Source organism: Paenibacillus sp. FSL R7-0345, from assembly GCF_038595055.1.
GTDB lineage: Bacteria > Bacillota > Bacilli > Paenibacillales > Paenibacillaceae > Paenibacillus_AQ.
The window spans coordinates 546,200-602,808 of record NZ_CP152002.1; the positions used below are offsets into that span (position 1 = coordinate 546,200).

Consider the following 56,609-nt stretch of genomic DNA (forward strand, 5'->3'; position numbering starts at 1 on the left):
TCTGTCGGGAAAAGTAATTATGCAGCAGAATCTGACAAGCTGGAACCCGCGCGGGGCCAGCCATGCGGAGTATGATATGCAGCCGGATTCGCATTTTTACGGGCTGGGTGAGAAGTCGAGCTTCCTGGATAAGCGCGGGGAACGTTATACCAACTGGAACACGGATGTGTTTGCTCCCCACCTGCCGGAAATCGAAGCCCTGTATGAATCCATTCCGCTGCTGATCCACATGCACGGTGAGCTTACCTATGGCTTGTTCCTCGATAATACGGGCCGCAGTGATTTTGACATGCGTTCGCACGGGGTAGCTTTTACAGTCGGCTGCTCGACGGGAGATTACGATATTTATTTTATTAACGGTCCGGAGATAAAGGATGTTGTCAAAAGATACACCGCTCTCACCGGACGGATCGCTCTTCCGCCAAAGTGGGCCATCGGCTATCACCAGTCGCGCTACAGCTACATGAATCAGCAGGAGGTGCTGCAGCTGGCCCGGACCTTCCGTGAGAAGAATATCCCGTGTGATGTTATCTATCTGGACATTCATTATATGGACGAGTACCGGGTGTTCACCTTCGATCCGGTTAATTTCCCTGATCCGGCTAAAATGATTGCTGAGCTGGGTGAGCTTGGGGTGCGCATCGTGCCCATTGTAGATCCCGGTGTCAAAAAAGACCCGAAATACGAGGTGTACAAGGAAGGTGTCCTGAACAAGCATTTCTGCCGCAGGCTGGAGGGGGATATTTTCTTCGGTGAAGTGTGGCCGGGCATTAGTGCGTTCCCTGATTTCAGTGACAGCCGGACTGCCGAGTGGTGGGGGGATCTGCACAAATATTACACAGATCTGGGCATCCAGGGCATCTGGAATGATATGAATGAGCCGGCGGTGTTCAACGAATCGAAAACGATGGATCTCGATGTGATGCACTTCAATGACGGGCGTCCGGTTACCCATGAGGAATACCACAATCTGTACGGCATGATGATGTCAAAAGCGACCTATGAGGGTCTGGCGGAGCATATGGCGGGGGAGCGGCCTTTTGTGCTGACCAGAGCCGGTTATGCCGGCATCCAGCGGTACGCTGCAGTGTGGACCGGGGATAACCGCAGCTTCTGGGAGCATATGGCGATGGCGATTCCGATGGTGCTTAATATGGGACTGTCGGGACTGGCTTTTGCCGGTCCGGATATCGGCGGCTTTGCCCACCATACATCGGCACAATTACTGGTACGGTGGACGCAGATGGGGGTGTTCTTCCCGTACTGCCGTAACCATTCCTCGATTGGTACACTGCGCCAGGAGCCTTGGTCGTTCGGTGCAGAAGTCGAGGGGATTTTGCGTGAATTCATCGGGCTGCGGTATCGCTGGATGCCGCATATTTATAATCTTTTCCATGAAGCTGAAATGTCCGGACTGCCGGTGATCCGGCCGCTGATTCTGGAATATCCGCGTGATCCGCATGTGACCAATCTATGCGACCAGTTCCTGCTGGGAGATAACGTGCTGATCGCCCCGGTCTACCGTCCGGATACCGATCACCGCTCGGTGTATCTGCCGGAAGGCTGCTGGCTGGATTATTGGGACGGCGAGGTGCATGAGGGCGGCAAGCATATTCTTGCAGCTGCGCCGCTGCACATCATGCCGATGTATGTGAAGGCGGGAAGTTTTACAGCGGAGGGCCCGCTGAAGCAGTATGCGCAGGAAGAAACTGCGGAGACGGTTATTTTCCACTTATACGGGGCTAAGGCGGAGGAGGATTTCACGGCCTCGTTCTCACTGTATGAGGATGACGGGCACAGCTTTGCTTACCGCAAAGGGGCATATTCACAGATCACTGTGGAGGCAAAAGGGATGGGAGACGGGCTACTGCTGACCTGGTCTTACACGAGTGATGCCTACAAGCCGCCGCGGGAGATGCTGCGCTTCGCGCTGTGCTACCCGTTCTTCGCTGCAGATGATGTGGACGGGCTGTCTGAGATCAGTCTGGATGAGCTGAAGGAAGGGCGCCAGGGCTGGGCCCGCAACGGAAAAAGCGGCGCAATTATCGTTCAGGTTCCGGATGAGCAGGGCGGCGGAGAGCTGCGGATCAGAGCAGGCGAGTAGCGGATTGGATGTGTTGGAGTAGGGCGAGGGCTGCCTTTTTTGGAGGCAGCCCTTTTATTGTGTTCGGGGGATTGTATGTAAAAGGACGAGTTTAGTAGAGGAGCTGGTTGGAGGGGAAATATGGGTAACGAAGGTTGTAGGATTGCTGGTAAGATGTGTTACCTCTGGTTGGCAGCGGGAGCGGGGGATGAGAGGGCTGCAGGTTTAAATTACTCATAAAGGCATCAAACTAAAAAACCTGCAGAAGCACAGAGGTTGGTTCAGACCTTCTCTATGGACACAGCTATCTCCGATATAAAGTTTGTATTTTATCCCAATTGATCCAAATTACCCTTTACGGAGGCCCGTTTGGACCCGCTACATTTCAATTTCTATATAAAATTGCAGAAAATGTGCAGAAACATTTTTAAATCACGGCTTTTTCGTATAAGATGAAGGGATGAAGAAAATGTTTCGGTTCAAAATCTATATCTCGCGGAGAAGGATTCAGTCCACCGGAGGGGACGGGCTGGCTCTTTCTGTTTGCTTAAAGACAGGAGATCACCAATGATTAAGCATCTGTATGCAATATGGCTAGGGGACGTATTATTTTGCTTCTCCGGTGAAACCTCGGAACCCAAGGTTGATGCGTGGACACGCGTGGTCAAAAAGATGGTATTCCGGGGCGGGGGGCGTCCTTTTGCGGGTGCTGCGCTACGGCTGGCAGAAGTGAAATATCCGGTTGCAGCTGCAGCCGAGGGGAAAACAGCACGGCGCGGAATGCCGGGACGCACGCTCGAAGGACTGGCGCTGGGGCCGAAGGAAGCCTTCGACCTGCTGCTTGCCTGGGACGATGAGCTATGCCGGGCCCAGGGTGTGGAAGCCGGAGGCGAAATGCGCTACTGGGCGGCTGCTGCACGGTTTGCACTGGAGCTGATGGCTACCGGAGGAATTGTGCCGGGCGCAATGCCGCCGCGGCCGATCGGCGCCCGGCGCCGCGGCGGGGAGCAGGCGGCTTCCGCCTGCTGGTTCCCTGCATTCCGTCAGGATGCAGACAGGGAGTTCTTCCTGCAGCTGGCGGCGTCCATGCCGGTGCTGGCACTCGGAGCCCATGTTGCCGAGGAGGGTGATCTGACTTCGCGTGAAGATGCAGGCGGGTATGTGCTGTATTCCTTCCTGCAGGCAGTGATGACTGCAGAGATCAAAAAAATCATTGCCGGCTCAGAAAGTGAGCTTGGCCCTTATAAAGCAAACTACCGGCGCGGATATTCCCCGCTGACGGAGTTATGGTGGAACAGCCTGCTTACGGGCAGCCGGGAGATTCCGGTTCAGGGGACACCGGCCGAAGTATCCGAGCTGCTGGCTGAGGTGAACGGGGCGGCTGCCGGCGGCATGCCGCGTGCCCAGGCAGAGGAAGAGCAGACAGGACAGCTTAGTCTGGGGCTGCGTCTGGAGCCGCCGGCTGACGAAAATGAGCTGTGGCAGCTGACCTTCTGGGCAGAGAGCCGTGAGGAAGGCGAATTCTGGCTTCCGGCGGCAGCGATCTGGAGCAGCCCGGAGAGAGAATTTACACTCTGGGGCAAGCGGTACCGCAATATCCAGCAGCAGCTGCTGAGCGCGCTGGGCCGTGCGGCTAGGATATCGCCTGATATTCAGGGGGCACTGAACGTTCCTGCACCGACAGGAGCTGAGCTGGAGCCGGAGCGCCTCTATTTCTTTTTGAAAGAGAGTGTACAGCAGCTGCGTGAATGGGGCATCACCGTGCAGATGCCGTCGCGCTGGAGCCGGGAAGGGCGGCGCCGGATCGGCATGCGGATGAAGATGCAGCCGCCGCAGGGCGGGCTGGACGGCCCTGAGCAGTCCTCGCTCGGGATGGAAGAGCTGATCTCCTTCCGTATCGAAGCGTCGCTTGGCGATAATACAATCAGTGAAGAGGAATTGAATGCCCTGGTGGAGGCGGGAGTGCCGTTTGTCCGCTTCAGGGGCGAGTGGATTGAAGTGGATCCCAAGGAAATCCGCCAGGTGCTGCGGTATATGAAACGCCATGAGGGCGGGGAAATGTCGGCTGCCGACTGGATGCGCCTGGAAGCTGAAGATGGGGAAGAACGGCTCTGGAAGGGCATGTCTGTTACGGGTATGGAGACCTCCGGCCTCCTGTCATCGCTCATGCACGGAGATGTTCTGCGAAACCTTCCGGTGCGGACAGCGCCTCAAGGCTTGCAGGGAACATTGCGGCCTTATCAGGAAAGAGGCTACCAATGGCTGGCTGCACTCAGCGGCCTGGGCTTCGGGGTGTGTCTGGCTGATGACATGGGTCTGGGCAAGACGATCCAGGTCATCGCCTGCCTCATGGACCGTGCATTAACTGCACCGCCTGAATTCAGAAAGAAGCCGGCGCTGATTCTTTGCCCTACCTCGCTGCTGGGTAACTGGCAGCGGGAGCTGCAGCGTTTTGCCCCTTCACTTAGTGTGCATATCCATCACGGGGGAAGACGGATACGCGGGGCCGGATTTGCCGAGCTTGCCGGCAATCATGAGATTGTACTGACTACCTATCATCTGGCCGGCCGGGACAGTGAAGATCTGGCTGCGGTGCGCTGGTCTACGGTTGTGCTGGATGAAGCGCAATATATCAAGAATCACCGGACCAAACAGGCGCAGAGTGTGATGAAGCTGTCTGCTCCATACCGGATCGCCATGACGGGGACCCCGGTGGAGAACCGGCTGGGTGAGCTGTGGTCGATTTTTCACTTTTTGAATCCGGGGTATCTGGGCTCCTATCATTCCTTCCGTCAGCGTTATGTGTCCGGGGAAGGCGGGGAGCGGCTGCAGGAGCTGCACCGGCTGGTTTCGCCGTTTCTGCTGCGCAGGCTCAAGAGTGATCCCGATATCTCGAAGGATCTGCCCGAGAAGCTGGAGCTGAAAACGTATTGTCCGCTAACGGAAACACAGGCGGCGCTGTATCAAGGTGTAGTGGATGAGATGCTGGGCGTAATCGGTGAACGTTCCGGGATGGCCCGCCGCGGTCTGGTCCTCTCCTCGCTGACCAAGCTGAAGCAGATCTGTGATCATCCGCAGCTCTTCCGCAAGGAAGAAGGGCGCAGCGGGCGCAGTGAGCAGTCAGGCAAAATGGACGTCATGTTCGAGGTGCTGGACAGCATTGCCGAGCTTGGCGAGTCAGCGCTGATTTTTACCCAGTATGTAGCAATGGGAGAGCTGCTCGTTAGCCGGCTTGCCAAAAGATATGGCCAAACCCCGCTGTTCCTGCATGGCGGTATCCCCAAACGGGAGCGTGATGAAATGGTCCATGCGTTCCAGGAAGGCGAGGGGCCGGCATTCTTCGTGCTCTCCCTCAAAGCGGGCGGAGTCGGGCTGAATCTTACCCGGGCCAATCATGTCCTGCATTATGACCGCTGGTGGAATCCGGCTGTGGAGAACCAGGCAACCGACCGTGCTTTCCGGATCGGCCAGCATAAAAATGTGCAGGTGCACAAGCTGATCTGCCAGGGCACGCTGGAGGAGCGGATCGACGAGCTGATTGAGCGCAAAAAAAATCTCTCCGAGCAGGTTGTCGGCTCCGGGGAGAACTGGCTGACAGAAATGTCCAACCGTGAGCTGCAGGAGCTGATTGAGCTGCAGGATCAGGACTGGATGTAGTGAACGGCAAGTAAAGGGGGATTTAACGATGGCCAAACCGCCGGAATTAAGGCTTATAATTGAACCGGGAATGCTAAAAGCGGTGCCTGGTCAGGGAATGGCGCGGGAAGAGGATGCCGGCGCAAGCAGCCGCAGCAGCGGTGTTGTTACAGAGTCTGCCCTCTCCTGGGCGGTTCCGCAGTGGTCAGCGGCGCAGAAGGAGGAAGTGCTGCGGCAGCTTGCCGGGCAGCCTGGAGAGCTATACGGCCTGCTGCAGGGAAAAAGAAACGGCAGCATAGCTGAGCTTCAGCTCCTGCCTCCAGAGCTGGAACAGTCTGGTTCCGGCGAAGAGACAGCAGGGCTGCCGGAATGGGTCAAAAAGCAGCTGCAGGAAGAGCCGCTGCTGGGATTCAAGCTGCGCGGGATGAGTAAGGAGGAACTGCTGGGCGGAGTGTTTGCCCTCTGGTCAGAGGAGGAATATCCGCAGCAGGACGAGGGCAGTGCAGCACCTGCCAGCGTGCTGGCGGCAGAGCTGGCCAGGCTGGAGCGGAAGGGTCCGGCCGTAACGACCGGCGAATGGCTGGCGGAAGCCGCAGCCGAGGGCTCGCTGCATCAGCCGGGCCCGTTGTTCCATGAGCTTGCCGCAAGGCCGTTTCCGGCTTCTGCGGCAGTGGCCCGGCCTGCAGAGGAATGGCGGAACCTGCTGCCGAATACTCCCAAGGCAAGTGACGGCCTGGCTTTGATTATGCGCAAAGCGGCGGAATCGGCGCAGCGCCGGGCGGCAGAGCTGGGCAGGCTGTAGCGCGGGTCCGGCCATACCTGGAGCAGCGCACCACAAAAGCAGATCAGCGTGACTCCCTCCAGGGACGCTGATCTGCTTTGTGCTGTCTTGTACCTTTACCAGTCAACCTGGTCCACCTGTAAAGGTACAAGACAGTATTATTCCTCCGCCGGCTGACCGGCGGGGCGGGTTCCTTCCGACAGCTCAAGAATCTCGCGGCGCAGGCGGAGCATCTTCTGGTCCAGCTCGTCAGCAGCGCGCGCGGCCTCCTTCAGTTCCTCGGCCACATGCGGGGGAAGCTGCTTGTCGAATTTGTAGTAGAGAATATGCTCCATACTGGCCCAGAAATCCATTGCCAGCGTCCGCAGCTGAATCTCTGCCTTGACCCAGCGCGTCCCCTCCAGAAGGATCAGAGGGATAGCTACAATGATATGCAGGCTCTGATATCCGTTCGGCTTCGGCTGGGCGATATAATCCTTGATCTCAAGAACCCGGAGGTCCTCACGGACACAGAGATGATCAACCAGCCGGTAAATATCCTTCACAAATGCACAGACAATCCGCATGCCGGCGATATCATGAATGTGCTGCTCCATATTTTCAAGAGTGAACTTGTGCCCTTTGCGTTCCATCTTGCGCAGGATGCTCTTCGGCTCTTTTATACGTGATTTGACATGCTCGATCGGGCTGTAGCCGTCGCGGACCTGCCATTCTGTCTTAACTACATCAATCTTATTCTCAAGCTCATTCAGGGCATGGCGGTAAAGTGCAGGCAATGTCTTAAAGTCCTCAACCTGTCTGGCGAAATCCTCACTGTTCTGCCACTGCTGCATATCCTTAACATGCACCTGCAGCTGATTCAGCGTAGCTTGCGTACTATCGTCTTCTTTCACTGATACTCTCCCGGGTTTCATTATTTATGACTGTTTTATTTTAACCGATTTTAGGCCCTGGAAGCAAAACAAACCCCCGCTCCCCCGTTGACCTCCGCCAAAAGCTGAATAGTTTATGGGAAGCGGTTACATGAGAAAACGGGAACATTCTCTCCGCGGCGGCGTATTAGCAGAGATAAAGAGAGTGACCGGAATCATTATTTATTTGTAGGTGAACCTCCATCGTAGCCCTTGTCCTGATACCCGGTATTCGCAAGCTTAGGAAGAACGCCAAGCTGACTGATCATCTGCTGTGTCTCCCCGCTTCCTACCTGGTAAAGATACTGGTATAGCTGGACAGTCACATCATCGAACTGGTCGGCAGCCTCATCATGATCGGCGGATTTGTAAGGCACGGCAGCACGGCGGAAGGCATATTCGTCCCCGCTTGCCAGGTTATCAAGCAGCCCCTGGAGCACCGTCAGCTCATCAGGGGTAACCCGTACCTCAAATTCACCCGATTCACCGCGTACATCCTGGATCAGTCCATGATTAACAGATACAAAGTAACTTTTCCGGTGTTCGTCCGGCAAGTTGATTCCCTCCCTCATTTTTGCGGTTAAGGTTTGCTTGCAGGTAATTGTTTTAAGGATAACGGTTACCGCCTTCCTTGAAGGACGGAGAAGCCGGTTCTACTTGCTAATATACACAGAACGACAAATAATGAATCTATTCGAGACATTTGGTATGATAGAAGCACGTTTTACGGTACAGTGCACTAAACAGGCTTCTTATGAAGCTTTACGGCTATTATCATCTATTCTCATCTGGAGAGGGAGGAACTACGATGAATTTTCTGCAACGTATCAAGGACAGTGCCAGCCGGGTGAGTGAAAAGGCACAAAGTTCGGTGGAAATCGGTAAGCTGAACGGACATATTTCTGATATTGAACGCGAGATGGAACTCGAATTTATGAAAATGGGCCAGCTGTTCTATGAGGGCTACCGTTCGCGGGATATGTCCGAGGCTGAGGGCAAGATGGTGGAGCTGTCCAAGGTCTGCCTGAAGCATCAGGAGCAGATTGATGAGCTTCGCCACAGAATTGCTGAACTCAAAAATGAACGGCTGTGCGTATGCGGCAATGTAGTGGCGCTGGACGCCAACTTCTGCCCGAAATGCGGCCATAAGCTGGAGGATCCGCCCAAGAAAGAGGCTCCCGCTGTAACCATCCGTACTATTCCTGAGGATGAGGAAGACGAATTCTACGGTGAAGAGGAGTTGACCGAAGAAGAGAAGGAGCTGGCGCTCAGATCGGAACCGCGGACGGTTTACACTGAAGTGCTGTACGATTCCAGAGAATCGGAGCCGCAGGACTATGCAGGATCAGGAGCAGCGCATATCCCTGAAAATGATCGTGAACGCCGGGAGGCCGATGAGCTCGAACGGGAGCGGGAGCGGCAGCTTGAGCTGGACCGCCGCATCCGCGACTGGAAGGGCGGAGGTTTGTCGGAGGAAGCGGCAACCTACAGCGAAAGCGAAGACGGTGTGCGCGATATGGTTAAATGCCAGATATGCCGGGCCGATCTGCCGAAGGGCTCAATGTGGTGCCCGCGCTGCGGTTCTGAGCAAATCTAGGCTAAGAGGTACAGTACGCTAACGTGTAACACCAAACCGCAGATTCACAGATTGAGTTTATAGGCATACTAGGAGGACAACATAGATGGAACAGTTGCTGCTGCATCTGCGCAATTTGGGGTTCACAGAGATGGAATCCAAAATTATGGTGGAGCTCGCTACCAAAGGAGAAGCTTCAGGCTACGAAGTGGCCAAACAGCTGGGCGTATCGAGATCCAATGTGTATGCGGCGCTTCAGCGCCTTACACAGCAGGGTTATGTACGCTGCGGCGAAGGGGAGCCTGCCCGCTACAGCGTGCTGGACCCGGAGGAGCTGGCTACGATGATTTCCGGCCGGGTTCAGGCCTCACTGGCTTTTGTGGAGAGTGAAATGCCGCGCGGGGGACCGGTCAGCCCGTCATTTTACAATGTTGAAGGGGACCGCAACATGCTTGGTGCGCTCACCCGCCAGCTGAATCTGGCCCAGAAGGAAATTGTAGTCGATGTATGGCGGGAGGAAGCCTCCCTGCTGCGCAGCGAGCTGGAACAGGCGGAGCGGCGCGGCGTGAAGCTGCTGTGGGCTTTTGACGGCGGAAACGCGGCTGCTGCACCTTATCCGGTCTGGCCGCCGCTTGGCGGCAAGCCGCGCCGGAGCGGCGGGAGAAAGTTCTCTTTTGTCATCGACCGGAGCTGGTGCATGCTGGGGATGCGCTATGAGGACGGCACGGCCCAGGCGGTGGTGACCGAGCATGAAGTGCTGGTCGAGCTGCTGCTTAACCACTTTTCACAGGAGATGGTGCTCTTCGAGCTTGAGGAGGACATGGGGGCTGCGCTGACCAGACGCTACGGTGACCGCTACAGCCGCATTTACAGTAAATATGTGATGCATGAAAAGGATCACGATACAGACAGGGAATCAGATCCTGAGGAGTCCGGAAATAGCCCGGAAGAGTAGGGTGTAAGGCCCGGGCGAGACTATGCTAGGGAGGTGAGAAGCGTGGAATGTATTGTTCATTTTGATGTGCAGCATCCCGAAGGCCCCAAGTCGCTGCGGGGTCTGCTGTTCCTGGAGGAAGGCAAGGTGCCGGGGGAGAACGAGCTTGTGGAGATGTTCAAGGACATGAAGTTTAATGTCCGGCTGGCTGACCGCGAAAAGCTGATCTTCAAGCCGGTTAACGCCGGCGAGTCCTATTCGGAAATCCGGATCACAAGCTATGACGGCGGCAAGCCGGGCAGCAAGGAAGACCATGATCTGAAATCAATCGTCGGTAATCTGCTGCCGCAGAAGCCGTCCGGTCTGTAGGTTAGGGATCGTGAGGGCCGGTGCCCGTTAAATCCGCAGAGAAAAGAGGGAGCACAGATGGAGTTATTGAGACGCAAGGTCTTGGATGAAGGGATTGTTCTCGGTCAGGGAGTGCTCAAGGTGGATTCTTTTCTGAATCACCAGATGGACCCTTTTCTGATGCGTGAGGTCGGACGTGAGTTCACCCGGCGTTTTGCCGGAGAAGCCATTACCAAGGTGCTGACGATCGAATCCTCGGGCATTGCTCCGGGTATTATGACGGCCCTTACACTTGAGGTACCCCTGATTTTTGCCCGCAAGCAGAAATCGCTGACCCTGACAGAGGACATCTATGTGGAAACCGTCTATTCTTTTACCAAAAAAGAGAGCAACGACATCACCGTCTCCAAAAAGTTCATCGCTCCCGGTGAGCGTGTGCTGATTGTGGACGATTTTCTGGCTAACGGAGAGGCGGCCTTCGGACTGGCCCGGATCGTGGAGCAGGCCGGAGGCACCGTAGCCGGGATCGGCATCGTGATCGAAAAAGCCTTCCAGCCCGGCAACAAGCTGCTCAAGGAAGCGGGCTACCGTGTGGAATCCCTGGTGCGCATCGCCTCATTGGAGAACGGCGCCATCTCGTTTGTAGAAGAAGAGGACGGACAGGCGGACTAGTTCACATAAGCCGGGAAGCGGGACACATACTTAGAGTTGAAAAAGAGGACTACGGGCTGGTTGGCCGGAGTCCTCTTTTTTTATTATGTAGAAGAGAGCTTATGCGGGGCTTTCGCCGTTTGCGTGTGCTTATGTGTCTATGTAGGACAGCATTAGGATGGGAAAGAGCAGGCGTGATCATCTAGTTGTAAAATCGGCAGAATTAGGCGGCATTTTTCCACCTAATTCCTATTCGCGGCAGTTGGGGCGAGAAATAGATGGCGAATTTCCACTTAGTTGATCAGCCGCTAGCCTGGCAGGAGCCGCCGCCCTGCGCCGCAGCGGCCAGCGGTGTCAGCACGCGAAGCGCTCCGGGCTCGCAGCGCACGGCCAGCGGCGCAGTGCCCAGCGGCTCGCCGTCGCCGATAGCGTGCCGCGGCTGCGCGAAGCGGACCGCTACGCTGCGGCCGCGCAGCATCGTCACGAAGGGCAGCGCCACATGCGTGCCCTTCAGCAGCGTCGGGAACAGCCGCAGCACCTGCATGCGGCTGCACCCGTGCACGACGCAGACATCGAGCCGGCCGTCGCCCGTCTCCGCCTGCGGGCAGATCAGCAGCCCGCCGCCATAGCTTGGCAGGTTGCAGACCGAGACGAGCCAGGCCTGGTCAAAAGCCTGCTCTTTGCCGTCGAGGGTCACGCTCACGCGGCAGGGCTTAAAGGTAATCAGCGTATGCAAAATGCCGATGATATAAGCCAGCTGCCCGGCGCCGATGGCGTTGCACAGCCGCTTGTAGCGGCTGTTGTTCACGTTCACGGCGACCTGGGCATCAAAGCCGCTGGCCACGGCGGTCAGCGTCAGGCCGCCCGTGCCGCTGAGCAGATCCGCCTCCAGACAGCGGTCCTGCAGCGCGGCGTCCAGCGCGGCCTCCGTTGCCAGCGGGATGCCGAACCCGCGCGCCGTGTCATTGCCCGAGCCGGCGGGGATTACCGCCAGCGGGACGCTCCGGCGCCGCAGTGCGCCGAGCACACTGTGGATCGTGCCGTCGCCGCCGATCAGGATGGCGGCCCGCCAGTCCTCACGGCGTGCGAGTGCCCGAAGCACCTGCTCCTCAGCCTGACTGGCGCTTTGGGTAAAAAGCGCCTCATAAGCAATACCACGCGCCTTTAGCGTAGCTTCGACGGTCTGCCAGGTCCGCTGCCCGGCACCGCCGCCGGAACGGGGATTTATAATCATTAAGTACATGAATGCTCCTCCAGCCTGCAGATTGCTGTATATCCTGATTCCATTGTACGGAGTAGACCGGCAAAAGGGAATCACGAATACGCTGCCTGGAGGCGGGAGCACACGGTTACAGCTGGCGGAGCTGGCTCTCCGCAAGGTCACCTGCCCAGGGAAGCTTATACCACCTGCCGCCCAGGGAATGAAAGAGCATCAGCAGCCAGACGGAGAAAGACAGCAGCGAGAGGATCGCTCCCACAAAACCGCCGATCAGCGGAATAAATCCGCTGAGGACATGGGCGACCATCAGCACGCCGAAGGCGATCAGCGACTGCAGCGCATGGAAGAGCACGAAGCGGCTGCGCTTCTCCAGCGCCAGGAACACAACCGGTCCGACAAAAGGGAAGAAGTAACAGACGGCAGCAGCGATATTTTCGGGCAGTCCGGTGGACGATTTGAAAGGGGACATAGCGCTCACTCTCCTTAATAGGAGCGTATGATTTGCACGTACAAAGTATGTGAAGCAGGCTTCAGGGATTCATCGCCGGAATAATATGCTGCTCAATCAGCCGGCGCGGATTCTTCCACCGGCTGACTGCACTCTCGGCAGTAAAGACAACTGCAGCATCCAGCTCCGGCAGCAGCCAGAGCTGCTGACCACCGTGGCCGTGGGCAAGCCGGTAGGGCTGGCTGCTTATGCGCCCGTTCCAGAACTGGTAGCCATAGTTCCCGTATGCCGGATAGCCGTCCGTCTGGGGCTGAAAAGACTCCTCCAGCCAGCTCTGCGGGATGATCTGCCGCCCGCCGTAGCTGCCGCCGCTGAGCAGACAGATACCGAGCTTGGCCAAATCCCGGGAGGTGAGATACAGCCCGATGTGGCCCATACTGTGTCCTTCGGGGCTGGGAAGCCAGGCTGCATGTGTGATGTCAAGCGGACCGAAAAGATGCTCCTTCGCATAGCTGAAGGCATCCTGCCCTGTGCATTCGCTGAGGATGGCGGAGAGCAGATGGGAGTCGCTGCTGCGGTACTGGAAACAGCCGATTTTTGCGGCATCTACGGGCAGATTTAATATATAGGGCACCCAGCGGCGGCTGCGCTGCAGATTGCGGACGAGCGGCTCACCGAGCTTGTTGCCGGTAATCCAGCGGAACCCTGAGGTCATCGTCAACAAATGACGCAGTGTCAGCTGGATAAGCTGCGGATCTGAACGGACAGAAAGGCAGTGCCGGAGTGTATCAGCAACAGGCAGGCCTGTTCCGGAAATCTCACCTCTGCCGATGGCGATGCCGGTGAGCAGGGACACGAAGCTTTTGGTAGCGGAACGCAGGTCACTCAGCATGCCGGCATGATGATTTCCGTAATACCGTTCAAATATCAGTTTCCCGTGGCGCACGACGAGCATACTATGCATTTTGGGAAACGCCTTGAGTATCGTCTCATGCGCCTGCTCCAGCTGAAGGCAGCCGGTTCCGGTCTCCTCCGGTCCAGCCTTCGCTATCATGGGCGCTTTATTATAAGGTGAGCTTAGCAAGGAAAGCCGGTTGTCCATAACGTCCCCTTTCAGCATACGCGCAGCAAGTTTTTTTTTGATGCAGATAGTGTATTTTAACCAAAAGCACCCTATCTCACCTGCTGTGGGAGACATAAATTTTCACAAAATTCCATACGCATATTTTACAAGGAAAGGTGGAACTTGGCCTTGAATATGATACAATAAGACGATAAGGCCCGAAAGGAGTGATTCAGCAAGTGGCTCTTCGGGTAAGTAAAGTGTCAAGATGTCTGTATCTTATGATATCTTACTCTCAGCCCAAATCACGACGAACCTGCTTCACCGGCAAGGCGGGCCTCCAGTACTCTGGAAAGGCAGTCTAGGCGGATAATGCAAGCTACGTATGTGTTACGGTTCTTATCTTGCATTTCGAGGTTACGGCGGACTTTTCATCATGCATTCTCAACGGAGCATTCATTTTCAATGTTTTGGGAGGGAACTGATCATGGCAAGTAAAGGTCATAACGAAGTCAAGGAAAGTCTTAGGGAAATGACACGCATTTTCCGGCCCAAAGATCCCAAGAAATTTGTAAAGGAGTACGTCCGGAAGTATCGGATCACAGGAGGCTATGAAGAAGAGCTGACTATGGTCGTGGAGCATGAGATGGGCAGGATTAACTCATCGGTCTCCTGATTTACACACAAGGATAGTGTCCTGAATTGATTACATGTGTTTTGCAATCACATCCATGAGGATTCTCATAAACCGTGCCCGGCTGCTCTTTACCGCTGGATACGGTTTTTTTTGCTTGTTTGCTGGAGTTGCTGTGTTCACGCGTTTTGAGTTTAGTCAAGTGGATCATGCTTCCAATCAAAATTTGTATGCGCTTTCCTAGTATTATACTCTATTTGCTTCAAAAATGTAAGCGTTACAAAATACCGTAATGACAGGCTTTTCCGACAATAAAAAAGTGTTTGTGAATTTGCTGTGAACGATTGACAAAAACCCCCCTCAAACTTATATTAATAGTGATTGTTATAATTGACAGGAAAATCCTCTAATCTACGAAATCGGGAAAAGCGGGGTTGATCAATGATGAAAACGTGGCAGGCCGGAAAGCGGCTTCTTCCCATGACTGCAGCGCTTGGATTACTTCTGGCCGGCTGCGGACGGGAGGACCTGTCGGTGCTGAGACCGCAGGGACCTGCAGCTGAAAGCTCGTTTGATCTGATGAAGCTGGCGATTACGATTATGATTGTCGTACTGCTGATCGTTTATTCTATTGCGGCCTATGTGCTGATCCGGTTCCGCCGAAAGCCGGGCCAGCGTGAAATCCCCGAGCAGGTGGAGGGTAACTTCAAGCTCGAGGTCATCTGGACGGTCATTCCTCTTATTCTGGTTGTTATTCTGGCTGTGCCTACAGTCAAGGCGGTATTTGCCGCCGGCAATGATCATTCGAACGATAAAAATGCAGTCAAAGTCAAAGTAACCGGACACCAGTACTGGTGGGAATTCGAATATACCGATTACGGTGTAAAAACGGCGCAGGATCTGGTGATCCCCGCCGGCAAGGATATTGCTTTTGAGCTGAGTACTGCGGATGTGCTGCACTCCTTCTGGGTTCCATCCCTGGCCGGCAAAATGGATACCAACCCTGACGGTACGGTGAACCGCTTCAGCTTCAGTGCGCCAAATGAAGGCGTTTACCGCGGCAAATGCGCGGAGCTGTGCGGACCCTCCCACGGGTTCATGGAGTTTAAGGTCAAGTCGGTCAGTGAAGCGGAGTTTGAGCAGTGGCTTGCCTCAATGAAGGCTCCGGCTGTGCTGCCGGAAGATCCGCAGCTTGCCGAGACATTCAAATCGGCCTGCCTCAGCTGCCACGCGATCGGTGATGGAACCATGGGCAGCGGGCCGAGCCTGGCCGGAATCGGCTCCCGTGAATCGGTTGCTGGCATTCTGCTGAATGATGACACAGGCGTGGATGGGGCTCCGATCCTGGATAACCTCAAAACCTGGCTGCATGATCCGCAGAGCGTCAAGCCGGGCAACTACATGCCTGATCCCAAAAAAGATCTGGGCCTGACCGATGAGGAGATCGACGGAATCGCCGAATATCTGGCCGGATATACGCTGGACTAGAGCCAGGTTGAGAATAGAGGAAGCAGCATATTTGAAAAGGGGGTACGAACCTTGGCTCAAACAGCGCAATCCCTGAATCCCGCCCGGCCGCCGGAGGCCGGTCATAGTGTCAAACGTTACACCGGGCTGATGGACTGGATTACCACCGTTGATCACAAAAAAATCGCCATCCTCTACCTGTGGGCCGGAGGCTTCTTTTTCGGAATCGGCGGGCTTGAGGCGATCCTCATCCGTATCCAGCTGATCAAGCCGATGAACACCTTTCTGGATGCCCAGACGTTTAATGAACTGATTACAATGCACGGGACGACGATGATTTTTCTCGGGGTCATGCCTGTCATCTTCGCGCTGATGAATGCGGTCATTCCGCTGCAGATCGGCGCGCGCGACGTTGCCTTTCCTTTTCTGAATGCGCTCGGCTTCTGGACGTTCCTGTTCGGCGGTCTGCTGCTCAACCTCAGCTGGGTTATGGGCGGTGCCCCGGATGCCGGCTGGACCTCTTACACTCCATTATCCAGTACAACCTACAGCGCCACCCACGGGGTGGACTTTTATACGATCGGCCTGCAGATTGCCGGGCTGGGCACGCTGATTGGCGGCATTAACTTCCTGGCTACGATCATCACGATGCGCGCACCGGGAATGTCTTATATGCGGATGCCGATGTTCGCCTGGACTACCTTTATCACCTCCGCTATTATTCTGTTCGCTTTTCCCGCTATAACTGTAGGGCTTGTACTACTCACCTTTGACCGGATTCTTGAAGCTAATTTCTTCAATCCTCTGACGGGCGGCAATCCGGTGCTGTGGCAGCATATTTTCTGGATTTTTGGCCATCCCGAAGTATACATTCTCATCCTGCCGGCGTTCGGTATCATTTCAGAGGTCATTCCAACCTTTTCCCGCAAAAGATTATTCGGCTACAGCTCAATGGTGTTCGCGACCATTCTGATTGCTTTCCTGGGCTTCATGGTCTGGGCGCATCATATGTTTACAACCGGCCTTGGTCCGGTGGCAAATGCACTCTTTTCCGTATCCACGATGCTGATTGCTGTTCCGACCGGGATCAAAATCTTCAACTGGCTGTTCACGATGTGGGGCGGGCAGGTGCGTTTTACGACTCCGAATCTGTTTGCGGTAGGCTTCATACCAACGTTCACGATGGGCGGGGTAACCGGGGTTATGCTGGCTTCGGCTCCGGCGGATTTCCAGTTTCATGACACTTATTTTGTTGTAGCCCATTTCCACTATGTGATTGTCGGCGGTCTGGTGCTGGGATTGTTCTCCGGTCTGCACTACTGGTGGCCTAAAATGTTCGGGCGGATGCTAAGTGAAACCTTAGGGAAATGGACCTTCTGGACCTTTATTATCGGCTTCCATCTGACCTTCTTCGTACAGCATTTTCTGGGATTGATGGGAATGCAGCGCCGCGTATTTACGTACCTGCCGAACCAGCAGTTCGATACGCTGAATCTGGTCAGTACAATTGGAGCCGGGCTGATGGGGGTGGGGATGCTGATCTTCCTGTGGAATATTTTTATCACATCCCGTAAGCCTGCTGATGCTGCAGATGATCCGTGGGAAGACGGGCGGACGCTGGAGTGGACGATTCCTTCGCCGCCGCCGGAGTACAACTTTAAGCAGACACCGCTGGTGCGCGGAATTGATGCCTTCTGGAAGGAAAAGCTCGCCGGACACAAAAGCATGACTCCCTCCGAGCCGGTCGGTTCCATCCATATGCCGTCAGCGACGATTCTGCCGTTCCTGATGTCGGTGGGCATTTTTATCGCCGGGCTCGGCTTCATGTTCAGCCGTGATACGTTCGGCAGCGATGTGCTGAGCTTCCTGTTCAACAACTATATCGTTACCGCTCTTGGATTGGTTATAACCTTCGGGTCCATGCTGATGCGGTCGCTGTTTGACGACCACGGCTGGCATATTGAGCCTGAAGAGCTGGAAGGAAGGTGAGCAGGGATGACGACTGTACATGCTGAAGCTGGAAAAAGCACCCTCCCGCACGAGCCGGAAAAAGCGACACTGGAAGGCCGCAACAAAGTGCTGGCCTTCTGGCTGTTCCTCGGCGGAGAGGCAGTGCTTTTCGGGACGCTGTTCGCCACCTTTCTGGCGCTGCGCAACTCGACGAACGACGGCCCCTCCGCGGCTGAGCTGTTCCATCTGCCGCTGGTGGCGGCAGCGACATTTTTGCTGCTGGCCAGCAGCCTGACCAGTGTATTCGCGATTCAGGCGATGCACCGCAACAAGCCGGCTGAGCTGCGAAACTGGCTGATTATTACGGTAGTGCTCGGTGCGGCATTTCTTGCCCTTGAAATCTATGAGTTCAGCGTATATGTAAGGCACGAGGAGTTCGGGATGACAACAAGCGCGTTCAGTTCGGCCTTTTATACACTGGTCGGCTTTCACGGCGCACACGTTGCGTTCGGGATTCTGTGGATTGCCATCCTGATCGGGCAGCTCGCCCGCAAGGGACTGACTGTAGTGACTGCGCCCAAAATCTATGTGTCGGCCATGTACTGGCATTTCATCGATGTCGTTTGGGTGTTTATCTTCACAGTTGTATACCTGCTTGGAAAGGTGGGCTGAGCCATGGTGACGGAACAGCATTCACAGGAGAACGGTGGTATGAAGCGCCGCCACCGGCACGAAGGGCCGCAGCGGCATATCGTGGTGTTTGTTTTCTCACTGGTCCTGACACTGCTAGCCTTCGCGGCTGTGGCCGCCGGAGGGGTTAACGCCACCTTTGCTGTCATTCTGCTGCTGGTAATGGCTGCGCTGCAGGTGGTGCTGCAGATGGGCTTCTGGATGCATCTGAAGGACAAAGGGCATCTGCTGCCGATTATTTTCATGCTGGGCGGTTTTTTTATCGCCGGAACCTGTATTATTATGGCTCTTTACTGGGTCTGGTGGGATTAAAAAGGAAGCGGGAGGCCGGCGGGAGCTGATGCCTCTTTTTGCTGTCCGGGGTTGCGGGAGCGTCCGCAGTATCCGTGGTCAAAGACAAATAAAGTCCAATAATAAGTCTGTCAAAGGAGGGCTGTCCGATGCTTGGCTTGCAATATTTTAGCTTCGCCGAACTGTGGAGCCCGCTGCTGCTGGCGGGAACGCTGCTGCTGGCCGCGGGGTATCTGGTGCTGATCGGGCCGCTGGCGCCGCGGTTCCCCGGCTCGGCAGAGGTTCCGCTCAGGCAAAGGGTGCTGTTTCTGGGCGGCCTGCTGGTGCTTTATCTGGCCCAGGGCGGTCCGGTCAGCCTGCTGGGGCACATCCTGTTTTCTTTTCACATGGTCAGTATGGCTATGTCTTATCTGATCGCGGTGCCGCTGATGATGCTGGGTATACCAGAATGGTGGTGGCGTGCTCTGGTAAAGATTAATCCGCTGCGGAAGCTCTCCTTTCTGGCTCATCCGGTGGTGGCGGCGCTGCTGTTCAACGGACTGTTCTCGTTGTATCATATCCCGGTCATTCACGATTATGTGATGCTGCATTTCGCGGTGCACCGGCTGTATTATGGCGCACTCTTTGTGACATCGGCGCTGATGTGGTGGACACTGATCAATCCGCTGCCGGAGAGCCGGCGGGCCGGCGGGCCCGTCAAAATCGGTTTTATTTTTCTGAATATGGTGCTGCTGACACCGGCCTGCGGGCTGATTATTTTTGCAAGTACTCCGCTCTATGCGACCTATAGTGATCCGGCTGTGTGGGCGCGGGCGATGGGCTATTGTGTGTCCGGTGATCCGGCGGCGCTGCTGCAGGCTTTTGGCGGTCCGGCCTTCTTTGGGGGGCTGTCACCTAAGGTGGATCAGCAGGTCGGCGGAATCGTGATGAAGTTCATCCAGGAATTTATTTTTGCCTCGATGCTTGCTTATGTGTTCTATCATTGGTATAAAAAAGAGAACGGGCAAGACGACCCCGGCCTTTCCGGACCATCCGGAGAGCTGGGAGATGGCGTGTTGACCCGGGTATAGCTGGTAAGCACCGAGGAGGATAAGCATGGATATCTTTACAGTGTTTCCAACGATCAGCACATCGTTCATCGTAATCAGTGCGGTGCTGGTAGCTATCGGCTGGAGACAGATTATCATTGGCAAACGTGAAGCGCACAAGAAGACAATGATCGCCGCCGCCGTGGCAGCTACTCTGTTTTTCATTGTGTACATGTCAAGAACAGTATTTGTAGGAAATACATCGTGGGGCGGACCGGACAATCTGTCGACGCTGTATCACATCTTTTTGATCTTCCATATCGTACTGGCGACTGTAGCGGCGGTGTTCGGGATCACGACACTCGTCTGGGGCTTCCAGGGCAAGTACGCGAAGCACCGCAAGCTGGGCAGAATCACGGCTGTGACCTGGTTCGTTACTGCTATCACGGGAGTTGCGGTATACGTGCTGCTCTACATATTCTATCCGGGCGGCCACACCAAGCCGGTCTGGGATGCTATCTGGGGCTTCTAAAATGTTAAATGTAAGGCGAATCGGCCTGCGCACCGTTTATTCCGCAAGGAATGGGCTGGTGTGCGGGCTTTTTTGTGCGGAGGAGGGTGGAGGGAATAAAAGTGGATTAAAACAACCAGATGTCCCGGTAATAATGTCCGACTCGTGGACTGGAACGATACATGGAGGCCGAAAAGCCTCCGGCTTCCGTCTACGGGCAGGCGGTTGGATGGATTAAAGGGAAAAATCCCTTTGATGGTGCTCGTTGGGGGTTGAAAAGGACAGATTAGAGGGAAAAATCCCTTTGATGGTGCTCGTTGGGGGTTAAAAAGGACGGATTAGAGGGAAAAATCCCCTTAATGATGCTGGTTGGGGGTTGAAAAGGACGGATCAGAGGGAAAAATCCCCTTAATGATGCTCATTTGAGGGAGAAAAGAGCAAAATAGAGGGAAAAGTCCCACTAGTGGTGCTCTATTGAGGCTGGTCCGGTGGTAAGTGGGTGCATACAAATTAAACGAGTCGTTGAAAATCGAAAATACAAAGAAGTATTAGTTTACTTTCAGAGCTAACAAACACTCCAGCCTACGAGCAACAATATCTAGTCTGCCACATAAGCTATCAACGCTACAAACCCCAGAAACCCCAGAACCTGCATGTCTCCTTTAAACCATATTCTCAAGTATCATATCCGCCACCCTAGCAGTCCCGCCAGCCAGTGCCCGTTAACATAGCTACATCCGCCAACACAAAATTCCGACCCTTTTTAAACCCGCTTAGAACCGCACACTGAACCCGTTAAAATAATGAATCCCCGTGCCGAACGACACCAGATTCTTCTCCCGCAGCACCTTAACCGCCCGCTGCACCTCTCCCAGAAGCTCCGGGTCTAAACCCAGTGTATTATGCGAGCCGTAGATCCTGGTGACACCAGGTATTTCCGCAATCCGCTGCCACGAACGAACCAGATCAGAAGGACTTGTCGACGGATAAAAGGCATAGACTGGCGTCTCGTCATACAACAGGTCCCCTGTAAACAGATAACCGGAAGCCTCCTCGAAAAAGCACACATGTCCCGGTGAATGCCCCGGTGTATGGAACACCTCCAGCTTTCTCCCGCCCAGATCAATGATCTGGCCATCACAGAGCAGTCCGGCTGGCTTGCCGCAATAAGGCGTATAAGCAGACACATCAAAGCCCGGCGGCAGCGGCAGACTCAGGTCCCGCACAAGATCTGCTCTAATCCGCTCAATTAATAAGCCCTGAATCCCATGGATCAGCCAGTTCGAATCACCCTCATGCACATGAATGTCACTGAATAGTCCATGCCCCCCGATATGATCGGTGTGGACATGAGTAGTGAGCACAGAAACCGGGAGAGTGGTCAGCTTGCTGGTTACATCCCGGATATTAGCAATACCGAGTCCCGTGTCAATCAGGGCAGCCTTTTGCCGCCCGAGCAGGAGGAAAGAATGAACCTTCTCCCAATGCCCGTATTCACTGATGGCAAAGGTGTATTCATCCATCCGCTGCACCGTAAACCACGGAGTATTCATCATATTATCCTCCCTTTAAAAAGCCTGTTCCAACCCATACCCCCACAGTAACATACCTGCCGGCAGTAAAAAATCCCAAGATTTTCTTAAAAACCTATTGACGATGGAAAATACAGGGCATATACTGTGTATATAGATATACACACTAAGCACACAGTAATCACAGTGAGCACATTAATTACACAGAGCACACCAAGCTTTTAAAGTGTTCCGGGTGATCTGCCTGATGCACTGTAGCGTATATCTGCTGAACTAAAGCGAGGTTAAAGCAAAATGACAACTTTTAAACAGGCATTGATCATTGTAAGAAGTGACTTCAATGGTGACAGGCTGAAGTTATTATGGTCGCTGCTGTGGGCTTTGCTGTTCATGGGTTACATGGGCACGCTGTCCAGCATGATTATTCAGGATACGCTGGATAACGGTGACGGGAAGATACTGGCTGACATTATGTTCATGACAGTCATTCCGATGCTCGGATTCACCTTTTCCAGGCGGACGATGAAGTACCTGACAGAAGATTCTTATACCCGGATGCTGGCCTATATGCGCACCTTGCCCATTCCGGCTGCCGTGATTCTTTGCAAAAGAAAGCTGGATGCAGTCTTTTCCACCGGGCTGAACGGATTGATTTTTTTCGGTCTCATCTATGCGGTCAGCAGTAACCTGCGGCATGAGCTGCCGCTTCCGGATTACCTGGTGTTCACGCTAACCTGGATCGGGGTGGGGATGATCGTTTCAGGGCTTTACATTTTCATCGAGTTTATGGCCAGCGGCAAAGCCTACTTTCTCTACGTGATGCTCTTTACGTTCATCTACATCGGAACGGCAGTACTGACTTGGCTGGCTGGCGGAAACCTGATGCTGTACAGTATCAGCTGTTCTAAAGAGTGGGGGCTGCTCTCTCCGCTGATGTGGGGAATGCTGCTGCTGGGAATCCTGTCGGTCCAGCTGTTCTCTGCATGGACGATTCACCGGCTTAAAAGCCGCGATCTCGTATGAGAGGGCGGGGGTAAGGATGTGGATACCTATTCAAATCAACGAAAACAGCGCCGAACCGCTCTACTCTCAGATAGAGACGCAGCTGCGGTCATTGATCATCAGCGGCAGCATCACAGAAGGAACGCTGCTGCCTTCCATCCGTGAATTCGCCGGTGAGCTGAAATGCAGTGTCATTACAGTCCGCCGGGTCTATCAGGATCTGGAGAATGAGGGGCTGCTGCGGACCAGACAGGGAACAGGAACCTTCGTTTCTCATGTCGGAGCAGGCGCAATGGAGGAATACAAACAGGAAGCGATCCGCAAAGCGCTTGAAGGCGCCGTCGACGTTGGATTATCTGTACAATGCAGTGCAGAGGAGCTGGCCCGGATGTTCACGGAGATTGTAGCGAGCAAATATAACATAAAGTCATGAAGGGTGGGGGCGTTTCATGGTACAGCAAGCCATTGAACTGCGGAATGTAAGCAAGAAGCGGAGCAAGCGGACGGTCGGGCCGCTTAATCTCAGCCTTCCGCAAGGCTATATTACCGCACTGGTCGGACAGAACGGCTCCGGCAAAAGCACACTGCTGCACATGCTGCTGCAGCTGAGCTTTCCGGAGGAAGGGGAGATCCGCTGGTTCGAACAGCCGTATGCCGGAGGGCTGCCGCTTGCGCTCCGTCAGGGAATAGCCTATGTGCCGGAAACCCCGCAGGCTGAAGAGAATTTCTGGACGGCAGCAGAGGCGGCGGATTTCCGCCGGCAGTGGTATCCTTCCTGGGATCAGCAGTACTTTGAAGAGCTGGCCCGGAAATTCGAAATCCCGCAGGATGCCCGGCTCGGCAAAATGTCCAAAGGGGAACGGCGCAAATATGAGATCGCCGCGGCATTAGCCGTCCGGCCCCGTCTGCTGCTGCTGGATGAGCCCTCTTCCGGACTGGACCCGTTTGCCTGGAAGATCATGATTGAAACGCTGCGCAAGTTTATGGATGATACAGACGCAACGGTGCTGATCTGTACCCATATTGTTGAAGAAGTAAGGCGGCTGGCCGACTATATAGTGCTCATGCATCAGGGGCAGCTGCTTGGAATGGCCGAAAAAGACAGTCTGTTCGGCTTATGGAGTGAGGTTTGGGTGAATGCAGCGGATGAAGCAGAGCTGCAGGAGCTGGCAGCAGAACTGCCGGAGGCATTGCATTTCGGCTGGGAGCAGCCCGGGGTTGCATCCTTTATAACCCGGGAATTTTCACGGAATGAGAAACGGATCCTGGATCTGGGCGTAAAGGTACTCAAGAGCCGGGCCCTGGAGCTGGATGAAATTCTTAGCCTATGGACACAAGGACATCGTCCGGTCCTGATAGACCAGAAGAGAGGGGATTAACCAATGGAAGCTTTGAAGCTGGAACAGGTAGTGAAGCAGTACGGCGATAAGACAGCGGTTAACGGTATTAATCTGAAGGTGGAGCAAGGCGAGATTTACGGTCTGCTGGGAGCGAACGGGGCCGGCAAAACAACAACAATGCGTATGGTGCTTGGCCTGATTTACCCGGATGAGGGGAAGATTCTCTACAACGGTAAGGCGTTCAGCAACGAGCTGCAGCATCTGATGGGTTATCTGCCGGAAGAGCGGGGCCTGTACCCGAAGGTGAAGGTCAGCGACCAGATTATCTATCTGGCCCGGCTGCGCGGCATGTCTGCCGGCGATGCGGATAAGAGCCTGCGTTACTGGCTGGACCGTTTCGAGGTTCCGGAGTACTACAATAAGAAAATTGAAGAGCTGTCCAAGGGGAATCAGCAAAAAATGGGCTTTATCGCCGCAGTTGTTCATAAGCCGAAGATCCTTGTGCTTGATGAGGCATTCAGCGGACTGGACCCGGTCAATGTGGAGCTGCTGAAAGATACGGTCAAAGAGCTGCGTGACCAGGGAACAAGCATCCTGTTCTCCACCCACCGGATGGAGCATGTGGAGGAGCTGTGCCGGCACATTACAATTCTCGACCGTTCCAATACAGTAGTGCAGGGTGACATCCGTGAGATCAAGAAAGGTTACCCGCGTGAGGAAGTCCTTCTGAGGACCGCCGGAGAAGTTCCGGGGCTGGAGGGGATTGCCGGTGTAACTGCAGTGAAGCGGCAGGAACGCGGTTATGTGCTGTCGATCAGCGAGATCGGCGCAGCTCAGCGTATTCTGCAGCAGGCCATTCTTGCCGGTGAAGTCGAGCATTTCGAGATCAAAGAACCGACGCTAAACCAAATCTTTATCAGAGCGGTGGGTGAATCGAATGAATAAGATGGGGACGATTATAGGATTTACTTTTAAAAACAAGGTGAAGACCAAGGCCTTTCTTATAACAACGCTTATTATGGTTATTCTGCTGAGCATCGGGATGAATATTCCTTATTTTATCAAAGTGTTCAAGGGTGAGGATAAGGCGGATGGCGGCAACCGGAGTCAAATTGCAGTAATCGCTGAATCGGGCAATCCGGCAGCAGAACTGCTCCTGGCCTCATCAGCTCCTGCTCCTGCTGATCCGGCCGACGATACATTTGCAGTAACGTTCACAGCCTTTTCTTCGGCTGATGATGCAGCATTAAAGGAAGGTCTGGATAAAGGCGACATCGAAGGCTACCTTACCTTCGGGGGGGCAAGCGGTGAAGGCCTGCCGCCTGTAACCTACCACAATGAGGACGGCGAACTTGGAGGCGAAGTGCAGACATATCTGCAGAGCGCCCTGCAGGCAGTCAACACGCAGCTCATTGTCGGTGACAAGCTGACAGACAGCCAGATTGCAGCCATGTACGCCCCGGTAACGATTACCACCCAGGAGCTCAGCCAAGGCGGGGCCCAGGCAGGGGAAGAGGCTGAACAGACGGCCGCAACGATCAACTATGTTGTTGTATACGTCCTGCTGATTCTGTTCTTCATGTCCATCATGATGACCGGCAATATGATTTCGGCAGAGGTTACCTCGGAGAAAAGCTCGCGCATTATGGAAATTCTGATTACGAGCGCATCCCCGTTAACCCAGATGTTCGGTAAGGTCATTGGTATCTTCCTGGTCGGGCTGATGCAGATTGCCATTATAGCGCTCAGTGTTACTGCCAATCTGATGCTGCCGCACAATGCAAGTGTCCTGACTGATTTTGAACTGGATCTGAGCCAGCTGAATATCGGGCTGCTGGTCTACGGACTTATCCTTTATGTTCTTGGCTACTTCCTGTATGCCCTGATTTACGCAGCGGTCGGATCGATTGTCAGCCGTACTGAGGACCTCGGCCAGGCTGTAATGCCGATTATGATGATCGGCTTCGTGAACTTCTACGTTCCTTTATTCAGTATTTGGGCTCCGGATACAACCCTGGTCAAGGTAGCCAGCTTTATCCCGTTCACCTCACCGCTCAGCATGCTGCTGCGCATCGGGGTCGGCCAGGTCGCATTCTGGGAAATCATCGTTTCACTGGTTATTCTGCTGGCAACTACCTTTGTGTTCGGCTGGCTGGCGGCCAAGATCTACCGCACAGGCGTCCTGATGTATGGTAAGCGTCCTAGCATCAAGGAGATCAGAAAAGCAATGAAAGCTTATAAAATCTAATCATATAAAAATTAAAAATAAGAGGAGCAACCTCATATGATGAGTAAAAAAAATCAGAACTTTCTATTTCTTGCAGTGTGTGCCTTTAACATGATTATGTTTGGTCTGGTGATCGATACAGGCGGTTCCCCGGTGCGGGACTTCCTCCAGGGGCTGACTGTAGGCGTAAGTGCAGCAGCAGTGATTGTAATCCTGTGGGGCCAGGCCAAGGAACGCAGAAGCAGAGCGTAACGGAAGAGCTGCACTTAAATTACTTAAATAACAAGGTCTTGTCACTCTCATGTCTCAACCATCCTGTATTTGCTTAATTTTATGATGTGAACCCTATGAAGCTGAAGGAGACAATGTAGATGAAAAACTGGAAACAAATGCTCTTATCCCTTACCCTTTCGGCAGGACTGCTTACCGGGGCGGCAGTTCCGGCCGTGGCTGCTGCTCCCCAGCAGCCGGCAGTAAAAGTGAACAATCAGACCGTAGAATACAAGAGCGGCTCACCGGTCAACAATCAGGGTACAACGCTTGTTCCGCTTAGAGCCACGCTTGAAGCGATGGATGCAGAGCTGCAGAATGCGGCTGGCGATACCATCTATGCGATTATTGACGGCAAAGCCGTTACGCTGAAAAGCAAGCTTACAGTCATTAATGGTGTAACCTATGCGCCGGTCCGGGTGCTGGGCGATGCTGCAGGCTACGAAGTCAGCTGGGATGCACAGACCCGTACGGTCATCCTGAAGACCAAGACAGCAGCCGGCGGCAGCCAGACTGCTGTAAATACCCAAGGCGGCCGCGGCTTCATGTGGGAAGTCCAGAGCAATGGCAATACCGTGTATCTGGTCGGATCGATGCATATTGCGGATGAGAGCTTTTACCCGCTGAATGCAGAATTTGAAGAAGCCTTTGCCGAAGCCGATTATCTCGGGGTAGAAATTGATATCAGCAAAGCAGCCGACGAGGCCTCGCAGAAGCTGGTTTTGGATATGGGTATGTACCAGGACGGTACGACGCTGAAGGATCATATCTCCAGTGAGACATATGCCAAGCTGGGCGAGGTGCTTAAGCAGGCGGGCGTTAAGGCAAATGCACTGGACCAGTTTAAGCCTTGGGTAGCAGAAACGACACTCAGCAGCCTGAAATCAGCGACGGCCGGCTATGAGGCTTCCGCCGGAATCGACCTGTACTTTATCCAGAAGGCGATTGAGCGCAAAATTCCGATTATGGAGCTGGAATCCTACGAATCCCAGCTGGGCATGTTCAACAACTTCTCCAAAGAGCTGCAGGAGGCTAATCTGCTGTCAGCGATTGAAAATTACGATCAGATTGATGAGAGCGTCGATGTAATGGCCGAGATCTGGAAATCAGGTAATGATGAGCAGCTGCTGCAGCTGACCAACAGCTTTTCCGGAGATGCTGAATATTACAAAGCCATGCTGGTTGACCGCAACATCGGTATGGCCGACAAAATTGACGGATATCTCAAGAACGGCAAAAACGAGGAGTACTTCATCGTAGTCGGCGCAGCACACTATCTGGGTGAGCACGGCATCGTGAAGCTGCTGCAGGATAAGGGATATACAGTAGTGCGGAAATAGATGAAATAATAAAAACGGGTATCGTCCTGACAGGGCTGATGCCTGTTTTTGTTTTGTGTAAAAAAGGCTTAATCTGCGGAAGGCTGGTGATCTCGCCGGCAATAGTGTACCTTTGTACTAAGGAGTGGTAATCTTGAACATCAATTTAAAAACACCTGTACTGGTAGCTGTTTCCATCCTGCTGATTATAGCCAGCAGTCTGCTGCAGCCGGAGGGAAGTACACTGCTGGGCGCTCTGCAGACACTGCTGCTGGGTCTGGGGATTCTCGGCTGCCTGATGGCTTTCCTGCGTTTTACCAAGAGCAGTAAGAAGAACAATACCGGCAGGAAAAAGAAATGAAGCAATTTGAAGAAACAGAGAGTAAAAGCGGAAAGTAAGCGTTATTTACGTGTTTTTCTTCTTCCCCGGAGGTTATTTTGCCGGGTTTGACGATTTACAAGCAGGTGCTGCAAAAGGTATGATACATCTGTTTAAGCTAACTTCATAAGATATCCGCTTAATTTCCGTGTAATGGAAAGCGGGGGAACCAACAACCGGAGGCCGGGGCAAACAGGCCGGGCCGGTTATGGGGTGAATCCTGAAAGCTGAATGAGAAGTGAACTCTCAATACGGCAGACAGGTAGGGCGACTCTCAACGCCCGAATCCGTCAGCTAACCTCGTAAGCGTATTGTAGAGAGGATCAGCGCATTGTGACCGTTAACTGGACCACAAAGGGAATCCTTTGTGGTTTTTTGCTGTGTTTTAATAGATAAATTCAGATAGAGAAGCAAGGGGAAGGGGAGACGGAAATGGACGTTCAGGAGGACTATGCACTAATCTGTGCACCGACAAAGGCGGGAGAGCAATTTATCAAGCTGCTCAAAATGAAAGGCTGCAGATTCGCAGGCCTCGCCAATAATCCGGCCGAGAAGCAGCGGCTGACAGAGCTGGGGGTTGAGGTGATTTTTGAAGTGGATACCCGGCATCTGAACACCTGGCTCAGACCGCCGTTCCCGGTAGGCCGGATCTATCTGTTCGAGAGCAGTGTCGCCTTATGCTGCCGGTATGTGCAGATGTGCCGGACATGGACGAGCGGGCCGATTTCCGTAATTACAACCTCCATGAGACCAAGGTTAGTCTACAAAGGGCTTGGGGCTGACAATGTGATCTACAGCCACAGCGGGCAGGTGGGGCATCTGGCGGCGGAGTGCGAATAACGAAAGGCCGGCAATGATAATAAAAAAGGTATTCCCCGGGCTTCGGACCAGGGAATACCTTTTTATTGTACAGAGTAAAAAGTGACGTTACCTTGCAGCCGCAATCAGTTCCTGAAGCTCAGGCAGGTTGAAGCCTTTAATGGCACGGTCGCCGGATACCGTTACAGGGATACCCATGAAACCAAGCTTTTCAACTTCCTCCTGATACACTGCGCTGGCCATAATATCGCGCACTTCAAAGGGAATGCCCTCATTGGTGAGCAGCTGCTTAACCTGATTGCAGTCGCTGCAGCCTGCGGTGGAATAGACAATTACCGGCTGGCTCATTGCTCAACGGCCTCCTTGATGGCGTTACGGGTAATTTTCCAGTGGGAGGTGTTCCAGCTCACTTCGCTGCCGTCCAGCAGGAAAATCTGCGGGGATTCATGCTTGATGCCGAACTCCTCGGCAATCTGATTGGAGACCGGACGGTCCTCAATAACATGGACAATCGCTGCCGGTGTATCCGAGCTTTGAACATAAGCCTGGAACTCCTCATGCGCTTTGGCGCTGATCGGGCAGGTTGTGCTGTGCTTGAAAAGCAGTTTTTTGCCGGGTTGCCCGACATATTGGTGCAGTTCGTCAGAAGTATGCAGCTGTTGAATAGACATCGATATCACCCTCCTGGGATACAAAATTAGTAAGCAGTACTGCCGGTTAAACATAGCTGTTAACCTGTAACTATGATTGTAGCATAGTTAAAAATTAAAGCAAAAGAAAGCTTGCAGCATTCCGCTGCCGCCATCCGGGAGCTTCCGAACGTTGTAAAAACCTGGGGGGCGTGCTAAGGTGAGGGAGACAGGCTTTACGGTCAAAACAGCCTTGAAAGGAAAGAGGTGTGATCTCTGATGCCAGAATTGAAAGCCCTTGCACTGGGCAGCTATACCGACGTGAAATATCATCCTTTTGCCGGAGTGGACGAGGAGTTTAAGGAGATTCTGTCGCCTGCCTTTACGGTTGAGCCTTCCGAGGATTTCGGGCTGCTGAACCCGCAGACACTGGCGGAATATTCGCTGGTTGTGTCTTACACGGAGTTCTCCGACCACAAAATTGCACCTGCCCACAGCGGGGCGCTGCTGTCATATGTAGCAGGTGGCGGCGGCCTGCTGGTTGTCCATAACGGCATCTCCATGCAGCGTAATCAGGAGCTTGGTGTGATGCTGGGCGGACATTTTACCCATCACCCTGACTATACGGCGCTTGGAATCAATATTCCGGCGGCGGTCCGGGAGCATCCGATTGTCCAGGGGATTGAGGATTTTGTAATCGAGGACGAGCCGTACTACTTTGATATGCAGCCGTATTTTGAGACAACGGTGCTGGCGGAATATCTGCACGGGGGAGCGATGCGGCAGGCTGCCTGGTGCCACGAATTCGGGCTTGGACGGGTCGCCTACCTGATGCCGGGGCATCATCTGCCCTCTTTCTCAAGTGAACCGTTCCGCAAACTGATCAACAGAGGTGCCTTGTGGGCGGCCGGACAGTTGTAATCCTACAGAGGTGACTTAAGCAGCAGAACTTAAAGCAAGGCAAAAAAAGCGGGAAACGCCATGTGGATCATGCGCTTCCCGCTTTTTTGTGCAGATGAAGAAATATTAAGCGTCGCTTGAAGCTGCACGGGGCTTCTCGGCAACCGGTACAACCTCGTTATGATATAGCGCTTCCAGTACTTCGTTCTTCAGGCTGTCTGTGAACGCGCTCCAGGTTTTTTTGCCTACACCCAGCTCGTCTCGTCCGATGGACTGGAGGGTATCCAGCCAGACCCGTTTATCGTTGATAATCCCAAGCTGCTCCTGAATGTTCTTATAGTATTCTTCATGAGTATGAAATTTCTGATTAAGTGCAAAAGAGGCAGCATTCGCCGTATAGCGCAGCTCCTTGGCGGCAATTCTCAGGTCATGCAGCGCTTCAAAGGCTTCGGGGGATGTAGCGTCCGGCCCCTTGAACAGTGCCTTGCAGGTTTTTTTCTTCTGGTCGAAGGCTACCTCAAGCTCACGCATAACAACGTTGGCATCCTTTTTCAAGGTCAGAGATTCCAGCGGCCCGGTGAGAAAATCGTTCCACAAGCCATCCAGCTCCTTCCCGGCCAGCTGCGGAAGCTCGGCTTCCAGCTTTTTGCGGTATTTTTTGCGCTGGTCCTTCTGGTGCTTGATAACAGCCTTCAGCAGTCCGGCCGTCTTGTCATCACCGTCTTTTTTGGCTACCTTGCGCCGTTCCTTGAACGATTCAATCAGCACGTCAGCATCCCGGACTTTACCGAGCCGCTTCTGGGCTTTTTTGAAATGGGAGTATAGCTCTCCGGCGCCAGAATGGTCAGGGTCAAGGATCGACAGCAGAGTCAGCAGCTTGCGGCTGTTCACTCTGGCCTGGTGGATATCCTCTTCCCCGAAGCCCTTCAGCACATCCTTGCTGTAATCACGGAAGTTGACATAGAGCTTGATCATCGCCTGCTCCCACTGCCGGGTTTTGTTCGTCTGCTTGTCGTTGGTCAGCTGGTCTACGGTCATGCGGCATCACTCCTATATGTGGTGTATTGCTATTGCATGAGTTTCGGCACATCCTTCGTTCAATACTGGGACGATCTTCCTTGCTATAAGGATAACGGTTGCCGGGGCTGATTTCAAATGACTTTGCCGCTCTTTTATGCATACGGTCAGGGGATGGGTTACAATGGAGCAAACTCCGGTTTCCCGGAAGCAAGACTCAGGGACTGACGGACTTGCGGCGTGTTAACTAATTATCAACGGAAGAGGGGAAACATCAGTGGTTTCATATGAAAATGGGGGTTTGCTGGACAAGCTTTTTGAAGGGCAGGAACGCAGAACAGCGAGTACACTTCCGGCAAAAATGGTGCTGTTCGAGCATCCGGCCGAAGAGCTGACCGCTGCAGAAGCGGAGGATATGCTCATCCCGTTCGCGTTCGAGGAGGCGCTGTGCCGGGATATCGGAGCCGGGCTGGTTCCGCCGTGCCTCCATATCTGGAGCCATCCCGGCGGGGTGGCGCTCGGGCTGCGGGACAGCAGGCTGCCTCATGCGGCGGCAGCGATGGCCGGGCTGGAGCAGGCCGGCTACGCCGCGGCCGTCCGCCATTCCGGCGGGGCGGCCGTGCCGCTCGACACAGGCATTGTGAATGTGTCGCTAATTCTGCCGAAAGCTCCGGGCAAGCTGGACTTTCACGATGATTTCCGGCTGCTGGCTTCGCTCATTGCCGAAGCCGCAGCTGCCAGCCATCCGCAGGCGGCTGCACAGATCAGGGCAGGCGAAATCGCCGGCTCGTACTGCCCCGGCGATTTCGATATGGCGATCGGCGGCCGCAAGTTCTGCGGCATCGCCCAGCGCAGGCAGAGCGGCGCGTACTTCGTGCACGCGTTCGTGGTGGTCTCCGGCTCCGGGCGGGAGCGCGGAGAGCTGATCCGCGGATTCTATCAGACTGCGTCCGGAGGGGACGCGTCGCTGGACTATCCGCGGGTCCGCCCGGAGACGATCGCCGCGCTCGGCGAGCTGGGCGGCCCGGATGCGGCGGCGGTGTACGCCGCGGGCATCCGGCAGGCTGCGGAGCGCCGGGGCGTGCAGCTGACTCCTGCCGCCAGCCTGCGGCAGGAGACCGGCTATGATCTCCAGTACAGCGATCCGCGTGTACTGGAGACCGCGGCGATGCTGCGGCAGCGCTATGCCCGCTGAGGAGGCATGCTGCCGCGTTGCACCGGCAGAGGGGGCGGGCATGCGGCTGCGTTGCGCCGGCTGATGGGCAGGCATGCAGCAGCTTACTTGCCGTCTGCCGGCAGCACTCCTGAGGGAGCCTCGCATTCGTCATTTTGGACATGCTTCCTAGGGAGGTATGCACATTCTGCATAACTCCCTTAAGGAAGTCTTCCTGCGGTTGAGGGACCGTCAGGTAAGCTAGGTGGAAATAGCCAACTTATTTACTTAGGAACCTTGCTACTGTGTAACTAAGTGGAAAAACGTCACCTAATTTGCCGAGGAGCCCCGCTTCCGGGAAACTAAGTGGAAAAACGCTACTTAATTTCAGCTAAATGGCCTACAAAGAGATAATTGGCCCGAAATAAGTGACGTTTTTCCACCTAGTAGCCGTAAATGACGAGAAATAGTGAAACTAAGTGACGAAAATCCAACTAAGCTTATAGCCACGATAAACTGCCTCATTAGCCACGCTTGCTGCATCAGCCACACCTATCACACACCAGTGACACCAGCCGCACCAGCCATTACCAGTCACACCAGCCACACCTATCACACACCAGTGACACCAGCCGCACCAGCCATTACCAATCACACCAGTCGCACCAGTCACACCAGCCACATCTGCCATACCTGTCACACCCGCCACATCCGCCGCACATGCAGAGTCGCACACGTCCGCCAAATTCTCCAAGCCTACCAATTCCCGTCACAATGCAATTACCGCTGCAGTTACTCCTACAGTTGTCCTAAAATTACTCCTACGTTTACTCCAAACTTAAATACTACAAATACAGCTCCGGCCGGCGGTCGGCGAAGATGGGAATCTGCTGGCGCACTTCACGCACCTTTTGCAAATCAATTTCACCCGTTAAAATCTCTTCTCCCTCTCCGGCTTCACTTATAATATCGCCCCAGGGATCAATAATTATGGAATGTCCGGCAAACACATTGGCCGGATCGGCGCCGGCCCGGTTGCAGGCGATGACATAGCACTGGTTCTCGATAGCCCGGCTGATCAGCAGGGCGCGCCAGTGGGCAAGCCGCGGCTTAGGCCATTCAGCGCTGACGAACAGGATCTCCGCCCCTTGGGCGGTATGGGCACGGACCCACTCGGGAAAACGGATATCGTAGCAGATCAGCCCGGCACATAAAGCATGGTCCAGCGTGAACAGCCCTTTAGCCTCCCCGGGCTGCAGATACAGATGCTCATCCATCAGCTTGAACAGATGCAGCTTGCTGTACTCTCCGGCCAGCTCACCGCTGCGGTCAAAGACATACATGCTGTTGGTAATTCCGGCAGGCTGCCTGCTGGCTACCGAACCGGCGACAATATGAACGCCGAGCTCTTTCGCCAAGCCTGACATTAAGGCCTTCGTTGCCTGGCCGTCAGGATCGGCGATGCCGTCCAGCCGGGTCAGATCATAGCCGGTGGTCCAGAGCTCCGGCAGGATCAGGCAATCCGGCCCGGCAGCGGCGGCTTCGCGAATGCTTCGCTCGGCAGCCGCATAATTTGCAGCGGGATTGCCAAATGCTATATCAAGCTGAATCAGGGATATTTTCATCGTCAGCCTCCTTTTATAAATCATGAATGTATAGTTCGAAATTATAGTTGGATTTGCTGATAAAGCAACCTGCAGTTTGGAGGACCAAGGAAAAAAGGGGAACATAGTTGACGGGTCAATTAAATAGGTGTAAACTAATTTTCATCAAGAATATTTTGCGCAACTTAATATTTGGAGGAGGATGCGATTGACGGGATATCAGTTTGGGGAAGATCAGATTCTTGAGCTGCTGCAGGCACTGAACCAGGGCGTCAGCCCGAAGTTTGAACGGTGCGCAGGCATCAGTCCCACGCGGCTCCGCCTGCTTCATGAGCTGTATCAGGCTGAAGAGATCAGCCAGATTTCACTGCAGCGGGAAATTGATATTGACCCTGCCGCTATCACCAGGCACCTGAAGGGGCTAGAGGAGAGCGGAATGATCAGCCGCCGCAACAATCCTGCCGACAATAGGGTTACCCTGGTTTCGCTGACCCCGCAGGGGCGCGAGCGGATACACTGCTACAAGGAAGAGAAAAACCGGTTTATCAGCAGTCTGCTGGCCGGCTTTGATAAAGCCGAGCGGGAGATGCTGGCGGACATGCTTATCCGGCTGCAGCATAACATCAATGCTATGTAGCCTTAAATTATACACAAACCATTAAAGGAGCTTATTGTACAATGAATTCTGTAAAAACTAACGATTTCAACTCCATCATTACCGGCCGCCGCTCGGTGCGCCAGTACGATGCCAGTGTCAAGATCAGCAAAGAGGAAATGACAGAGATTCTTAGCGAAGCTACGCTGGCCCCGTCTTCTGTTAACATGCAGCCTTGGCGCTTCCTGGTCATTGAAAGCCCTGAAGCTAAGTCCAAGCTGGCGACAATCGCCAAGTTTAACCAGGTGCAGGTGGAAACCTCTGCTGCTATGATCGCTGTATTCGGGGACTTAAACAACTTTGATTATGCTGAGGAAATCTACGGTACCGCTGTTGAGCGCGGACTTATGCCGCAGGAAGTCAAGGAAGGGCAGCTGTCCCGTCTGGCAGTACATTTTGCCAATCTCCCCGCTGATGTTAACCGGGAGACTGTAATGATTGATGCCGGCCTTGTATCGATGCAGCTGATGCTGGCTGCCCGTGCCCACGGGTATGATACAAATGCCATCGGAGGTTTCGAAAAAGATCAAATCGCCGAATTGTTCGGTATGGATAAAGAGCGTTATATTCCGGTTATGCTGATTTCCATCGGTAAAGCTGCAGCTGAAGGCTACCAGTCCGTACGCCTGCCAGTCGACAAGATTGCCGAGTGGAAATAATTATATTATAGGAGGATACACCATGATTATTATTCATGCTACACTTCAAGTAAATCCTGAGCGCGAGGCAGAGTTTCTGGCGGAAGCCGATGCATTGCTTGCAGCTACACACCAGGAGGAAGGCAATGTTTCGTACGAGCTGTACAGACATACTTCCCGCAGTAACGTTTTTATTATGGTTGAAGAATGGCGTGATGCCGAGGCTGTAGCCGGCCATAATGCAAGCCCGCACTTTACCGGCTTTGCCGCCAAGGCAGCCGGATTCCTGACAGCGCCGCTTGAGGCGAAGGTTTATCAGGGCGAGCCGCTGGGCCAGTAACAGGGCCTGTATCATTTAAATAGCCTGAGAGTGAAAAGAGAAGGTCATCCTGCATGAGGGTGGCCTTTTTGGTTTACCAGCCATAGAACAAAAATGCTCTTGATTCGGCCGAAAGTCGGCCGGATGCCGAAATGAAAGGCAAAAATGCCTTTGATTCGGCCGAAAGTCGGCCAAACGCCGAAATGAAGCGCAAAAATGCCTCTGATTCGGCCGAAAGTCGGCCAAACGCCGAAATGAAGCGCAAAAATGCCTCTGATTCGGCCGAAAGTCGGCCGGATGCCGAAATGAAAGGCAAAAATGCCTCTGATTCGGCCGAAAGTCGGCCAAACGCCGGAATGAAAGGCAAAAATGCCTCTGATTCGGCCAAAAGTCGGCCCGAGGCCGGAATGAAAGGCAAAAATACCCTTATCCCCCCAGTCGGCCTAGCGTAGCAGATGTGGTGTATCTCCAGCTCCCTTATTTTTCGCTCCTTAAATATAGCAGTTGCCCGGCTATCGGCGAACAGCTAGAATAGATGCAATATATAACATACATGATAATAGGGTTTGCGGAGAGGATGAGCCGGGCAGTGACTATCTTTGAACCGTCGCAATTATTGAATGCGTTGCCTAAGCAGTTTTTTGCTGCACTGGTTGCCAGGGCTGCACAGGCGGCAGCACAAGGGCATGATGTGATTAATCTGGGACAGGGTAATCCGGATATGCCGACACCTGCGCATATTGTGGAAGCATTGCAGGGGGCGGTGCTCAATCCGCTCAACCATAAATATCCGCCATTCCGCGGGCATGATTATCTTAAGGAAGCAGCAGCAGCTTTTTACGCAAAAGAATACGGGGTGGAGCTGGACCCGCAGCGCGAAATCGCCATACTGCCCGGGGGCAAAACCGGATTGGTTGAAGTAGTGCAATGCCTGCTGAACCCTGGCGACACGGCACTTGTGCCGGACCCGGGATATCCGGACTACTGGTCGGGGATTGAACTGGCCCGCGCGGTCATGGCGCTGATGCCGCTCACGGAAGCACGCGGTTTCCTGCCGGACTATAGCGCTATAAGCACGGAAACTGCGGCTAAGGCGAAGCTGATGTTCCTCAATTATCCGAACAATCCTACCGGAGCGGTGGCTAATGAAGCGTTCTTCGCGGAGACTGTCAGCTTTGCAGCGGCGAATAATATTTGTGTGGTTCATGATTTTGCCTATGCCGCAATTGGCTACGAGGGGCTACGGCCGGCCAGCTATCTGCAGACACCGGGAGCAAAGGACACCGGAATCGAAATTTACACGCTGTCGAAGACCTTTAATATGGCCGGCTGGCGCGTGGCGTTTGCCGCCGGTAATGCCAGCGTCATCGAGAGCCTGAACCTGCTGCAGGACCATATGTATGTCAGCCTGTTCGGAGCTGTGCAGGAAGCGGCTGCGGCAGCCCTGCTCGGTCCGCAGGATTGTGTGCGGGAGAATGTGGCGCGCTATGAAGCCCGGCGGGGCATCCTGATCGGCGGACTCCGGGAAGCCGGCTGGCAGGTGGAGGCGCCGCGCGGGTCCTTTTTTGCCTGGCTGCCTGTACCCCCGGGGTATACCTCGCAGAGCTTCGCTGATCTGCTGCTGGACAAGGCGCATGTGGTGGTGGCACCGGGAATCGGCTTTGGCGCTTGCGGAGAAGGATATGTACGCATCGGCCTTGTCAGCGATGAGGCCCGGCTGGCGGAGGCTGTACGGCGGATTGCGGAGCTGAAGCTTTTTATATAAATAGCTGAATTTAGAGAGATGGCGGGACATAGAGATGAAGATAACAGTAACGGGACTTGGAATCCGGAAAAATGAAATCACCTTCGCCGCAGACTGCGGCGAGGGCAAGGGCATCTGGTGCGGGAACGGACCTGTCCAGCCCGGAGAAATACATGAGGCGGAGTTTGAGCTACCGGCTTTGTTTATGCGCTGGGTGGATATTGTTCCGGCTGCCGCAGGCGGCAGCGGAATACGGCTGGCCGGGCAGCAGGTCATTTTAACGGGTATTCTGGAGAATATTGAGGAGGATGGAACAGGATATCTGCGGCTGGGGAACGATCTGATCATGTTTGAATGCCTCGGGGAGCCGATGGCGCTCGGCGGCTGTGTAGAGATCAGAGCCCGGGAGCTGATGATCTATCCGTTGAATCTGTAAGCAGGGTGCGAGGCAGTACAGGCCACTAACCTGCAAATGCGCTGCCACCATAGCCACTCCCCGATAAATAATGCTAAGATAAGCTTAGATATGAAGTACAGCAATAAGGAGCAGAAGTCCAATGAACAGCGATATTCAGCAATTCAAGACAGAGTTCTTCAAGGCGCTGGCTCATCCGATGCGGATCCGCATCCTGGAACTGCTGAGCGATGGCGAGAAGAATGTAAATGAGCTGCAGGCGATTCTCGGATCAGAAGGCTCTGCGGTCTCCCAGCAGCTGGCTGTCCTGCGCGCCAAGAATGTGGTTGCCAGCGTCAAGGAGGGCACCACTGTGATCTACTCTCTCCGTGATCCCCTGATCAAGGATCTGCTGGCCGTAGCCAGACAGATATTCGATAATCACCTCGTTAATGCGATTTCCATTCTTGAAGGCATCCGCAGTGAATAAAATCCGCCCCTGATAAGGGCGGATTTCCCGTTGACAAGAACGGCAGGCAGGAGTAATGTTGCTCATATATTCAAATAATCAGATATTCAGAGAAAAGAAGGTTAGAGGATGACAGGGTGGGGCCGCTTTCAAGGCTACAACATTGCTTCGCTGCGCAAGGATATTGTTTCAGGGACAATCGTCGGCGTTATTGCCATCCCGCTGGGGATGGCCTTTGCTATTGCTTCCGGCGTCAAGCCGGAGTACGGGATTTATACGACGATTGTGGCAGGGATTCTTATTTCCCTGTTTGGCGGCTCGAAGTTCCAGATCGGAGGGCCGACAGGCGCGTTCATTCCGATTCTGTTTGCCATTGCGATGGAGTACGGATATGAGAATCTGCTGATTGCCGGAATGATGGCCGGGGTGATCCTGGTTGTGATGGGCCTGCTAAGGCTTGGAGTACTGATTAAATTTATTCCGAGGCCGGTAACCATCGGGTTTACTGCAGGGATTGCCGTTATTATTTTTACCGGGCAGATCGGGAACTTTCTCGGGCTGCAGGGGGTTAAGCGTCATGAAGCCTTCATCGATAACATGAAGGAGCTTGGCCTGCATATCTCAACGGTTAATCTGTACAGTGTGCTAACAGCGGTAATCTGTCTTGCAGTAGTTATACTTGGCCTTAAGTTTGCTCCTAAGGTACCCGGATCACTAATCGGGCTGCTGTGCGCTACGCTGGCTGCAGCGCTTTTCTTCAGCGGCAAGGTGACAACCATCGGCTCTGCCTATGGTGACATCCCCAATACGCTGCCGAGCTTTCACTTTCCGGTAATTACCTGGGAGCGGATCAGGCTGCTGCTGCGTCCGGCCTTTGTCATCGCCATGCTGGGAGCCATTGAATCACTCTTGTCGGCTGTGGTAGCTGACGGCATGTCCGGCAGCCGGCATAACAGCAACCGTGAGCTGGTCGGCCAGGGCATTGCCAATATTGCCGCTCCGTTGTTCGGCGGGATTCCGGCTACGGGCGCGATTGCCCGCACAGCCACCAATATCCGCAGCGGGGCTGCTTCCCCTTTATCAGGCGTGATTCACGGTGTCGTAGTCTTCCTGATCCTGCTGCTCTTTGCACCGTATGCCTCCAGCATTCCGCTTGCGGCGATGGCTCCCATCCTGATGGTGGTTGCCTGGAATATGAGCGAGCGCAGGCAGTTTCTTAAGCTGCTGAAGCTCAAAACCGGAGATTCCCTGGTCATGTTCATTACCTTTCTTTTGACCATATTCGCTGATCTGACGGTTGCCGTGGAGGCAGGGCTGGTGCTTGCTGTTATTCTGTTCGTCAAACGGATGGGAGAGACCCACCTGGTCGCCCAGGTACTGCCTGATCCGGAGTCGGTGAAAGTGGCTGCGCATATGGTAACTGACAGCCATGACTGTCCGCAGATCGGGATATATAACGTGGAGGGGCCGCTGTTCTTCGGGGCGGCCTACCGCTTCAATGATACGCTGCCGGAGCCCGGGCCCGGCAAGCCCAACCTGATCATTCTGCGGATGGGCAAGGTGCCTTTCATAGATACGACCGGGGAGGCCAATCTGGCTGAGCTGGTGAAGCAGTTGCAGGCTATCGGCGGGAAGCTGCTGATTTCCGGCATAGAGCCGCAGCCGCTTGAGCTGCTGAAGCGGACAGGGCTGTACGAGACAATCGGAGCACAGCAGTTCTACGCGCACACCGGAGATGCGATAGACACTGCACTGTCAATGATTCAGACGGGACGCTGCGCAGGCTGCAGGCATGCTGCTTTCCGTGAATGCGCAGCACTGTCCGGGATACAGGAAACAGCGGGCAGAGCAAGCCTCAAAGGCCATAAGCCTGCTATTGCAGGTAAACTTAGCGGCGGGATATAGCAGTCAGGCTCCTGCACAGCAAATAAAATATAACAGCCCGGGTGCATCCTTACGCCCGGGCTGTTATATTTAGTATGGTTGTTCAATTCTTAGGATAAGGAGAACACACCCTGATGAAGGAACTGAATTATACGAAAGTGTTTGTGCTTTTAGCCGGACTGTCCCTGGCGACTCTGGGGGTGTACCGGGTAGTTTCACTGCGCACCGATACATATTTTGATTTTTTACTGTGGAACTTTTTTCTGGCCTGGATTCCTTTTTTGATCTCCAGCATCGCCTATGTGCTGGACAAACAGAAGTTCAGCAGTATGCTGCTGCTGCCGCTGGGGATCGCCTGGCTGCTGTTTTTTCCGAACGCGCCGTATTTGATGACAGACCTGCTGCATCTGACCTCCCGCAGAAGCATTTATATCGTCAGCGGAGCGGTGCAGAGCCGGTTCTGGTATGATCTGGTCACCCTGCTGCTGTTCACCTGGAGCGGCTGGCTGACCGGCTTTTTCTCGCTATACCAGTTTCAGAGCGTGATTTCCCGCAAAAGCAATCTGTTTTTCTCGTGGATATTTGTACTTGCGGCTTGTGCGCTGGGAGGCTACGGGGTGCTGCTGGGGCGGGTCTACCGGCTGAACAGCTGGGATGTGCTGACAGACCGGCACCAGCTGGTTCAGCTCGTAACGGACAGTCTGAACAAACAGTCGCTGTTCTTCAGCCTGTTCGTGGCAGTGGTGCTGCTTGTCATTTATGCCACGCTGTACTTTTTGCTGAACGGCCTGGCAGGAAGCGGCGGGCGAAGCTATTCAAGAGGAGGCAAGAAATAGTCCTCCGGATCAGCTTCCGGCACGAACTGATACAGCTCCAGATTGATGGCGCCGTCCGGCTCGAAAGCTACCCCCTCGCCCAGCAGGTACAGCTTCTGGACCGAGCCGGATTCATCATCCAGGGCAATCCTGCCCTTGGCATTGACGACCCTGTGCCAGGGAAGCTTGTATTTCCGGCTCATGGAATGTAGAATCCGCACAACCTGCCTGGCAGCTCTGGGGCTTCCGGCAGCCTTGGCTACACCCCCGTAGGTCATAACCCTCCCTTCAGGAATGGCTTGGATAACGGCGATAACTTTTGCGGTAAAAGGTGTCATAGGTTCTCCTTAAGCTTGGTGGACTTTGTTCACGGAATGAGATATAAACCAGATTATAACAGAGGAAGTGCGTGCTTTGGGAATAACTAAATCGGGACAAAAGGGCATGAGGCTGTCGCCGGATCATCCGAAAGGGCTGGGCGGCTGGCTGGCGCTGATTCAGATCGGCCTTTATGTCACATGTATCAGAACGTTCATACTGATCTACGATTTCTTCATCAACACCCGCGGCAGCGAAGGCTGGTATGCGCTTACTTCCCCCGGCTCGGCAGATTATCATACGCTATGGAAGCCTACGCTGATTTTTGAAGTCAGCGCCAATATTATTCTGCTGCTAGCTTCCGTTTATCTGCTCACCTTGCTGTACAACAAGCGGGCGGTGTTTCCGCGCTGGCTGATCTTTTACTATATTATCGGTCTGCTGCTGCAGGTTGTTATTATTGCGCTGGTTGCGAGCATCCCGCAATCCTCGGAGCTGGCAAACGGTAACCTGCTGCAGAATATTGCGCGGGGCCTGGTAAACAGTCTCATCTGGACTACATACATTCTGCGATCCAAGAGAGTGCGCAACACCTTTGTTAATTGAAGCTCTACTACAATCCCTAAAAGCCGCTGCTGCGGCTTTTTTACTATCTGGAGGATGAGATAAACGAATAGGAGTGCTTGCGGCGGGGGATAATCAGATCAAAAGAATAGACAGGAGTGACGGCTGTGACGAATGCGGGAATTACGGATATCAGCAGCCAGCCTGCCCCGGAAATCGACTCCTGCCAGCCCCTAAGCTGTTCAATGGATGATACGCTGGCACTGTTCCGGCAGATATTCAGCAGTGACGGCACGCTTAGAATAAGGGTGATTCAGAATGACCATGACAAGGACATCCGCTTTGCAGTGGTCTATGTTGACGGAATGATCGACCGTGAGCTGATTCAAAGCGGGGTCATGAGGCCGGTTATGGCCTATGCATTCGCGGACGGGGACAGAAAGCATCCGGCCGGGCTGATGGAGCTGATCCGCACCCGGGTGATCACGATAAGCGATGTGACCGTTTCGGAGCAGCTGGATGAGCTGATTGGTGCCGTAGTCAGCGGTAAAACAGTCTTTTTGCTGGATGGCTATGCCGGTTCACTGAATATCAACGCTCAAAGCTGGGAGACGCGTTCAATAGAAGAGCCTATGACCGAGAAGGCGGTGCGCGGGCCGCGTGACGGCTTCAATGAGTCGCTCCTGACCAACCTGACCCTGATCCGCCGCCGGGTGCAGAATTCTGACCTCAAATTTGTTTTTACCAACATTGGTACACGGACCAAAACCCAGACTTGTATCTGCTATATGGAAAGCCTGGCTTCGCCGGATATTCTGAAGGAGCTGCAGGACCGGCTGGCCCGGGTGGAGATCGATCATCTGCTGGACACGGGTTATCTGGCAGAATTGATCCGCGACGAGCCCTATTCGCCCTTTGAAATGATCGGCAGCACCGAACGCCCGGATTCTGTTGTCGGTAAAATCATGGAAGGCCGCATTGCCGTATTGATTAACGGAAGCCCGTTCGCGCTGACACTGCCTTATGTGTTTGCAGAAAATTTTCAGGCCAGTGAGGATTACTATATCAACTATTATTTCGCTACCTTTAACCGGCTGCTCAGAATTCTGGGCGCCCTATTGTCGATCAGCATTCCTTCCGTCTACCTGGCACTCGTTACTTACAGCCAGGAGATGGTCCCGACTCTGCTGCTGCTCAGTATCGCAACCGCGCGCATGTCCGTACCGTTTCCCACTGTAGTTGAGGCGGTGCTCATGCTGACTATCTTTGAGATTCTGCGTGAGGCAGGGGCGAGGATTCCCAATTCCATCGGGCAGGCCGTCAGTATCGTAGGTGCGCTGGTGCTGGGCCAGGCTGCGGTCGATGCACGGATTGTCAGCGCCCCGATGGTTATTGTTGTAGGGCTGACAGGAATCACTACCCTGCTCAATCCCCGGCTTACGGGCCCCTTGATTATCGTAAGGATGATTCTGCTGCTGAGTGCGTTTCTGTTCGGGATCTTCGGGTACTTTTTCGGGCTGCTGGGGCTGCTTATCCATCTGATGAGCCTGCGCTCCTTCGGTGTTCCCTATATGCTCGGGGTGGGCTCGGTCCGGCCGCAGGATATTAAGGATACGGCAGTCCGTGCTCCCTGGTGGGACATGTATCTGCGTCCGGCGGTGATCGGGGCGCGCAACATGAAGCGGAAAGTGCCGCAGCGGAAGCGGGGAGGCAGATGAGGAGAACCGACTCCAGGGTAATGGCTGTCCTGCTTGCCGCTGTGATGCTCTTCAGCCTGAGCGGCTGCTGGAACTATACGGAGATCGATGATATGTCCATTGTGGCCGGCGTAGCCCTTGATAAGAATAAGGCAGATCACAACATCCAGCTGACCGTAGAAATGGTGGATACGCAGGGCGGGCTGCAGGAGAATCAGACGGGCTTCAAAATGATGAGCCTGACCGGGGATACCATTTTTAGTATTGCCCGCAATATGATTTCGCTGACCGGGCGGAGGCTGTTCTGGAGTCATGCCAAGGTCATTATAGTAAGCGAGGAGCTGGCCCGGGAAGGGCTGGTTAAGGTTATCGACTGGTACAGCAGGGATACGGAGACCCGGGCGGATGTGTTCATCTTTGTGTCGAATGAGAAAAATGCCCGTGAAGTGCTGAATCTGAACAGTACGACGAAAACGATCATGTCCTTCGAGCTGGCGCAGATGATGAAGGATGAGCAGTATACAGGTACCGCGCCGGTTGTGCAGATCTGGGATTTTATTGACAAGCTGGAGACTCCGGGGAAAAACGCAATCGCTCCGCTGCTCAACATAAGCGAACTGAACGGGCAGAAGAACGAGCGCGTCAACGGAACCGCAGTGTTCGTTGAGGACCGGATGGTCGGCAAGCTGGACTGAAAAGAGACCCAATACGCGCTTTTCGCCAAAAATGATGTTAAAGGCGGTGTGCTGACCATAGACAATGAGCGCGGCATACCCACCTATTCACTAGAGATTTTATCGAACCGGACAAAGGTTAAGCCTGTATGGGTAAACGGCAAGCTGCAGATTCAAGTGGATAGCCTAACCCATACCGGGCTAGACGAGGTGATGAGCACAGTCAATCTCAGCGGTAGCGAGAGTATTCAGGCTATCGAAAACCGGGCCGGTGCACAGCTTCAGCAGAATATACTCTCTATCATCCATAAGCTGCAGCAGGAGTATCAGGCGGATATCTTCGGGTTTGGCAAGGCTGTGCATAATGACATGCCGCAGAGCTGGCGCAAGCTGGAGGCGAAATGGTCCGAGGAATTCAAGGAGCTGGATGTGCAGGTTACTTCAAAGGTGGTCATTCAGAGTACAGCCAAGTCGTCGAGAACGATTAAGTTAGGAGATTAATGCCGTGCCTTTTTTTATAGTGCTGATATACGCATTTATTGTCTGGCTGGATCCCTACGGTCTGCTGAAGCAGGAGAAAAGACGGGATTTCTATATGAGCTCGGTACTGTGCCTGATTTCTTTTATCCTGGCCTTCAGCCTTGCCATGCATTGGGAAATTCCCAGCCCGTCACCGCTGATTTTCAGCTTCATTAGACAGTTCTATTAAGCAGGTCTAGCAGGACGCGCAGAGAGGAGGGGGATGCATGGGCAAAGAGATTATACCTGGAGGACAATCCATCAGCATCGTCATTCTGTTCATCATCGGCAGCTCGCTGTTTATGGGCACTTCCGGCGAATCGGGCAACAGCAGCTGGATTGCTATCATTCTGGCCGTACTGCTGGCCATCCCCCTGATGCTGATTTACGCGCGGCTCCATACCCTTTTTCCTGGAAAAAATCTGTACGATATGCTCATTATCGTGTTCGGCGGTGTCATCGGGCGGGTGTTCTGCTGCTTGTATATCTGGTATACCCTTCATCTGGGCTCGCTGGTCCTGCGCAATTTCGGGGAATTCAGCAAAACGGTGGCCCTGACCTCCACTCCGATGCTGGCCCCGATGCTGATTATCGGCCTGCTCTGTATCTGGGTGGTGAATGCGGGGATGGAGGTGGTCGGGCGGAGTGCCAAATTTCTGCTGCTGTTTACTTTGGCCGTAATTATTGTCGTGCAGCTGCTCTCCATTCCCAAGTATGAATATGAGCATTTGAAGCCGGTACTGGACAGCGGCTGGGGCCCTGTATTTGCAGATATGGCAGGTACGTTTACCTTTCCGTTTGCGGAGATTGTTGTGTTTCTCGGTGTCTTCACGGTTCTTCCGCGAAAAGGTTCAGCAGCCCGGGTGCTGGTGGGCGGCGTTATCATTGCAGGTGTTATCATCATTGGCGTCTCCGTGCGCAATCTGCTGGTACTCGGTCCGGAGATTTTGTCCTCGCTTTATTTCCCCTCTTTTGTGGCGGTAAGCCGGATTAACATTGGTGATTTTCTGACCCGGATTGAAGGCTCGGCGGCGATTGTTTTTGTAACCTCATTGTTTATAAAAGCGAGTCTCTGCCTGTATGTGACCTGCCAGGGTATTGCCAGGGTCTTTAAGCTGCAAAGCTACCGCTCCGTGGTGCTGCAGATGGGGCTGATTATGGTTTATATGTCTGATTTCATCTATAAGGATATTACGCAGATGCAGGATTTTGCCTACCATATTTATAAGGTTTACGCACTTCCCTTTGAAGTGTTCATTCCGCTGCTGCTGTGGGCTATGGCCGAAATTATGATAAGGCGCGCTCAGAACAGGAGGAGACCGCAACATGACAGCTAAATCAGATGACTGACTTCCCGATATTAGCTGCGGGAGGTTTTTTTGTCATTTCCAAGCTTCACCGAACATCGTTATAATGAGAGACATAGAAAACGCCTTTGCCGGCGGATGTGAGATTTACATGAATGAGGAGGAAGCTTATGAGTGTTTCAAGTATCGTAATGTCCTCCCACTGGGGCAGAGAGGTCAGACATAAATATGCTTCGCATGGCTCCAAGGCGCTGGCTGTTATTTTTCCGGGACAGAACTATTCGGCCGAACGCTCCTTGCTGGATTATGCAGGTAAGGTGGCGGCTGAACACGGGTGTGACCTGCTGATTCTGGAATACGGCTATCAGAGCGCACGGGCAGGGTTTAAGCGGGAAGAGCTGGATATTGTTGTAGAAGAATGCAAAGCGGCGCTGGGCGCGGTTGCCGACTATAAACAGCTGCTGTTTATCAGCAAAAGTATAGGTACCGTCATTGCCGGACGGGTGGCGGCAGAGCTGGGTGTACAGCAGAAGACGGCGCATCTGTATTTGACGCCTATCGCGGATACGGTGCCTCTAATCCGCCAAAGCCGGGGCAGCGTTATCTATGGCGGCAGTGACCCGATGTTCAGCGGGCAGCATCCTGCGGAAATCAGCGGTATGCGGAATATCAGGGTGTACCGGATTGATGATGCCAATCATGCGCTTGAAGTGGGCAGTGTCAATGAGTCGCTGGCGGTGCTGCTGGTGATTATCAATTTTTATCATGAGTTTTTCCGTGATGCGCTTGAAGCTTGAGGATTGTTTATTATTATGCATTTATAGGGGGAAGTCAGATGATATTGGAAGCGGCCATGCTGCAGATTAAACCGGGACTTACCGCGGAGTTTGAAGCCAGCTTCATCCAGGCATCTCCGCTGATTGCTTCTATTGACGGCTACCTGGGCCATGAGCTCCAGCACTGCCTGGAGGATGACCATAAATATCTGCTGCTTGTTAAGTGGCGGGCACTTGAGGATCATACGGTCGGATTCAGGGAATCCGCCCAGTATCAGGAATGGAAGGCGTTACTTCACCGTTACTACGACCCATTCCCGGCAGTAGAGCATTTTACCAGTGTCAATCTGGACTAGACGGGAGGCAGGTTATGGAGCATAACCGACAGATCGGGGTTGGCCGGACGGCAGAGGTATGGGAGCATGGGGAAGAGACGATTGTGAAGCTGTATCTGGAGGATTTTCCGCCGGAGGCTGTCGGACAGGAGTTCAAGGTTAGTACATATGTGTATAATCAGGGCAGTGTCCGTACCCCCAGGCCGGTCGAATTAATTGAAGCAGAAGGGCGCAGAGGCATTGTCTTTCAGCAGATACACGGGCGCTCCCTGCTGAGTCTGATCAGCGGCCAGCCCTGGCGCTTGTCCGGGTATGCCAGGCAGCTGGCTTCCCTGCATTATGAGCTGCATCAGCTGGAGGGAAGTCCGGCGCTTGGCCGGTATAAGGAGCAGCTGCGGAGGCAGATTGTAGCCGCACCGATCCTTTCAATGGAGGAAAAAACGGCTATCCTTGAACATTTGCAGCAGCTGCCTGAAGGCAGCAGGCTATGTCATGGTGATTTTCACCCTGATAATGTGCTTATTGACGCTGAGGGAGCCTGGATTATCGACTGGATGAACGGTATTTGCGGAAATCCTGCTGCTGATGCCGCAAGGTCAGTGCTGCTGTTCAGTATGGGGACGATGCCTCCGGGAAGCCCGCTGGTCAAGCGGGTGGTTACCAGCTTCATCAGGCAGAAGCTCACGAAGGTCTACATCCGTGAATATCTCCGGCTGTCGGGAGGCAGCTATGCCGGAATTAATGCCTGGATTGTGCCTGTAGCTGCAGCGCGCTTAACCGAGGGGATTCCGGCCGCAGAGAAGGAGCAGCTTGCCAAAGAGATCCGCAGGCGGCTTAGATCATTGCGGAAAGCTTAGGATCGTTTAGAAATGTAAAAGAATGGGTCAGCCAGAGCTTCTGGCTGGCTTTTTTGTAGTGCTTTTAGGAGTCATGGACTGCTAACGGACTGAAATGACCTTATTTTTGCTCAAACGGCCATTTTTCTGGGCTAACGGACCTCAGCGCTCTTATTTTCACTCAAATACCCATTTTTGCTCTGATTACCGGCATATAAGGTCACTGGTGTCCGTTAGGATGACGAAAGAACGGTTTTGCTGAAAATAAGCGCATTTGAGTCCGTTAGGGGATGTGTTGTGTCGGGTGACGCGATGATTGGCGGGCTGAGCTCCCTAAATAGCCCTTGCCTAGCAAAAAAAACGTTCAGCAAACTTTCAGCTTGGCCTCATTGACCATTAAGGTAAGGATGCAATAATACCACTATGCAATGCTTGACACTGGGGAGAGAACGCTGCCGAAAGCTGTTCTATTGAAAGATGGGAGTGGAACTAAATTGAAATTTGTTAAAAAAACCGGCTCTGATGTGGTACTGCTGTTTATTCTGCTGTTGGCTGCCTTTCTATACGGGTTTGGAATCTGGAATGACCACTATGTAAATACGTATTATACAACCGCCGTCGGAAGCATGCTGCAGAGCTTCCACAATTTCTTCTTCGCCTCACTGGACTCTGCAGGTTCGGTAACCGTGGATAAGCCGCCGGTGACGTTCTGGATTCAGACGCTCAGCGCATGGATCTTCGGGCTGCACGGCTGGAGCGTTATTCTGCCTCAGGCTTTGGGAGGCGTAGGCTCGGTACTGCTGGTGTACCTGCTGGTTAAGCCGGGCTTCGGCAGAACGGCTGCACGCCTTGCCGCGCTGGCGATGGCTGCAACACCTGTCGCGGCGGCGGTCAGCCGCACGAACAATATTGATGCCATGCTGGTGTTTACCTTGCTGCTGGCGGCCTGGTTTTTGTTCAAAGGGACCAAAAACCATAAAACCGGCAGCCTGCTCACCGCCTTCGCGCTGATCGGGGTGGCGTTCAATGAGAAGATGCTGCAGGCCTATATGGTCCTGCCGGCCTTTTATCTGTTCTACCTTATTGCGGCAAAAGGTAGCTGGAAGAAAAAAACCGGCGTGCTGGCCGCCTGCACCGCCGTGCTGCTGGCGGTTTCACTCTCCTGGGCGGTTATCGTGGACTCAATACCGGCAGATAAGCGGCCGTATATGGGCAGCAGCGGCACCAACTCGGTGCTGAATCTGGCCTTCGGCTACAACGGGGTATCCCGGCTGACCGGTGACCGCAGCACAGGCGGCGGCATGCCGGGAGGCGGCGGGTTCGGCGGCGGCCAGATGCCGGGCATGAACGGGGAAATGCCGTCGTTTGGCGGCGGAATGCCGGGCATGAATGGTGAGATGCCGGCTATGGGCGGAGAGGACGGCCGGGGACAAAACGGCGCCCGCGGCCGGCAGGGAGCTGACGGTGAAGCGCGCGGCGGTGACGGTGGAGCAGCGTCACAAGGACAGAGCGGCCCGGGTGGCGGCGGAACGTCTCCGGGGCAAGGCGGAGGCCAGAGTGCGGGAGACGGCGGAAGCCGGCAGTTCGGCGGCGCTGACGGCGGCCAGGGCGGACGCGGCGGAATGAACAGCGGCGGTAGCGGCATGTTCAACACCGGTACCGCCGGCCCGCTGCGGCTGTTCCAGCAGGAGCTGTCCGGCCAGGCCAGCTGGCTGCTGCCCTTTGTCTTATTCGGCGTAATCGGCATTTTTGCCGGCCTCCGCCGCAGACATTTTACGTTGCAGCACAAAGAGGCCCTGTTCTGGCTGGCCTGGCTGGTACCGGTGATGGGATTCTTCAGCATCGCCGGATTCTTCCACCAGTATTATCTGATCATGATGGCGCCGCCGGTTGCGGCGCTGGCCGGAGCAGGCTGGTTTAAGCTCTGGAACGACTATAAAGAGCGTTCTGGTTGGCTGTCCTGGCTGCTGCCCGCGGCGATTCTGGCTACAGCAGGCTTCGAGTGGTACATCATTCATCCTTATGACGATACCATCGGCAGCGGCTGGTCAATCGGAGTGCTGGCCGCAGGAATTGCTGCAGCATTGCTTCTGATTGTCCTGCGGATTCTGAAAGGCCGGAAGAAGTCCGCCTTCACTCACGCCGCAGCTGTAGCCGGGCTGCTGGTGCTGCTGATCGGCCCGCTCTACTGGGCGTTTACGCCGATCACCTACGGGCTCAACAGCATGACTCCGGCCGCAGGGCCTGACAGCAGCGAAAGCGGCGGCTTCGGAGGAGGCGGCCGAAACAGCAGCACTGGAGTGAACGCGGAGCTGCTGGCTTATCTGAAGGAGCACAACACAGGTGAAGAATATTTATTTGCAGCCATGGATTACGGAACAGCAGGTCCTTATATCATCGATAAAGGTGAAAAGGTCGTCATTTTGAACGGCTTTAATAACTCCGATGTACCTTACACGACTGAAACCTTGCAGGCCCTTGTAGACAGCGGCAAGGTAAAATACTTCCTTGTTACCAGCGGCGGTATGGGCGGTGGACGGGGCGGCGGCAATTCGGAGATTACCAGCTGGATCACGGAGAACGGCACAGAGGTGCCGACAGCCGATTGGCAGGGAATGGTAACAGGCGGGGCCGGCGGGACGTTGTATGAGATCCATTTAGACTAAGTGAATTCAATTTAAGGAGGAGCTGCCCATGAGTATCAACGTGCGCTATTCCGTCATTATACCGATGTACAATGAAGAAGCTGTGATTCAGGAAACCTACCGGCGGATCAAAAAGGTAATGGGAACGACAGACGAGGCCTATGAGCTGCTGTTTGTGAATGACGGCAGTACAGACAACTGTGCGCAGATGGTCGAGGAATACAGCTACTGGGATGAGAGTGTGAAGCTGATCGACCTGTCCCGCAATTTTGGGCATCAGATCGCCATTACAGCAGGGATGGATTATTCGCTGGGCGATGCGGTCATCATTATCGATGCCGATTTGCAGGACCCGCCAGAGCTGATTCTCAAGATGATTGAGGAATGGAAGGCGGGCTACGACGTCGTATATGCCAAGCGCATCAAGCGCAACGGGGAATCTTTATTCAAAAAATGGACGGCCAGCGCCTTTTACCGCATCCTCCGCTACTCCACCGACATCTCTATACCGGTTGACACCGGCGATTTCCGGCTGATCGACCGCAAAGTGTGCGAAGAGCTGAAACGGTTGCCGGAGAAAAACCGGTTCGTCCGCGGCCTCGTCAGCTGGGTCGGCTTCCGCCAGAAGGCGATTGAATATGAGCGCGACGAACGGCTGGCCGGGGAGACAAAATATCCGCTGAAGCGCATGATCAAGCTGTCGCTGGACGGCATCACCTCCTTTTCATATAAACCGCTGAAGCTGGCGGGTTACTTGGGAGGGCTACTGTCAGCCAGCGGATTTCTCTACCTTATGTATGTGCTGTACCTGGCGCTCTTTACGGACGCGGCCGTTAAGGGCTGGGCGTCGATGATCGGCATTACCTTAACCTTTAACGGGTTCGTGCTGATTATGCTGGGCATTCTCGGTGAATATGTCGGACGGATTTATGACGAGACCAAGGGACGTCCGCTCTACATTGTGCAGGAATTCTATGAGGGCAGGGTGCAACAGGCGGCCAAGGAGCCCAGAGTGGCCCAGCTTAACAAGTGAAAAACGAGAGAAGACCCCTCCGGTATAAAAAGACAGAAAGGCGGCTCCCCGGCTGTTGTTGGCTTACAGCCATTTCACCAGGGGAGCCTTTTTGTGCAGGGCCAGGCTTCTCACGTTATAACTGCACTTTCTGCAATTAAACATGCAGATTATTAGGAGCTGCTGGCTTTAGCTGTATTCTGTACAACTATAATCCATGATTTATGCCATTTAAGCAGAAACCGGCGGATATAGCTGTACATAGTGCAGTTATTCCATTCCGAATACCTATAATGTGGAGTTTTAAGTGTACAAAGTACAGTTAAAATAAGATTAAGCTGTACAGCCGGTTATGTTGTTGGCCACCCATCCGCAATACATCAAAAAAAGCTATTCCGGCAGTTATGGCCTCAGGCCAATCAACCGGGATAGCTTTTTTGCTGCTCTGAATCATAGAGCTGTATAAATGCCCTCTACTATGCCTTCAGCAAATCGTGGTCCACATATCTGGCGCCGTTCAGCTCGCTGATAATGTTGATGGCCACCTTTGCCCCGTCGCCGGCAGTAATGATGGCGTGTACACTGACGCCGGCAACCGTTCCGGCTGCCCAGATGCCGTCAACGTTTGTCTTGCCCTCAGCATTTACAGCCACTACGGTTTTGATTCTTGGCTCAGTGCCGTCCTTCGTTTCTACACCGGCTTTGGCGGCGAGATCAGTCAGTACGCCTGTCGCCAGGATAACATGCTTCGCTTCGTAGGTAGCACCGCTCTCGGTTTCAATCGTAAAGCCTTCGCTGCCGGCTGTGAGGTTAACAGCCTGACCGGCAACAAGCTCCGCTCCGAACTTAACCGCCTGCTTATGACCGGTTTCAACCAGATCAGGACCGCCGATTTCGGCGATTCCATAATAGTTCTCATACCACCCTCTGCGGGTCATGCCTTTGTCATTGTCAATTAAAAGCGTCTTTTTGCCTGCCTTGGCAGTGAACAAGGCGGCGCTTGCACCGGCAGGGCCGGCTCCGATAACAGCAACTTCATACATAGCGTTAACCTCCTGAAAGTTAAATTATGCTTACTATTATAACGTTAATTACGGCTTACAAGCTACTAAACTGCCTCACAGGGCAGAGTGATTCTGAAGGTAGTTCCTTCACCGGGCGCACTCTCTGCACGTATCTCTCCGCCATGTCCCTCCACAAGCGATTTGGTGATGGATAAACCAAGCCCTGATCCGCCGTATTTGCGTGTACGCGAGGACTCGCTGCGGTAGAAGCGGTCGAAGACATGCGGCAGATGCTCGGCTGAAATGCCGGAGCCGTTATCGCTCACAGTCAGCTCCGCTTCATTACTCCGGGCATGCAGGGCAATATGAATAGTCCCTTGTTCGCTATCCGTATGCTGCACGGCATTATGAAACAGGTTGAGCACAACCTGCTTGATTTTGTCAGGGTCATACATTCCGCTTATGCCGTATGAAATATCAAAGGCAACCTGGCGGCTGCCCGCCAGCACCAGCAGCTGCGGCTGCATCTCCTCAATAATCTCACCGAGCAGCAGCTCTTTAAACCTGAGCTGGGGCGCCCCGTCCATCCGCGCCAGCAGCAGCAGATCCTCCACCAGCTTGTTGATCCGCTTGGATTCCCCGTGCATACTGTTAAGTGCCTTGTACAGCTGCTCCTTATTGTCCGCAGCCCCGCGCAGCAGCACTTCCAGAAAGCCGTGAATCGAGGTGAGCGGTGTCCGCAGCTCATGTGAGGCGTCGGCGGCGAACCGCCGCATCTGCTCCTTGGCCTCGCGCTCACCCCGGAAGGAAATTTCCAGCCGCTCCAGCATCCCGTTGAAGGAATGGGAGAGCTTGTCGATCTCCATCTGCCCCTGGTCCACCGGAAAACGGACATCCAGATTACCCGCATCTATGCTCTGGGCGGCCTCACCCATGTTGTACAGCGGGACCAGCGTCTTGCGCAGTGCGGGGAGATAGAGGAACAAGCCGGCCAGCAGGGCGACCACAGCAAGCACGGCGAAGATCATCAGCTGCTGCAGGATCACATCCCGCAGCGGCCCGGTCTCGACACTCATCTGCAGCAGGATCTTATTGCCTCCCGGCCGGCCCAGATCCATGAAGACCGCCAGATGCTGGCTGCCGTCCGAAGCCGTAATGAGCCTGTAGCCTCCGGTCGCTTTATCTGTCGTGTGGATGAGCAGTTCATTATATTGCTCATCGGTCAGTCTCGGAGCCGCAGAGTCGGACAGCGTATCCTTCTGCAAATCCGTAAAGGTGCCGTCCGCGCTGTAGGCGGCAATGGTCGTATGCGCATCCAGCAGCAGCGGGCGTCCTCCCTCGCCGTTGCGCTGGCTTGAGGGGCTGTTGCCCGGCATACCGCCTATGCTCCCGTTCATGGGATTCGTGAAATCCCCGTAAATGAGCCGGTAAAAAAAATCCCGCGGCACAGACCGCAGCTGGGCCTCCATCGTTTCAGCCCGGTTGCTGTAGATAAAGTTGCGCATCAGCACATACTGAAGTACTCCGATGAGCAGCAGGAGGCCGGACAGAATGAGCAGCGAGGTTGCCAGCAGCTGCTTGCGCAGAGAACGCGGAGCATGCAGCCTGCGCAGGAGGCGGGGAATCATAACAGATCCACCCGGTAGCCTGCACCGCGCAGTGTGCGGATAATCCGGTGCTCTTTGTCGCCGAGCTTTTCGCGGAGGGAGCGGATATAGACCTCGACGATATTTTCCTCACCGCCAAAATCATAACCCCATACCTTATCCAGGATCATCGGCTTGCTCAGTACCAGGCCGTGGTTAATCACCAGGTACTGCAGCAGTTCGTATTCAGTCGGGGAGAGCTCCAGCACCTCGTCCCTGAAGCGGATTTCCTTGCGTCTGCCGTCAATCCGGAACGGGCCGCAGCGGACCTCGCCGAGCAGTCCGGGGAACTGGTTGCGCAGCCGGGCCTGAATCCGGGCGAGCAGCTCATCGAAGCTGAACGGTTTAACCATATAATCATCTGCGCCGATGGACAGGCCTTTAACCCGGTCATCAACCTCGTCCTTGGCTGTAAGCATAATGACTGCAATCTCGGTTTCTTCCGAGCGGAGATAACGGCATACCTCAAAGCCGTCCATCCCGGGCATCATCACATCGAGAATCGCCACATGCGGCTTGAAATCAGCAGCAATGGCAATTGCGCTTGCCCCGTCAGGAGCCGTTTTTACTTCAAAGCCTTCGTTACTGAGTCCAAGTTCCAGAAACTGGAGTATATGAGGCTCGTCATCAACGAGCAGGAGACGTACACCCTGGATTGCTTTCATCACTAGTTCCTCCATTTACAATAAGAGATAGCTATATTATGACACATCAGGTTGAACGTTTGCTGAATAACTCCAGCCGGAAGATTCGAAAAGTGTCGTTCATGGTTAATCATAATGGTTAATCTATTTATAAAGACTGTAAATGGTAATATGGAAGGAAATCAGCGGGAAATTTAACTTTTTCAGGCTGTAAAAAGGGTTTTGACGGCGGGCCTAGAACACTTTACAATAAGGATACCAAACCGGATGATTAAAGAAATTTTTAAGTTTCCGGCATTGTGATACATATCCTTTTGTTTTCCCCGTTTGTCATCTTATCAAAATTCCTATCAAGCACCTTTCTTTTCATTTTACTTCTTTGGATACACTTCTTTTCGGAATCTGATTCACTTAACCTCATTTATTCCATTTTTTATCCATATGTCAAGGAGGCTCTTCCATGAAGAAAAAAGAAATGGTAGCCATGCTATTGGCGGGAGGCCAAGGGAAAAGGCTGAAGGGATTGACCAAATCGCTCGCCAAGCCCGCTGTGTATTTTGGAGGAACCTACCGGATTATTGATTTCCCCCTGAGCAACTGCTCCAATTCGGGGATCGATACGGTCGGCGTGCTGACGCAATATGAGCCGCTTGTCCTGCATTCATACATTGGCGTAGGCAGTGACTGGGATTTGAACCGTAAGGATGGCGGTGTATTCGTATTGCCGCCGCATGAACGGGAAAACGGAAGCAGCTGGTACCGCGGAACAGCTGATGCCATCTACCGTAATCTGAAGTTTGTAGACCAGTTCGATCCGGAGCATGTGCTTATTCTGTCCGGCGACCATATCTACAAAATGGATTACAATGCCATGCTGCAGTATCACAAGACAAGAAATGCGGACTGCACGATTTCCGTCATTGATGTCCCTCTGGAGGAGGCCAGCCGTTTTGGCATACTCAATACCGAGGAAGACCTGAAAATTTACGAATTTGAGGAAAAACCCGCTAATCCGAAGAGCACACTGGCCTCGATGGGTGTATATATTTTTAAATGGGAAGTTCTGCGCAAGCATCTGCTGGAGGATGGCGAGAAGCCGGATTCCTCACATGATTTTGGTAAAGATATTATTCCGCTGATGCTTGAGGACAACAATTCCCTGTATGCTTATCCTTTTGAAGGATACTGGAGAGACGTAGGTACGGTAACGAGTCTGTGGGAAGCGAACATGGATCTGCTGAGCGACCATCCTCCGCTGAATCTGAATGATCCGAACTGGCGCATTTTTACCCGCAACCCTAA

General features: G+C 53.9%; 59 protein-coding genes, 1 pseudogene and 1 riboswitch (2 of these 61 running past the window's edge). Of the genes and pseudogenes, 46 read left to right on the forward strand and 14 right to left on the reverse strand.

Features of this window, described 5'->3' with window-relative positions:
* From NST84_RS02350 to NST84_RS02360, 3 genes are all read left to right on the forward strand, one after another.
* Window positions 1-2,104: the 3' portion of a TIM-barrel domain-containing protein gene (locus NST84_RS02350; RefSeq protein ID WP_342564067.1), read on the forward strand. The gene continues 344 nt to the left of window position 1, outside the view; 2,104 of the gene's 2,448 nt are visible here — the last part of the coding sequence; its start codon lies off the left edge, out of view; the stop codon is at window positions 2,102-2,104.
* A 546-nt stretch (window positions 2,105-2,650) separates the two neighbouring features.
* Complete coding sequence (locus NST84_RS02355) at window positions 2,651-5,740, forward strand: DEAD/DEAH box helicase (protein ID WP_342564068.1); 3,090 nt, start codon at window positions 2,651-2,653, stop codon at window positions 5,738-5,740.
* A 28-nt stretch (window positions 5,741-5,768) separates the two neighbouring features.
* Window positions 5,769-6,521, forward strand: a complete 753-nt coding sequence (locus tag NST84_RS02360; protein ID WP_342564069.1) for a hypothetical protein — start codon at window positions 5,769-5,771, stop codon at window positions 6,519-6,521.
* A 137-nt stretch (window positions 6,522-6,658) separates the two neighbouring features.
* Here NST84_RS02360 and NST84_RS02365 read toward each other — a convergent pair whose 3' ends face one another.
* Both NST84_RS02365 and NST84_RS02370 read right to left on the reverse strand, forming a co-directional pair.
* Window positions 6,659-7,333 (reverse strand): GTP pyrophosphokinase family protein, encoded by a 675-nt coding sequence (locus tag NST84_RS02365; RefSeq protein WP_342566330.1) that lies wholly within the window; start codon window positions 7,331-7,333, stop codon window positions 6,659-6,661.
* 257 nt (window positions 7,334-7,590) lie between these two features.
* The gene (locus NST84_RS02370; protein ID WP_342564070.1) at window positions 7,591-7,965 is read right to left on the reverse strand and encodes a hypothetical protein; all 375 of its coding nucleotides are present in this window, start codon (window positions 7,963-7,965) and stop codon (window positions 7,591-7,593) included.
* Between the two features lie 254 nt (window positions 7,966-8,219).
* Between NST84_RS02370 and NST84_RS02375 the strand changes: the two genes are divergently transcribed.
* From NST84_RS02375 to NST84_RS02390, 4 genes are all read left to right on the forward strand, one after another.
* Window positions 8,220-9,008 (forward strand): zinc ribbon domain-containing protein, encoded by a 789-nt coding sequence (locus NST84_RS02375; RefSeq protein ID WP_342564071.1) that lies wholly within the window; start codon window positions 8,220-8,222, stop codon window positions 9,006-9,008.
* An 85-nt stretch (window positions 9,009-9,093) separates the two neighbouring features.
* A complete protein-coding gene (locus NST84_RS02380; protein WP_342564072.1) occupies window positions 9,094-9,942 on the forward strand; it encodes a helix-turn-helix domain-containing protein in 849 nt (282 codons plus the stop codon).
* A 42-nt stretch (window positions 9,943-9,984) separates the two neighbouring features.
* Entirely contained in the window at window positions 9,985-10,290 is a 306-nt protein-coding gene (locus NST84_RS02385) for a hypothetical protein (protein WP_342564073.1), read from the forward strand.
* Between the two features lie 57 nt (window positions 10,291-10,347).
* Window positions 10,348-10,941 (forward strand): xanthine phosphoribosyltransferase, encoded by a 594-nt coding sequence (locus NST84_RS02390; protein WP_342564074.1) that lies wholly within the window; start codon window positions 10,348-10,350, stop codon window positions 10,939-10,941.
* Between the two features lie 280 nt (window positions 10,942-11,221).
* Here the strand turns inward: NST84_RS02390 and NST84_RS02395 are convergent, their stop codons facing one another.
* The 3 genes from NST84_RS02395 to NST84_RS02405 all read right to left on the reverse strand — a co-directional run bounded on the left by NST84_RS02395 (window position 11,222) and on the right by NST84_RS02405 (window position 13,689).
* Entirely contained in the window at window positions 11,222-12,163 is a 942-nt protein-coding gene (locus tag NST84_RS02395) for a diacylglycerol kinase family protein (RefSeq protein WP_342564075.1), read from the reverse strand.
* Window positions 12,164-12,269: 106 nt separating this feature from the next.
* Window positions 12,270-12,608, reverse strand: a complete 339-nt coding sequence (locus NST84_RS02400) for a hypothetical protein (protein WP_342564076.1) — start codon at window positions 12,606-12,608, stop codon at window positions 12,270-12,272.
* Between the two features lie 61 nt (window positions 12,609-12,669).
* A complete protein-coding gene (locus NST84_RS02405; protein WP_342564077.1) occupies window positions 12,670-13,689 on the reverse strand; it encodes a serine hydrolase in 1,020 nt (339 codons plus the stop codon).
* Window positions 13,690-14,137: 448 nt separating this feature from the next.
* On the opposite strand from NST84_RS02405, the gene NST84_RS02410 reads away from it, so the two are divergent.
* From NST84_RS02410 to NST84_RS02440, 7 genes are all read left to right on the forward strand, one after another.
* Entirely contained in the window at window positions 14,138-14,326 is a 189-nt protein-coding gene (locus NST84_RS02410) for a hypothetical protein (RefSeq protein WP_039869425.1), read from the forward strand.
* A gap of 399 nt (window positions 14,327-14,725) precedes the next feature.
* The gene (gene coxB / locus NST84_RS02415; protein ID WP_342564078.1) at window positions 14,726-15,772 is read left to right on the forward strand and encodes a cytochrome c oxidase subunit II; all 1,047 of its coding nucleotides are present in this window, start codon (window positions 14,726-14,728) and stop codon (window positions 15,770-15,772) included.
* 129 nt (window positions 15,773-15,901) lie between these two features.
* Window positions 15,902-17,740 carry a cytochrome c oxidase subunit I gene (ctaD, locus tag NST84_RS02420; RefSeq protein WP_342566331.1) on the forward strand — a complete coding sequence of 613 codons (1,839 nt, stop codon included), beginning with the start codon at window positions 15,902-15,904 and terminating at the stop codon, window positions 17,738-17,740.
* Window positions 17,741-17,746: 6 nt separating this feature from the next.
* Window positions 17,747-18,373 carry a cytochrome (ubi)quinol oxidase subunit III gene (locus NST84_RS02425; protein WP_342564079.1) on the forward strand — a complete coding sequence of 209 codons (627 nt, stop codon included), beginning with the start codon at window positions 17,747-17,749 and terminating at the stop codon, window positions 18,371-18,373.
* A gap of 3 nt (window positions 18,374-18,376) precedes the next feature.
* Window positions 18,377-18,703 (forward strand): cytochrome C oxidase subunit IV family protein, encoded by a 327-nt coding sequence (locus tag NST84_RS02430; protein ID WP_342564080.1) that lies wholly within the window; start codon window positions 18,377-18,379, stop codon window positions 18,701-18,703.
* Window positions 18,704-18,831: 128 nt separating this feature from the next.
* Window positions 18,832-19,752, forward strand: a complete 921-nt coding sequence (gene ctaG / locus NST84_RS02435) for a cytochrome c oxidase assembly factor CtaG (RefSeq protein WP_342564081.1) — start codon at window positions 18,832-18,834, stop codon at window positions 19,750-19,752.
* 25 nt (window positions 19,753-19,777) lie between these two features.
* Window positions 19,778-20,242 (forward strand): DUF420 domain-containing protein, encoded by a 465-nt coding sequence (locus tag NST84_RS02440; protein ID WP_342564082.1) that lies wholly within the window; start codon window positions 19,778-19,780, stop codon window positions 20,240-20,242.
* 752 nt (window positions 20,243-20,994) lie between these two features.
* Here NST84_RS02440 and NST84_RS02445 read toward each other — a convergent pair.
* Complete coding sequence (locus NST84_RS02445) at window positions 20,995-21,777, reverse strand: MBL fold metallo-hydrolase (RefSeq protein ID WP_342564083.1); 783 nt, start codon at window positions 21,775-21,777, stop codon at window positions 20,995-20,997.
* A gap of 270 nt (window positions 21,778-22,047) precedes the next feature.
* Here NST84_RS02445 and NST84_RS02450 point away from each other — a divergent pair, with 270 nt between their 5' ends.
* The 9 genes from NST84_RS02450 (at window position 22,048) to NST84_RS02490 (ending at window position 29,130) form a co-directional block, all read left to right on the forward strand.
* Window positions 22,048-22,776 (forward strand): hypothetical protein, encoded by a 729-nt coding sequence (locus NST84_RS02450; RefSeq protein ID WP_342564084.1) that lies wholly within the window; start codon window positions 22,048-22,050, stop codon window positions 22,774-22,776.
* A gap of 16 nt (window positions 22,777-22,792) precedes the next feature.
* The gene (locus NST84_RS02455) at window positions 22,793-23,188 is read left to right on the forward strand and encodes a GntR family transcriptional regulator (RefSeq protein ID WP_342564085.1); all 396 of its coding nucleotides are present in this window, start codon (window positions 22,793-22,795) and stop codon (window positions 23,186-23,188) included.
* Window positions 23,189-23,204: 16 nt separating this feature from the next.
* Window positions 23,205-24,134: an ABC transporter ATP-binding protein gene (locus tag NST84_RS02460; RefSeq protein ID WP_342564086.1), complete on the forward strand. Its 930-nt coding sequence runs from the start codon at window positions 23,205-23,207 to the stop codon at window positions 24,132-24,134.
* Between the two features lie 3 nt (window positions 24,135-24,137).
* Entirely contained in the window at window positions 24,138-25,040 is a 903-nt protein-coding gene (locus tag NST84_RS02465; RefSeq protein ID WP_342564087.1) for an ATP-binding cassette domain-containing protein, read from the forward strand.
* On the forward strand, window positions 25,033-26,343 hold the full coding sequence (locus NST84_RS02470; protein ID WP_342564088.1) for an ABC transporter permease: 1,311 nt from the start codon (window positions 25,033-25,035) through the stop codon (window positions 26,341-26,343). Before NST84_RS02465 ends, NST84_RS02470 begins: the two co-directional genes overlap by 8 nt.
* Window positions 26,344-26,379: 36 nt before the next feature.
* Window positions 26,380-26,574: a twin-arginine translocation signal domain-containing protein gene (locus NST84_RS02475; RefSeq protein ID WP_342564089.1), complete on the forward strand. Its 195-nt coding sequence runs from the start codon at window positions 26,380-26,382 to the stop codon at window positions 26,572-26,574.
* A gap of 119 nt (window positions 26,575-26,693) precedes the next feature.
* On the forward strand, window positions 26,694-27,932 hold the full coding sequence (locus NST84_RS02480) for a TraB/GumN family protein (RefSeq protein WP_342564090.1): 1,239 nt from the start codon (window positions 26,694-26,696) through the stop codon (window positions 27,930-27,932).
* A gap of 133 nt (window positions 27,933-28,065) precedes the next feature.
* Complete coding sequence (locus NST84_RS02485; protein ID WP_342564091.1) at window positions 28,066-28,272, forward strand: hypothetical protein; 207 nt, start codon at window positions 28,066-28,068, stop codon at window positions 28,270-28,272.
* A 144-nt stretch (window positions 28,273-28,416) separates the two neighbouring features.
* Window positions 28,417-28,616: riboswitch (cyclic di-AMP (ydaO/yuaA leader) on the forward strand.
* Window positions 28,617-28,722: 106 nt separating this feature from the next.
* Window positions 28,723-29,130: a hypothetical protein gene (locus tag NST84_RS02490; RefSeq protein WP_342564092.1), complete on the forward strand. Its 408-nt coding sequence runs from the start codon at window positions 28,723-28,725 to the stop codon at window positions 29,128-29,130.
* An 87-nt stretch (window positions 29,131-29,217) separates the two neighbouring features.
* Here NST84_RS02490 and NST84_RS02495 read toward each other — a convergent pair whose 3' ends face one another.
* Window positions 29,218-29,457: a glutaredoxin family protein gene (locus NST84_RS02495; RefSeq protein WP_342564093.1), complete on the reverse strand. Its 240-nt coding sequence runs from the start codon at window positions 29,455-29,457 to the stop codon at window positions 29,218-29,220.
* On the reverse strand, window positions 29,454-29,780 hold the full coding sequence (ytxJ, locus tag NST84_RS02500; protein ID WP_342564094.1) for a bacillithiol system redox-active protein YtxJ: 327 nt from the start codon (window positions 29,778-29,780) through the stop codon (window positions 29,454-29,456). Before ytxJ ends, NST84_RS02495 begins: the two co-directional genes overlap by 4 nt.
* A 237-nt stretch (window positions 29,781-30,017) precedes the next feature.
* Between ytxJ and NST84_RS02505 the strand changes: the two genes are divergently transcribed.
* Window positions 30,018-30,659, forward strand: coding sequence for a ThuA domain-containing protein (locus tag NST84_RS02505; RefSeq protein WP_342564095.1), 642 nt, complete (start codon window positions 30,018-30,020; stop codon window positions 30,657-30,659).
* 105 nt (window positions 30,660-30,764) lie between these two features.
* Here NST84_RS02505 and NST84_RS02510 read toward each other — a convergent pair whose 3' ends face one another.
* Complete coding sequence (locus NST84_RS02510; RefSeq protein ID WP_342564096.1) at window positions 30,765-31,676, reverse strand: CHAD domain-containing protein; 912 nt, start codon at window positions 31,674-31,676, stop codon at window positions 30,765-30,767.
* 256 nt (window positions 31,677-31,932) lie between these two features.
* Between NST84_RS02510 and NST84_RS02515 the strand changes: the two genes are divergently transcribed.
* Window positions 31,933-32,850, forward strand: a complete 918-nt coding sequence (locus NST84_RS02515) for a lipoate--protein ligase family protein (protein ID WP_342564097.1) — start codon at window positions 31,933-31,935, stop codon at window positions 32,848-32,850.
* A gap of 803 nt (window positions 32,851-33,653) precedes the next feature.
* Here the strand turns inward: NST84_RS02515 and NST84_RS02520 are convergent.
* Complete coding sequence (locus NST84_RS02520; RefSeq protein ID WP_342566332.1) at window positions 33,654-34,439, reverse strand: carbon-nitrogen family hydrolase; 786 nt, start codon at window positions 34,437-34,439, stop codon at window positions 33,654-33,656.
* A gap of 175 nt (window positions 34,440-34,614) precedes the next feature.
* Here NST84_RS02520 and NST84_RS02525 point away from each other — a divergent pair, with 175 nt between their 5' ends.
* The 9 genes from NST84_RS02525 to NST84_RS02565 all read left to right on the forward strand — a co-directional run bounded on the left by NST84_RS02525 (window position 34,615) and on the right by NST84_RS02565 (window position 41,351).
* Window positions 34,615-35,049 carry a MarR family transcriptional regulator gene (locus NST84_RS02525; protein ID WP_342564098.1) on the forward strand — a complete coding sequence of 145 codons (435 nt, stop codon included), beginning with the start codon at window positions 34,615-34,617 and terminating at the stop codon, window positions 35,047-35,049.
* A 41-nt stretch (window positions 35,050-35,090) separates the two neighbouring features.
* Complete coding sequence (locus tag NST84_RS02530) at window positions 35,091-35,726, forward strand: nitroreductase family protein (RefSeq protein WP_342564099.1); 636 nt, start codon at window positions 35,091-35,093, stop codon at window positions 35,724-35,726.
* Between the two features lie 22 nt (window positions 35,727-35,748).
* Complete coding sequence (locus NST84_RS02535) at window positions 35,749-36,045, forward strand: putative quinol monooxygenase (protein ID WP_342564100.1); 297 nt, start codon at window positions 35,749-35,751, stop codon at window positions 36,043-36,045.
* Between the two features lie 131 nt (window positions 36,046-36,176).
* Window positions 36,177-36,476, forward strand: a complete 300-nt coding sequence (locus NST84_RS02540) for a hypothetical protein (protein ID WP_342564101.1) — start codon at window positions 36,177-36,179, stop codon at window positions 36,474-36,476.
* Window positions 36,477-36,613: 137 nt separating this feature from the next.
* On the forward strand, window positions 36,614-37,789 hold the full coding sequence (locus NST84_RS02545; protein WP_342564102.1) for a pyridoxal phosphate-dependent aminotransferase: 1,176 nt from the start codon (window positions 36,614-36,616) through the stop codon (window positions 37,787-37,789).
* Window positions 37,790-37,823: 34 nt separating this feature from the next.
* Window positions 37,824-38,204 (forward strand): hypothetical protein, encoded by a 381-nt coding sequence (locus NST84_RS02550; protein WP_342564103.1) that lies wholly within the window; start codon window positions 37,824-37,826, stop codon window positions 38,202-38,204.
* A gap of 121 nt (window positions 38,205-38,325) precedes the next feature.
* Window positions 38,326-38,652 (forward strand): metalloregulator ArsR/SmtB family transcription factor, encoded by a 327-nt coding sequence (locus NST84_RS02555; RefSeq protein ID WP_068723164.1) that lies wholly within the window; start codon window positions 38,326-38,328, stop codon window positions 38,650-38,652.
* Between the two features lie 108 nt (window positions 38,653-38,760).
* Window positions 38,761-40,536, forward strand: coding sequence for a sulfate permease (gene sulP, locus NST84_RS02560; protein ID WP_342564104.1), 1,776 nt, complete (start codon window positions 38,761-38,763; stop codon window positions 40,534-40,536).
* A 113-nt stretch (window positions 40,537-40,649) separates the two neighbouring features.
* Window positions 40,650-41,351, forward strand: a complete 702-nt coding sequence (locus tag NST84_RS02565; RefSeq protein ID WP_342564105.1) for a DUF1361 domain-containing protein — start codon at window positions 40,650-40,652, stop codon at window positions 41,349-41,351.
* Here NST84_RS02565 and NST84_RS02570 read toward each other — a convergent pair.
* A complete protein-coding gene (locus NST84_RS02570; protein ID WP_342564106.1) occupies window positions 41,327-41,668 on the reverse strand; it encodes an MGMT family protein in 342 nt (113 codons plus the stop codon). The two genes, NST84_RS02565 and NST84_RS02570, sit on opposite strands and share 25 nt — an antisense overlap.
* 76 nt (window positions 41,669-41,744) lie before the next feature.
* Between NST84_RS02570 and NST84_RS02575 the strand changes: the two genes are divergently transcribed.
* The 11 genes and pseudogenes from NST84_RS02575 to NST84_RS02625 all read left to right on the forward strand — a co-directional run bounded on the left by NST84_RS02575 (window position 41,745) and on the right by NST84_RS02625 (window position 52,034).
* Window positions 41,745-42,254 (forward strand): DUF2569 domain-containing protein, encoded by a 510-nt coding sequence (locus NST84_RS02575; RefSeq protein ID WP_342564107.1) that lies wholly within the window; start codon window positions 41,745-41,747, stop codon window positions 42,252-42,254.
* 125 nt (window positions 42,255-42,379) lie between these two features.
* The gene (locus NST84_RS02580; protein WP_342564108.1) at window positions 42,380-43,930 is read left to right on the forward strand and encodes a spore germination protein; all 1,551 of its coding nucleotides are present in this window, start codon (window positions 42,380-42,382) and stop codon (window positions 43,928-43,930) included.
* A complete protein-coding gene (locus tag NST84_RS02585; RefSeq protein ID WP_342564109.1) occupies window positions 43,927-44,604 on the forward strand; it encodes a Ger(x)C family spore germination protein in 678 nt (225 codons plus the stop codon). Before NST84_RS02580 ends, NST84_RS02585 begins: the two co-directional genes overlap by 4 nt.
* Window positions 44,605-44,616: 12 nt before the next feature.
* A pseudogene (locus NST84_RS02590) lies at window positions 44,617-45,084 on the forward strand (Ger(x)C family spore germination C-terminal domain-containing protein); the annotation flags it as partial.
* A 4-nt stretch (window positions 45,085-45,088) separates the two neighbouring features.
* A complete protein-coding gene (locus tag NST84_RS02595; RefSeq protein WP_342564110.1) occupies window positions 45,089-45,292 on the forward strand; it encodes a hypothetical protein in 204 nt (67 codons plus the stop codon).
* Between the two features lie 37 nt (window positions 45,293-45,329).
* Window positions 45,330-46,439 carry an endospore germination permease gene (locus NST84_RS02600; RefSeq protein WP_342564111.1) on the forward strand — a complete coding sequence of 370 codons (1,110 nt, stop codon included), beginning with the start codon at window positions 45,330-45,332 and terminating at the stop codon, window positions 46,437-46,439.
* Window positions 46,440-46,579: 140 nt separating this feature from the next.
* Entirely contained in the window at window positions 46,580-47,206 is a 627-nt protein-coding gene (locus NST84_RS02605; RefSeq protein ID WP_342564112.1) for a hypothetical protein, read from the forward strand.
* Between the two features lie 38 nt (window positions 47,207-47,244).
* On the forward strand, window positions 47,245-47,541 hold the full coding sequence (locus NST84_RS02610) for an antibiotic biosynthesis monooxygenase (RefSeq protein WP_342564113.1): 297 nt from the start codon (window positions 47,245-47,247) through the stop codon (window positions 47,539-47,541).
* Between the two features lie 14 nt (window positions 47,542-47,555).
* Entirely contained in the window at window positions 47,556-48,377 is an 822-nt protein-coding gene (locus NST84_RS02615) for an aminoglycoside phosphotransferase family protein (protein ID WP_342564114.1), read from the forward strand.
* A 473-nt stretch (window positions 48,378-48,850) separates the two neighbouring features.
* A complete protein-coding gene (locus NST84_RS02620) occupies window positions 48,851-51,022 on the forward strand; it encodes a glycosyltransferase family 39 protein (protein ID WP_342564115.1) in 2,172 nt (723 codons plus the stop codon).
* A 28-nt stretch (window positions 51,023-51,050) separates the two neighbouring features.
* Window positions 51,051-52,034, forward strand: coding sequence for a glycosyltransferase family 2 protein (locus NST84_RS02625; RefSeq protein ID WP_342564116.1), 984 nt, complete (start codon window positions 51,051-51,053; stop codon window positions 52,032-52,034).
* A gap of 455 nt (window positions 52,035-52,489) precedes the next feature.
* Here the strand turns inward: NST84_RS02625 and NST84_RS02630 are convergent, their stop codons facing one another.
* The 3 genes from NST84_RS02630 to NST84_RS02640 form a co-directional block, all read right to left on the reverse strand.
* Window positions 52,490-53,056 (reverse strand): FAD-dependent oxidoreductase, encoded by a 567-nt coding sequence (locus tag NST84_RS02630; RefSeq protein WP_342564117.1) that lies wholly within the window; start codon window positions 53,054-53,056, stop codon window positions 52,490-52,492.
* Window positions 53,057-53,121: 65 nt separating this feature from the next.
* Window positions 53,122-54,645 carry a HAMP domain-containing sensor histidine kinase gene (locus NST84_RS02635; RefSeq protein ID WP_342564118.1) on the reverse strand — a complete coding sequence of 508 codons (1,524 nt, stop codon included), beginning with the start codon at window positions 54,643-54,645 and terminating at the stop codon, window positions 53,122-53,124.
* Entirely contained in the window at window positions 54,642-55,328 is a 687-nt protein-coding gene (locus tag NST84_RS02640) for a response regulator transcription factor (RefSeq protein WP_342564119.1), read from the reverse strand. The genes NST84_RS02635 and NST84_RS02640 overlap by 4 nt, the downstream gene beginning before the upstream one ends.
* A 439-nt stretch (window positions 55,329-55,767) precedes the next feature.
* Between NST84_RS02640 and NST84_RS02645 the strand changes: the two genes are divergently transcribed.
* A protein-coding gene (locus tag NST84_RS02645; protein WP_342564120.1) for a glucose-1-phosphate adenylyltransferase crosses the window boundary here: on the forward strand, window positions 55,768-56,609 show its 5' portion. 322 nt of this gene lie beyond the right edge of the window; only the first 842 of its 1,164 coding nucleotides appear in the window; the start codon lies at window positions 55,768-55,770; its stop codon lies off the right edge, out of view.

Bases quoted from the DNA above. Each gene is read 5' to 3' on its own strand.
- NST84_RS02465 (WP_342564087.1), top strand. From the start codon at position 24,138: ATGGAAGCTTTGAAGCTGGAACAGGTAGTGAAGCAGTACGGCGATAAG.
- NST84_RS02475 (WP_342564089.1), top strand. From the start codon at position 26,380: ATGATGAGTAAAAAAAATCAGAACTTTCTATTTCTTGCAGTGTGTGCC.
- NST84_RS02555 (WP_068723164.1), top strand. From the start codon at position 38,326: ATGAACAGCGATATTCAGCAATTCAAGACAGAGTTCTTCAAGGCGCTG.
- ytxJ (WP_342564094.1), bottom strand. From the start codon at position 29,780: ATGTCTATTCAACAGCTGCATACTTCTGACGAACTGCACCAATATGTC.
- coxB (WP_342564078.1), top strand. From the start codon at position 14,726: ATGATGAAAACGTGGCAGGCCGGAAAGCGGCTTCTTCCCATGACTGCA.
- ctaD (WP_342566331.1), top strand. From the start codon at position 15,902: ATGGACTGGATTACCACCGTTGATCACAAAAAAATCGCCATCCTCTAC.
- NST84_RS02565 (WP_342564105.1), top strand. From the start codon at position 40,650: ATGAAGGAACTGAATTATACGAAAGTGTTTGTGCTTTTAGCCGGACTG.
- NST84_RS02490 (WP_342564092.1), top strand. From the start codon at position 28,723: ATGGACGTTCAGGAGGACTATGCACTAATCTGTGCACCGACAAAGGCG.
- NST84_RS02505 (WP_342564095.1), top strand. From the start codon at position 30,018: ATGCCAGAATTGAAAGCCCTTGCACTGGGCAGCTATACCGACGTGAAA.
- NST84_RS02405 (WP_342564077.1), bottom strand. From the start codon at position 13,689: ATGGACAACCGGCTTTCCTTGCTAAGCTCACCTTATAATAAAGCGCCC.
- NST84_RS02380 (WP_342564072.1), top strand. From the start codon at position 9,094: ATGGAACAGTTGCTGCTGCATCTGCGCAATTTGGGGTTCACAGAGATG.
- NST84_RS02525 (WP_342564098.1), top strand. From the start codon at position 34,615: ATGCGATTGACGGGATATCAGTTTGGGGAAGATCAGATTCTTGAGCTG.
- NST84_RS02360 (WP_342564069.1), top strand. From the start codon at position 5,769: ATGGCCAAACCGCCGGAATTAAGGCTTATAATTGAACCGGGAATGCTA.
- NST84_RS02480 (WP_342564090.1), top strand. From the start codon at position 26,694: ATGAAAAACTGGAAACAAATGCTCTTATCCCTTACCCTTTCGGCAGGA.
- NST84_RS02375 (WP_342564071.1), top strand. From the start codon at position 8,220: ATGAATTTTCTGCAACGTATCAAGGACAGTGCCAGCCGGGTGAGTGAA.
- NST84_RS02390 (WP_342564074.1), top strand. From the start codon at position 10,348: ATGGAGTTATTGAGACGCAAGGTCTTGGATGAAGGGATTGTTCTCGGT.
- NST84_RS02470 (WP_342564088.1), top strand. From the start codon at position 25,033: ATGAATAAGATGGGGACGATTATAGGATTTACTTTTAAAAACAAGGTG.
- NST84_RS02600 (WP_342564111.1), top strand. From the start codon at position 45,330: ATGGGCAAAGAGATTATACCTGGAGGACAATCCATCAGCATCGTCATT.
- NST84_RS02535 (WP_342564100.1), top strand. From the start codon at position 35,749: ATGATTATTATTCATGCTACACTTCAAGTAAATCCTGAGCGCGAGGCA.
- NST84_RS02630 (WP_342564117.1), bottom strand. From the start codon at position 53,056: ATGTATGAAGTTGCTGTTATCGGAGCCGGCCCTGCCGGTGCAAGCGCC.
- sulP (WP_342564104.1), top strand. From the start codon at position 38,761: ATGACAGGGTGGGGCCGCTTTCAAGGCTACAACATTGCTTCGCTGCGC.
- NST84_RS02425 (WP_342564079.1), top strand. From the start codon at position 17,747: ATGACGACTGTACATGCTGAAGCTGGAAAAAGCACCCTCCCGCACGAG.
- NST84_RS02635 (WP_342564118.1), bottom strand. From the start codon at position 54,645: ATGATTCCCCGCCTCCTGCGCAGGCTGCATGCTCCGCGTTCTCTGCGC.
- NST84_RS02365 (WP_342566330.1), bottom strand. From the start codon at position 7,333: ATGCAGCAGTGGCAGAACAGTGAGGATTTCGCCAGACAGGTTGAGGAC.
- NST84_RS02610 (WP_342564113.1), top strand. From the start codon at position 47,245: ATGATATTGGAAGCGGCCATGCTGCAGATTAAACCGGGACTTACCGCG.
- NST84_RS02605 (WP_342564112.1), top strand. From the start codon at position 46,580: ATGAGTGTTTCAAGTATCGTAATGTCCTCCCACTGGGGCAGAGAGGTC.
- NST84_RS02445 (WP_342564083.1), bottom strand. From the start codon at position 21,777: ATGATGAATACTCCGTGGTTTACGGTGCAGCGGATGGATGAATACACC.
- NST84_RS02615 (WP_342564114.1), top strand. From the start codon at position 47,556: ATGGAGCATAACCGACAGATCGGGGTTGGCCGGACGGCAGAGGTATGG.
- NST84_RS02355 (WP_342564068.1), top strand. From the start codon at position 2,651: ATGATTAAGCATCTGTATGCAATATGGCTAGGGGACGTATTATTTTGC.
- ctaG (WP_342564081.1), top strand. From the start codon at position 18,832: ATGCTTGGCTTGCAATATTTTAGCTTCGCCGAACTGTGGAGCCCGCTG.
- NST84_RS02585 (WP_342564109.1), top strand. From the start codon at position 43,927: ATGAGGAGAACCGACTCCAGGGTAATGGCTGTCCTGCTTGCCGCTGTG.
- NST84_RS02625 (WP_342564116.1), top strand. From the start codon at position 51,051: ATGAGTATCAACGTGCGCTATTCCGTCATTATACCGATGTACAATGAA.
- NST84_RS02550 (WP_342564103.1), top strand. From the start codon at position 37,824: ATGAAGATAACAGTAACGGGACTTGGAATCCGGAAAAATGAAATCACC.
- NST84_RS02430 (WP_342564080.1), top strand. From the start codon at position 18,377: ATGGTGACGGAACAGCATTCACAGGAGAACGGTGGTATGAAGCGCCGC.
- NST84_RS02570 (WP_342564106.1), bottom strand. From the start codon at position 41,668: ATGACACCTTTTACCGCAAAAGTTATCGCCGTTATCCAAGCCATTCCT.
- NST84_RS02450 (WP_342564084.1), top strand. From the start codon at position 22,048: ATGACAACTTTTAAACAGGCATTGATCATTGTAAGAAGTGACTTCAAT.
- NST84_RS02495 (WP_342564093.1), bottom strand. From the start codon at position 29,457: ATGAGCCAGCCGGTAATTGTCTATTCCACCGCAGGCTGCAGCGACTGC.
- NST84_RS02440 (WP_342564082.1), top strand. From the start codon at position 19,778: ATGGATATCTTTACAGTGTTTCCAACGATCAGCACATCGTTCATCGTA.
- NST84_RS02410 (WP_039869425.1), top strand. From the start codon at position 14,138: ATGGCAAGTAAAGGTCATAACGAAGTCAAGGAAAGTCTTAGGGAAATG.
- NST84_RS02510 (WP_342564096.1), bottom strand. From the start codon at position 31,676: ATGACCGTAGACCAGCTGACCAACGACAAGCAGACGAACAAAACCCGG.
- NST84_RS02530 (WP_342564099.1), top strand. From the start codon at position 35,091: ATGAATTCTGTAAAAACTAACGATTTCAACTCCATCATTACCGGCCGC.
- NST84_RS02395 (WP_342564075.1), bottom strand. From the start codon at position 12,163: ATGTACTTAATGATTATAAATCCCCGTTCCGGCGGCGGTGCCGGGCAG.
- NST84_RS02640 (WP_342564119.1), bottom strand. From the start codon at position 55,328: ATGAAAGCAATCCAGGGTGTACGTCTCCTGCTCGTTGATGACGAGCCT.
- NST84_RS02460 (WP_342564086.1), top strand. From the start codon at position 23,205: ATGGTACAGCAAGCCATTGAACTGCGGAATGTAAGCAAGAAGCGGAGC.
- NST84_RS02400 (WP_342564076.1), bottom strand. From the start codon at position 12,608: ATGTCCCCTTTCAAATCGTCCACCGGACTGCCCGAAAATATCGCTGCT.
- NST84_RS02540 (WP_342564101.1), top strand. From the start codon at position 36,177: ATGAAAGGCAAAAATGCCTTTGATTCGGCCGAAAGTCGGCCAAACGCC.
- NST84_RS02455 (WP_342564085.1), top strand. From the start codon at position 22,793: ATGTGGATACCTATTCAAATCAACGAAAACAGCGCCGAACCGCTCTAC.